Annotated in this window: 41 protein-coding genes and 3 pseudogenes; 11 read left to right on the top strand and 33 right to left on the bottom strand. The window is 40.8% G+C overall.

The genetic code is table 11. The features are described 5' to 3' along the window. Positions 1 to 253 precede the first annotated feature (253 nt). The 11 genes from trxB to LC033_RS05400 all read right to left on the bottom strand — a co-directional run bounded on the left by trxB (position 254) and on the right by LC033_RS05400 (position 11,167). Entirely contained in the window at positions 254 to 1,204 is a 951-nt protein-coding gene (gene trxB / locus LC033_RS05350) for a thioredoxin-disulfide reductase (protein WP_226567222.1), read from the bottom strand. 231 nt (positions 1,205 to 1,435) lie between these two features. Next, positions 1,436 to 2,821, bottom strand: a complete 1,386-nt coding sequence (locus LC033_RS05355) for a C40 family peptidase (protein ID WP_312887858.1) — start codon at positions 2,819 to 2,821, stop codon at positions 1,436 to 1,438. 360 nt (positions 2,822 to 3,181) lie between these two features. Further along, a complete protein-coding gene (locus tag LC033_RS05360) occupies positions 3,182 to 4,642 on the bottom strand; it encodes a tetratricopeptide repeat protein (protein WP_226567224.1) in 1,461 nt (486 codons plus the stop codon). Between the two features lie 92 nt (positions 4,643 to 4,734). Next, complete coding sequence (gene hisIE / locus LC033_RS05365; RefSeq protein WP_226567225.1) at positions 4,735 to 5,361, bottom strand: bifunctional phosphoribosyl-AMP cyclohydrolase/phosphoribosyl-ATP diphosphatase HisIE; 627 nt, start codon at positions 5,359 to 5,361, stop codon at positions 4,735 to 4,737. Further along, on the bottom strand, positions 5,358 to 6,116 hold the full coding sequence (gene hisF / locus LC033_RS05370) for an imidazole glycerol phosphate synthase subunit HisF (RefSeq protein WP_226567226.1): 759 nt from the start codon (positions 6,114 to 6,116) through the stop codon (positions 5,358 to 5,360). Before hisF ends, hisIE begins: the two co-directional genes overlap by 4 nt. After that, positions 6,113 to 6,850 carry a 1-(5-phosphoribosyl)-5-[(5-phosphoribosylamino)methylideneamino]imidazole-4-carboxamide isomerase gene (gene hisA, locus LC033_RS05375; protein WP_226567227.1) on the bottom strand — a complete coding sequence of 246 codons (738 nt, stop codon included), beginning with the start codon at positions 6,848 to 6,850 and terminating at the stop codon, positions 6,113 to 6,115. The genes hisF and hisA overlap by 4 nt, the downstream gene beginning before the upstream one ends. After that, complete coding sequence (hisH, locus tag LC033_RS05380; RefSeq protein ID WP_226567228.1) at positions 6,847 to 7,485, bottom strand: imidazole glycerol phosphate synthase subunit HisH; 639 nt, start codon at positions 7,483 to 7,485, stop codon at positions 6,847 to 6,849. Before hisH ends, hisA begins: the two co-directional genes overlap by 4 nt. Next, positions 7,485 to 8,069, bottom strand: coding sequence for an imidazoleglycerol-phosphate dehydratase HisB (hisB, locus tag LC033_RS05385; protein ID WP_226567229.1), 585 nt, complete (start codon positions 8,067 to 8,069; stop codon positions 7,485 to 7,487). Before hisB ends, hisH begins: the two co-directional genes overlap by 1 nt. Beyond that, positions 8,066 to 9,355, bottom strand: coding sequence for a histidinol dehydrogenase (gene hisD / locus LC033_RS05390; protein ID WP_226567230.1), 1,290 nt, complete (start codon positions 9,353 to 9,355; stop codon positions 8,066 to 8,068). The genes hisB and hisD overlap by 4 nt, the downstream gene beginning before the upstream one ends. After that, positions 9,352 to 9,999, bottom strand: a complete 648-nt coding sequence (gene hisG, locus LC033_RS05395) for an ATP phosphoribosyltransferase (protein ID WP_226567231.1) — start codon at positions 9,997 to 9,999, stop codon at positions 9,352 to 9,354. Before hisG ends, hisD begins: the two co-directional genes overlap by 4 nt. Beyond that, the gene (locus LC033_RS05400; RefSeq protein ID WP_226567232.1) at positions 9,992 to 11,167 is read right to left on the bottom strand and encodes an ATP phosphoribosyltransferase regulatory subunit; all 1,176 of its coding nucleotides are present in this window, start codon (positions 11,165 to 11,167) and stop codon (positions 9,992 to 9,994) included. The genes hisG and LC033_RS05400 overlap by 8 nt, the downstream gene beginning before the upstream one ends. A 227-nt stretch (positions 11,168 to 11,394) precedes the next feature. Here LC033_RS05400 and LC033_RS05405 point away from each other — a divergent pair, with 227 nt between their 5' ends. Beyond that, positions 11,395 to 12,156: a C39 family peptidase gene (locus tag LC033_RS05405; RefSeq protein ID WP_226567233.1), complete on the top strand. Its 762-nt coding sequence runs from the start codon at positions 11,395 to 11,397 to the stop codon at positions 12,154 to 12,156. A gap of 26 nt (positions 12,157 to 12,182) precedes the next feature. Here the strand turns inward: LC033_RS05405 and LC033_RS05410 are convergent. From LC033_RS05410 to hprK, 7 genes and pseudogenes are all read right to left on the bottom strand, one after another. Beyond that, positions 12,183 to 12,685: pseudogene (locus tag LC033_RS05410) on the bottom strand (NAD(P)-dependent oxidoreductase); the annotation flags it as partial. A gap of 61 nt (positions 12,686 to 12,746) precedes the next feature. Then, positions 12,747 to 13,175, bottom strand: coding sequence for an Rrf2 family transcriptional regulator (locus tag LC033_RS05415; RefSeq protein WP_226567234.1), 429 nt, complete (start codon positions 13,173 to 13,175; stop codon positions 12,747 to 12,749). Between the two features lie 69 nt (positions 13,176 to 13,244). Beyond that, positions 13,245 to 13,763 (bottom strand): acyltransferase, encoded by a 519-nt coding sequence (locus LC033_RS05420; RefSeq protein WP_226567235.1) that lies wholly within the window; start codon positions 13,761 to 13,763, stop codon positions 13,245 to 13,247. 1 nt (position 13,764) lies between these two features. After that, complete coding sequence (ppaX, locus tag LC033_RS05425) at positions 13,765 to 14,415, bottom strand: pyrophosphatase PpaX (RefSeq protein WP_226567236.1); 651 nt, start codon at positions 14,413 to 14,415, stop codon at positions 13,765 to 13,767. After that, positions 14,396 to 15,355 (bottom strand): nucleoside recognition domain-containing protein, encoded by a 960-nt coding sequence (locus LC033_RS05430; protein WP_226567237.1) that lies wholly within the window; start codon positions 15,353 to 15,355, stop codon positions 14,396 to 14,398. The genes ppaX and LC033_RS05430 overlap by 20 nt, the downstream gene beginning before the upstream one ends. Before the next feature lie 15 nt (positions 15,356 to 15,370). Continuing rightward, on the bottom strand, positions 15,371 to 16,195 hold the full coding sequence (gene lgt, locus LC033_RS05435; protein WP_226567238.1) for a prolipoprotein diacylglyceryl transferase: 825 nt from the start codon (positions 16,193 to 16,195) through the stop codon (positions 15,371 to 15,373). A gap of 20 nt (positions 16,196 to 16,215) precedes the next feature. Continuing rightward, positions 16,216 to 17,139, bottom strand: a complete 924-nt coding sequence (gene hprK / locus LC033_RS05440; RefSeq protein ID WP_226567239.1) for an HPr(Ser) kinase/phosphatase — start codon at positions 17,137 to 17,139, stop codon at positions 16,216 to 16,218. A gap of 176 nt (positions 17,140 to 17,315) precedes the next feature. On the opposite strand from hprK, the gene nagA reads away from it, so the two are divergent. From nagA to LC033_RS05455, 3 genes are read left to right on the top strand one after another with little or no spacing between them, the layout of a single operon-like run. After that, a complete protein-coding gene (gene nagA / locus LC033_RS05445) occupies positions 17,316 to 18,506 on the top strand; it encodes an N-acetylglucosamine-6-phosphate deacetylase (RefSeq protein WP_226567240.1) in 1,191 nt (396 codons plus the stop codon). Continuing rightward, positions 18,506 to 19,231 carry a glucosamine-6-phosphate deaminase gene (gene nagB / locus LC033_RS05450; protein WP_226567241.1) on the top strand — a complete coding sequence of 242 codons (726 nt, stop codon included), beginning with the start codon at positions 18,506 to 18,508 and terminating at the stop codon, positions 19,229 to 19,231. The genes nagA and nagB overlap by 1 nt, the downstream gene beginning before the upstream one ends. An 18-nt stretch (positions 19,232 to 19,249) precedes the next feature. Next, positions 19,250 to 19,975, top strand: coding sequence for a GntR family transcriptional regulator (locus LC033_RS05455; RefSeq protein ID WP_226567242.1), 726 nt, complete (start codon positions 19,250 to 19,252; stop codon positions 19,973 to 19,975). 31 nt (positions 19,976 to 20,006) lie between these two features. Here the strand turns inward: LC033_RS05455 and LC033_RS05460 are convergent, their stop codons facing one another. From LC033_RS05460 to LC033_RS05480, 5 genes are all read right to left on the bottom strand, one after another. Then, positions 20,007 to 23,861 carry a metallophosphoesterase gene (locus LC033_RS05460; RefSeq protein ID WP_226567243.1) on the bottom strand — a complete coding sequence of 1,285 codons (3,855 nt, stop codon included), beginning with the start codon at positions 23,859 to 23,861 and terminating at the stop codon, positions 20,007 to 20,009. A 67-nt stretch (positions 23,862 to 23,928) separates the two neighbouring features. After that, complete coding sequence (locus LC033_RS05465) at positions 23,929 to 24,315, bottom strand: phage holin family protein (RefSeq protein ID WP_226567244.1); 387 nt, start codon at positions 24,313 to 24,315, stop codon at positions 23,929 to 23,931. After that, positions 24,308 to 24,508: a PspC domain-containing protein gene (locus tag LC033_RS05470; protein WP_226567245.1), complete on the bottom strand. Its 201-nt coding sequence runs from the start codon at positions 24,506 to 24,508 to the stop codon at positions 24,308 to 24,310. The genes LC033_RS05465 and LC033_RS05470 overlap by 8 nt, the downstream gene beginning before the upstream one ends. A 6-nt stretch (positions 24,509 to 24,514) precedes the next feature. After that, on the bottom strand, positions 24,515 to 25,606 hold the full coding sequence (locus LC033_RS05475) for a DUF4097 family beta strand repeat-containing protein (RefSeq protein WP_226567246.1): 1,092 nt from the start codon (positions 25,604 to 25,606) through the stop codon (positions 24,515 to 24,517). Between the two features lie 11 nt (positions 25,607 to 25,617). Then, positions 25,618 to 25,953, bottom strand: a complete 336-nt coding sequence (locus LC033_RS05480) for a magnetosome magnetite crystal formation protein family (RefSeq protein WP_226567247.1) — start codon at positions 25,951 to 25,953, stop codon at positions 25,618 to 25,620. Positions 25,954 to 26,148: 195 nt separating this feature from the next. Between LC033_RS05480 and LC033_RS05485 the strand changes: the two genes are divergently transcribed. Further along, positions 26,149 to 26,379, top strand: coding sequence for a hypothetical protein (locus LC033_RS05485; protein ID WP_226567248.1), 231 nt, complete (start codon positions 26,149 to 26,151; stop codon positions 26,377 to 26,379). A gap of 69 nt (positions 26,380 to 26,448) precedes the next feature. On the opposite strand, the gene uvrA is transcribed toward LC033_RS05485, so the two are convergent. From uvrA to LC033_RS05505, 4 genes are all read right to left on the bottom strand, one after another. Next, on the bottom strand, positions 26,449 to 29,289 hold the full coding sequence (uvrA, locus tag LC033_RS05490; RefSeq protein ID WP_226567249.1) for an excinuclease ABC subunit UvrA: 2,841 nt from the start codon (positions 29,287 to 29,289) through the stop codon (positions 26,449 to 26,451). A 7-nt stretch (positions 29,290 to 29,296) separates the two neighbouring features. Next, the gene (gene uvrB, locus LC033_RS05495) at positions 29,297 to 31,282 is read right to left on the bottom strand and encodes an excinuclease ABC subunit UvrB (protein ID WP_226567250.1); all 1,986 of its coding nucleotides are present in this window, start codon (positions 31,280 to 31,282) and stop codon (positions 29,297 to 29,299) included. A 286-nt stretch (positions 31,283 to 31,568) separates the two neighbouring features. Then, positions 31,569 to 31,814, bottom strand: coding sequence for a CsbA family protein (locus LC033_RS05500; protein ID WP_226567251.1), 246 nt, complete (start codon positions 31,812 to 31,814; stop codon positions 31,569 to 31,571). Positions 31,815 to 32,431: 617 nt separating this feature from the next. Further along, positions 32,432 to 32,623: a hypothetical protein gene (locus LC033_RS05505; protein WP_226567252.1), complete on the bottom strand. Its 192-nt coding sequence runs from the start codon at positions 32,621 to 32,623 to the stop codon at positions 32,432 to 32,434. Positions 32,624 to 33,037: 414 nt separating this feature from the next. On the opposite strand from LC033_RS05505, the gene LC033_RS05510 reads away from it, so the two are divergent. The 3 genes from LC033_RS05510 to LC033_RS05520 are packed head-to-tail and all read left to right on the top strand — an operon-like array spanning position 33,038 to position 36,116. After that, positions 33,038 to 34,021: a YncE family protein gene (locus tag LC033_RS05510; RefSeq protein WP_226567253.1), complete on the top strand. Its 984-nt coding sequence runs from the start codon at positions 33,038 to 33,040 to the stop codon at positions 34,019 to 34,021. Next, positions 34,018 to 34,704 (top strand): response regulator transcription factor, encoded by a 687-nt coding sequence (locus LC033_RS05515; RefSeq protein WP_226567254.1) that lies wholly within the window; start codon positions 34,018 to 34,020, stop codon positions 34,702 to 34,704. Before LC033_RS05510 ends, LC033_RS05515 begins: the two co-directional genes overlap by 4 nt. Next, positions 34,701 to 36,116 (top strand): HAMP domain-containing sensor histidine kinase, encoded by a 1,416-nt coding sequence (locus LC033_RS05520; protein WP_226567255.1) that lies wholly within the window; start codon positions 34,701 to 34,703, stop codon positions 36,114 to 36,116. Before LC033_RS05515 ends, LC033_RS05520 begins: the two co-directional genes overlap by 4 nt. A gap of 293 nt (positions 36,117 to 36,409) precedes the next feature. On the opposite strand, the gene LC033_RS05525 is transcribed toward LC033_RS05520, so the two are convergent. The 3 genes from LC033_RS05525 to ctpB form a co-directional block, all read right to left on the bottom strand. Beyond that, positions 36,410 to 37,597, bottom strand: coding sequence for a PDZ domain-containing protein (locus tag LC033_RS05525; RefSeq protein ID WP_226567256.1), 1,188 nt, complete (start codon positions 37,595 to 37,597; stop codon positions 36,410 to 36,412). Positions 37,598 to 37,665: 68 nt separating this feature from the next. Next, positions 37,666 to 38,019, bottom strand: a complete 354-nt coding sequence (locus LC033_RS05530) for a swarming motility protein SwrAA (protein ID WP_226567257.1) — start codon at positions 38,017 to 38,019, stop codon at positions 37,666 to 37,668. Between the two features lie 343 nt (positions 38,020 to 38,362). Next, positions 38,363 to 39,811: a carboxy-terminal processing protease CtpB gene (gene ctpB, locus LC033_RS05535; protein ID WP_226567258.1), complete on the bottom strand. Its 1,449-nt coding sequence runs from the start codon at positions 39,809 to 39,811 to the stop codon at positions 38,363 to 38,365. A 151-nt stretch (positions 39,812 to 39,962) separates the two neighbouring features. Here ctpB and LC033_RS05540 point away from each other — a divergent pair. Further along, positions 39,963 to 40,422, top strand: a pseudogene (locus LC033_RS05540) (hypothetical protein). A gap of 53 nt (positions 40,423 to 40,475) precedes the next feature. Here LC033_RS05540 and LC033_RS05545 read toward each other — a convergent pair. The 3 genes from LC033_RS05545 to ftsE form a co-directional block, all read right to left on the bottom strand. Further along, positions 40,476 to 41,744 (bottom strand): murein hydrolase activator EnvC family protein, encoded by a 1,269-nt coding sequence (locus LC033_RS05545; RefSeq protein WP_226567259.1) that lies wholly within the window; start codon positions 41,742 to 41,744, stop codon positions 40,476 to 40,478. Between the two features lie 105 nt (positions 41,745 to 41,849). After that, a complete protein-coding gene (gene ftsX / locus LC033_RS05550) occupies positions 41,850 to 42,740 on the bottom strand; it encodes a permease-like cell division protein FtsX (RefSeq protein ID WP_226567260.1) in 891 nt (296 codons plus the stop codon). Further along, positions 42,733 to 43,419 (bottom strand): cell division ATP-binding protein FtsE, encoded by a 687-nt coding sequence (gene ftsE / locus LC033_RS05555; protein WP_226567264.1) that lies wholly within the window; start codon positions 43,417 to 43,419, stop codon positions 42,733 to 42,735. Before ftsE ends, ftsX begins: the two co-directional genes overlap by 8 nt. Positions 43,420 to 43,860: 441 nt before the next feature. Here ftsE and LC033_RS05560 point away from each other — a divergent pair, with 441 nt between their 5' ends. Together LC033_RS05560 and LC033_RS05565 are read left to right on the top strand one after the other, a co-directional pair. Further along, a complete protein-coding gene (locus LC033_RS05560) occupies positions 43,861 to 44,166 on the top strand; it encodes a hypothetical protein (protein ID WP_226567261.1) in 306 nt (101 codons plus the stop codon). A 14-nt stretch (positions 44,167 to 44,180) separates the two neighbouring features. After that, positions 44,181 to 44,373: pseudogene (locus LC033_RS05565) on the top strand (IS3-like element ISLmo1 family transposase); the annotation flags it as partial.

Here is a 44,373-nt window from a genome sequence, read left to right on the forward strand (position 1 = left end):
CTGAATCATGTGACGTCCCGTTTCTCTATTCTTTAATTTTACAACATCTAACGGTTTACCATGCATCATTTGTGAACATCTCGTGAATTTCTGATTTTAAGCAAAAAAAGGCACGGATTCACATCCGTGCCACACATGTATTCCTTATAAAAGGGGGTCAATTACTAGTTATATCATAACGGATAATTGTTTCACCCGTGTTACATTCCAGTTAAAAGCCCGTGACGCTATATTAAGGATTTAAGACATCTGTTTATTTCATTGCTTTTAGCTTTTCAGCAAGCTCTTCTACATAATGTTGTGCGCTCTGTGCTGCAATGCTTCCGTCACCTGTTGCTGTGACAATTTGGCGAAGTGTTTTTTCCCGAATGTCGCCAGCTGCGAAAATGCCTTCAACTCTTGTTTCCATTCTTTCGTTTGTCTCGATATAGCCTTCTTCATTTGTAATCCCTAGATTTTCAAATGGTTTAGACAGTGGCAGCATACCAATGTAGATAAAGACGCCGTCTGTTTTGAAATCTTCTTCTTCACCTGTCACAGTATCAATTAATGTCACACTACCGACTTTCCCGTTTTCTTCATTGATCTGTTTAACGGTTTTGTTCCACATGAAGTTGATTTTTTCATTTTCAAAGGCACGTGCTTGTAAGATGCTCTGGGCACGGAGTTTATCACGTCTATGGACAATCGTTACCTTTGAAGCAAAGCGTGTGAGGTAGACACCTTCTTCTACCGCAGAGTCTCCGCCGCCAACGACCACAAGCTCTTTGTTTTTAAAGAAGGCACCATCACACACTGCACAGTAAGAAACGCCGCGTCCGCCAAGTTCTTTTTCACCTGGTGCACCGATTTTTTTGTATTCAGCCCCTGCCGCAATAATGACAGAGCGGCCTTTGTATTCTTTTGCACCGGCTTTGACGATTTTGTATTCTTCACCGTCAACAATTTCTTTAATATCACCATACGCATACTCCGCACCGAACTTCTTCGCATGCTCAAACATTTTATTTGAAAGTTCCGGCCCTAGGATGCTTTCAAAGCCAGGATAGTTCTCGACATCTTCCGTATTCGCCATTTGTCCGCCTGGAATTCCTCTTTCAATCATCAGTGTTGAAAGATTTCCCCGTGATGTATAAACAGCGGCTGTCATTCCGGCAGGACCCGCTCCGATGATGATCGTATCGTAGATTTTTTCTTCTGACACAACTGTCACTCCCTCTTCAATTGCTGCTAGCATTTCTTATTAGAATGCCCTTGGGTGATGCTTCCATTCATAACAGAGAGCATCAATTCCATTCATAGCTTTTATTCCTTACCCATATCCTATTAAATCTGCGGATAATAAGCGAATCATTTGCTCATATCTTCAAAAAAAGAAAAAGCTCCCTTAAACTGCTGTTTAAGGAAGCCTGTTTACGTATATAAAAAGTAGTGACTATTCGACGACTCTTCTAACAACGCCTTTGAATGCTTTTTTCCAGTATACATTACTCATAGAGTCAACTGAAACACCGCGAGAGCTGTTATCGTTCAAGAATGTACCATTTCCTAAGTAAATCCCTACATGTCCATTTACTTTATACGTATCAAAGAACACAAGGTCTCCGCGCTTCATGTCAGATGCACTTACAGCTCTTCCTTTACCTACAAGCATATCTGTTGATGTACCGCCAACTGGTCCAAGGTTGATACCTGCTGATGCGAATGCCCAGCGAACGAATGAAGAACAGTCAAAAAGACGTGCGTCAATATCGGCTTGTGATCTGCCGCCGCCCCATTTATATGGAGATTTTCCAACAATGCTAGAACCTGTGCTGATCGCACCTTCGATTCCGCCTACGTTACTGCTGACAGGTGATCCACCGCCAGAAGATGGCTTCTGTCTTGGTGAACTGCTGTTGTTGTGATTAGATGATCCACTGTTATTTGAAGACGAACCGCTATCGTTATTTGAGATGTTGTCTTCCGTTTGAACACTTGCTTGACGCTGCTGTTTTTGTACTTCTTTTGCTTTTGAAGCCGGTTCTTTTGCTTTTCGAGCCGGTTCTTTTGCTTCTTTTTCAGCTTGTTTTTGTGAAGCAATTGTTGCGTCCTTTTCAGATGCAATGCTATCAGACTGACTGTTTAACTCGCTGATTTCAGAAGTAGCAGTTCCTTTTTGCTTTTTCACTTGCTTGAATAGCTTGTCTTTTTCATCAAGCTGTTTATTCAAGTCCGTTTGAAGTGTTTCAAGCTTGGAAAGCGTCTTTTGAACATTTTCAAGTTTTGTGTTTAATTCGTTTTCAGACTTTTGAAGCTCAGCTTTGTCTCTTTCTTGCTCTTTAATGATTTCGCTGTCTGCATTGATTAGTGTAGATACTGCACCTGCACGGCTAATGAAATCACTAAAGCTTTTTGCTCCTAGTAATACATCTATGTATTTTGTAGAACCGCCGTTTTCCTGAAGCGCACGTACACGATTTTTCAAGAATTCGTTTCTTTCTTCAATACGTTTTTCTGTATCAGCAATTTCCTTTTTTAGTGCTTTGATTTCTTTTTTTGTTTTTTCATTTTCTTTTTGTTTTTCTTCGATTTGATCACTTGTTTTTAAGGCTTTCTCATCAATTTCCTTTAGTTTTAGTGCAAGCGCCTCTTGTTTTGCTTCAAGCTTTGAAAGCTCTTCTTTTTTCTTTTGAAGGTTGGTGTTGACCTCAAATCGCTTGCTATCTAGTTCTTGTTTCTTTTGTTCAAAGTCTTGTGCATTTGCTTCATGAGTAAGTGGAATAAATAAACCGCTCGCTCCGATCACCGAAGCTAAACCGAAAGTAATAAACTTTTTCACGAATGGTTCCTCCTTTGACAATTTCCCAAGCGACATTAGAAAGCAGCAAATTCTCTGCTACTATCTGTGATCTCTATGATCTTTCTTCCTGATTTAATAGTCAGATGTTGATCAGATGGTTTCTATCACCTAGTGTTTCATTATGTTTAGTAAAATATCTAAATATATGTCTTTGTTTTAATCCACGAGTTTCATTATACATGACACATCGACAAAATGAGCTAATATTTTTATTACATTTATGTTTCAAATACATGTCGTCTTTGTCATACTTCGGCAAATCCTTGCAAATCCCATCTTTTTGTCCAAGAAAAAAGCATGACCTTTTCGGCCATGCTACATCTGAATCTATTTACCTATTTAATCGATGAACGTACAAATGACATTCTCATATTTAGACAGCGTCTGAACGCTGATCTGAAAAGAGGCTGCCACTTCTTTTTTTGTGACATTTGATTCTTCTTGTTCATTCATCCATAGATAATAAGAAGCTGCTGCCCATGCAGGAGCATTTCTCTTGTCTATGCCTGAAGCGCGTGCCTGCTGAATGATATGGAATAACCAAAAATATGGCATGTGGCTATCGGGCTGCACGGCTTCTTCCAAAGCGGAAGCCGCCTGTTTTGCGAATACTGCATCTTCTGAAAATGACCGTTCTTCCATTTGACCTTCATATAGAAGCAGCTCAATGAATTGCTGTTCAAAGGCTGTTTTTGCTGCGCGTGCATCAAGGACAGATTGTAGTACGTCACGTTCACCCTTTTGTTTGCTGAAATAGTATGCAGTGAGCCGTTCCTCAATTGAGACCATTGGCTCAGATTCCTCTGGTTTGTCCTGCCACGGCTTGATCTCATCTGCATCTATATCTTCCTCTACCATCTTATCCCAAACGGTTTGTGCCAACGTTTTGTGGCCCGTCTGATAGGCTGCACTTGCAAGCCAGTATAAAAACGTACTATCTCCCTGGAAGCCTGTTTTATACAAAGAATAGAGCCATTTAAAGGCCCATTCAAACTCTCCAACTAGGGCAAATGTCGCACCAAGCTTATAACGCTGTTCACTTAATATTGGATACACGTGCATTAATTGCTTCGCTAACACTTCGACCTTCTCTTCTTCTTTTTCATAATAAAAGAAGACAAGCTGGTTACAAAGGGCATGCAGATTACCGGGATTTTCATGAAGGACCCGGTTCAACATCTCTTTCGCCTGATGGATTTGACCAGAATAAAAATAGGCCAAAGCGAGATTATTATACGCTGACCAAAATTCTGGATACTCAACAATCATCTGTTCAAGCGTGCCAATGGCTTCATCAAGCCTGCCGCTTTCTAACAAATGGTTGGCTTGATCTTGCTTTACAATCAGGTCATCCTGATCATAAGGAAAATCTTCGTCCTCTTCATCACTCATATCGAGCAAATCGAGCAGCTCATCATTTTCATTCACAAATTCTCCATCCTCTTCCAAAGCTGCATAGGCAGTGGCTGACTTATATGCCTCTTGGAACAGTCCGAGATTTGCATAATTATTGGCTTTAAAATAGTGACACTCTGACATGTTCTCATCCACATGTTCAAGGATGAAATCAAGCAGTTCATTTGATTGTTGATAATGACCCATTTCAGTATAAATAATGGCAAGCTGTGAAAGCATTTCTACATTTTCAGGTTCAAGTACAATGGCCCGCTGTATCAGCTTACTCGCCCTTGGGAAATTTCTCTCTCTATATGCTTTTAGACCTTTATGAAAAAAGTAATGCCCATCTTGGAATAGCTGGACGACTTGTGTGTGATTATTTTGAGAAGTGTATTTACTCACCGATACCCTCCATTTCGAACAGTGTACCGTGTGTAGTATAACATACTTCACCAGTCTTCACATAGAACAAAAGAAAAGGAAGGATTTGTTTTTCATTCACCTTGATGACGCCTTTTCAATACCTTTAACACTTCATCAAGCGGCAATTGCTGTTCACGTAATAACACAAGAAGGTGATACAGGAGATCGGCTGTTTCCCATTTCAATTCTTCCTGATCACGATTCTTCCCTGCAATAATGACCTCCGAAGCTTCTTCTCCCACCTTTTTCAGGATTTTATCAACCCCTTTTTCAAAAAGATAGGTTGTATAAGCCCCTTCATCCATTTCTGCCTGACGCTTTGCAATGACCTGTTCAAGTTCATTTAAAATAGCAAAACGATGGTTTTCGCTTTGATCCTTCACGCCTTCTTCTGAAAAACAGCTATAGCTTCCAGTATGGCATGCTGGACCACTAGGTGTCACGAGTAGAAGCAAAGCGTCCTTGTCGCAGTCGTAGCGAATGGATGTCACTTGCTGGGTATGTCCAGATGTTGCCCCCTTGTGCCAAAGCTCGTTTCTCGAACGGCTAAAAAACCAAGTCTCTCCTGTTTCCAATGTTTTTTCATAGGATGCTTGATTCATATACGCAAGCGTTAGTACTTCCTTACTCTGAGCATCCTGTACAATCGCAGGAATCAGGCCTGCCTCATTAAAGGTCAATTCGTTTGCCTGTTTCATCTTACCTTCACCCCGTGTTCTCTCAAGTATGTCTTCACCTCTTGAATGGAAGTTTCTTTATAATGGAAAATGGAGGCTGCTAATGCGGCATCAGCTTCTCCCTTGGTAAAGGCCTCAAGTATGTGCTGCGCATTGCCTGCACCACCAGAGGCAATGACTGGTACTGTCACTGTTTCTGACACAAGCTTCGTCAGACGATGGTCAAAGCCTGTTTTCTCACCATCGGCATCCATGCTTGTCAGCAGGATCTCCCCTGCTCCTCTCAGCACCGCTTCTTTCGCCCAGTCGCTCACTTCTATCTCTGTTTGACGGCGTCCTCCGTGTGTATAGACCATGTATGCTTTTTTCTCTTCATTGTATTTCGCATCTATAGCGACAACAATGCATTGAGAACCAAAAAAATCGGCTCCTTCTGAAATCAGCTCTGGCCTTAAAACAGCCGCCGTGTTCACAGATACCTTATCTGCACCCACTCTTAATATACGCTTCATGTCATCAAGATCGTTAATCCCGCCACCTACCGTAAATGGTATGGCAAGAGTGGACGCAACTTGTTTGACCACATCCACCATTGTTTTCCGTCCTTCATGGGAGGCTGATATGTCGAGAAAGACGAGTTCATCCGCACCTTCTTCATCATAGATATGCGCTAATTCTACCGGATCACCAGCATCCTTTAAGCCCAAGAATTTCACACCTTTGACAACACGCCCTTCCTTCACATCGAGACACGGGATGATTCGTTTTGTCATCATATGGTGTTCCGCCCCTCAAACGCTTCCGCTAAAGTAAATTGCTTTGTGTACAGCGCTTTGCCAATGATCGCTCCAGAAACCCCTACATGTTTTTGCGCTGACAGTTTTTGAATATCAGCTAAGGCGCTGACACCCCCTGAAGTGATGACTTGTTTGCCGGTCGCTTCTGCTAATCGGACCGTACTATCCACATTGGGACCTGAGAGCATGCCATCCATTTGAATATCAGTGAAAATAAAGACCTCTGCACCTTCCTTTGCCAATTCCTTGCCGAGTTCCTCAGCCTTTACTTTGGACGTTTCAAGCCAGCCTTCTGTCGATACAAAGCCATTTCGTGCATCAATTCCAATCGCTATTTTCTCATGATATTGTGCCAGCATTTTTTTCACAAAGGCTGGGTTAGATACAGCAGAGCTGCCAAGGATGACTCTAGATACGCCATTGTTTAAATAAAATTCAACGTCTTCCTCTGTCCGAATGCCGCCACCGATTTGTACATTTACATCTAGGGATGAAGCAATCGCCAGCACATGCTCGTGATTCACGCGTTTTCCAGCTTTTGCGCCATCTAAATCAACGAGATGAATCCACTTTGCTCCTTCCTTTGCAAACCGCACGGCCATGTCTAGCGGCGAATCTCCATAAATAGTTTCTTGATCATAATCTCCTTGCACAAGGCGTACACATTTGCCATTTCTCATATCAATCGCTGGATATAATATAAATTCACTCATTTGTTCACCCTCTGTTCGTTTGATAATTGAATAAACTGTTTGAGCAGTGCCATTCCCGTTGTACTGCTTTTTTCAGGGTGAAACTGTGCCCCAAGCACATTTCCGTTCCCGACAACTGCTGGTACTTGTACGCCATAGGTAGCACTTGCTAATTGCTCTTGTGGATTCATGTCACTCACATAATAAGAGTGAACAAAGTAAGCAAACCCTTCCGGCACACCGTCAAATAATGGGGACGACTGGTGAAATGTAAGCTCGTTCCAGCCCATATGAGGCACTTTCAGCCTTTGTCCGTCCTGATCACGATCCTTTAAAAGAACGACACGACCTTGTAACAGGCCCAATCCTTTTGTTATCCCTGCCTCTTCACTTTCTTCAAATAAAAGCTGCATCCCAAGGCAAATGCCAAATAACAGCTTTCCATCCTGAACGACTTGGTGGATAAACGCCTCAAGTCTTGACTGTCTTAACAGCTGCATCCCATCACGAAATGAACCTACACCCGGTAAAATATAAGCATCTGCCTTTTTGAGCTCCTCCACTTCAGAGGACACGATATAAGGGGTGCCTGCACGTTCCAGTGCTTTTGATACACTAAACAAATTTCCCATTCCGTAATCAATGACTCCGATCATTAGAGCATCCCCTTTGTAGACGGAATCCCTTTCACACGTGGATCAATGGTTGTTGCTTCGTCTAGGGCACGTGCCATTGCTTTAAAAATTGCTTCAATTATATGGTGAGTATTGGTTCCGTAGTGAACGATCACATGAAGGTTCATACGTGCTTCAAGGGCAAATTTCCAAAGAAACTCATGAATGAGCTCTGTATCAAAGGTGCCGACCTTTTGACTTGGGAGTGCCGCTCTCATTTCCAAATGAGGACGATTGCTTAAGTCGACCACCACCTGGGCCAACGTTTCATCCATTGGAACAAAGCTAGATCCGTACCGCTTAATTCCTTTTTTATCACCAAGCGCTTCCTTAAACATTTGGCCAAGTACGATGCCGATATCTTCTGTTGTGTGGTGATCATCGACATCTGTATCTCCTTTCGCATCTAAGGTCAAATTAAAGTGTCCGTGTTTCGTAAACAAATCAAGCATATGCGTCATAAAAGGGACATCAGTTTGAATATTGGCTTTTCCTTCTCCATCAATCTCTAGCGCTATCGAAATATTCGTTTCATTTGTTTGTCTCGCTGTTTCCGCCTGTCTCATTTTGATTCCTCCCCCTTTCTCGCTTCAATCGACCTTGCATGCGCTTCAAGCCCTTCTAATCTTGCAAAAGCTGCAATGCTTTCCCTATGTGTATCAAAAGCTTCTTTGCTATATGAAATGATGCTCGTTTTCTTTTGGAAATCACTGACGCCCAGCGGACTAGAAAATCTAGCTGTTCCGTTTGTTGGCAGCACATGATTCGGTCCTGCGAAGTAATCTCCCACCGGCTCTGGACTATAACGTCCTAAGAAAATCGCCCCGGCATGCTTGATTTGACCAAGAAGTGATTCTGGATAAACCGTCAGTACTTCTAAGTGCTCTGGCGCTAACTGGTTCACGACATCTATTGCACGAGCCATTGATTCTGTCACGTAAATACGGCCATGATCTTGTATGGATTGTGCTGCGATTGATTTTCTTGGCAAAGTGTCCATCTGCGCTTGCACCTCGGCCTGGACTTTCTCAGCAAGCGCCTTGGACGGAGTGACTAATATACTCGAGGCTAATGCGTCATGTTCTGCCTGTGAAAGTAAATCTGACGCAACCTCATGGGCAAGTGCCGTTTCGTCTGCTAGGACAGCAATTTCACTTGGGCCAGCAATCATATCAATGTCTACCTGACCAAATACTTCCCGCTTTGCAAGTGCCACATAAATGTTTCCTGGACCTGTGATTTTATCAACTGGCTGGATATTGTCAGTTCCATATGTAAGTGCCGCAATCGCTTGCGCACCGCCCATTTTATACATTTTTGAAATACCTAGCTCCTTAGAGGCAACCAGTACAGCGTCAGACAGACGGCCATCTGTCCCAGGTGGTGTCACAAGGACAATTCGTTCAACGCCAGCGACAAGTGCCGGAATCACATTCATTAAAACAGATGAAGGGTAGGCAGCTGTTCCGCCTGGGACATAAACACCGACCGCATCAAGCGGCGTCACTTTTTGTCCGAGCATCGATCCGTCCGGTTGGTGATAAAACCAAGAGGATGTCAGTTGACGCTCATGGTATGTTTGAATATGACGTATAGCTGTTTGGATAACCTGGATCATCGCTGGGTCCAAGCGTTCGTAGGCCTTTGCGATTTCATCTTCTGTGACAAGCGGATCTTCAATGGACACACCATCAAATTGCTTCGTAAAAGACCGTACGGCCTCATCACCATTTTTTCTCACCTCTTGTATTATGCGCTGAACAACCTGACGTTGCTCTTCAGTTCCTGTATCTAAAGAGCGCTTGAGTGAGAGATTATCTGTCTCACCTTCTTGTATGTAGATGACGTTCATGATGATTCCTCCCTTTCTCCTTCAATGATACTTGCAAGACGCTGGGCCATTTCATCGATCACCGTATCCTTCATCCGGTAGCTCACTGGATTGACAATAAAACGTGACGTAATGTCACAAATATGCTCAGTTTCCACAAGTCCATTTTCCTTTAACGTTTGACCTGTGGAGACAATATCAACAATACGATCGGCAAGACCGATGAGCGGTGCCAATTCAATGGAGCCATTCAGCTTGATAATCTCTACCTGCTCACCTTGCTCTCTAAAATAGGACGAGGCTACATTTGGATACTTCGTTGCCACACGCGGCGCGACACCCACCCAACTGGCTTCTGGTAATCCAGCTACAGCTAAATGACATTTGCTGATGTGTAAATCAAGTACTTCGTACACATCACGTGCTTCTTCGAGCATGACATCCTTCCCTGCAATGCCCACATCCGCCACACCGTACTCTACATAGGTCGTCACATCCTTTGGCTTAGCTAAAATAAAGCGGAGGTTTTCTTCCGGTACATCAATAATTAATTTTCTTGAATCCTCGAATTCCTCCGGCAGATGATACCCCGCCTGTCTTAACAGCCCTGCTGCTTCCTCAAATATCCGGCCCTTTGGCATTGCCATCGTCAACACTTTACCCATCTTGCTCTTCCTTTCTTGCACCGATAAAATAAGTCACTTGATCAAACGCTTTGGTCATCGCATCAATATTTTCAATTCCCGCTAAGTCTTGCAGAACAATCTTTTTGCCTTTTGACCGCTCTTTTTTTGCAAAAGCAAATGCTTCTAGTCTTTGTTCTTTACTAAAAATCACTGCCTCCTGCGGCTTATTGATTTCTTTTGCATCTAATGCCTCCAAAAGGCGGTCTAATCGAAGACCGAACCCTGTAGCTGGTGCGGGTGCATCAAAATGAGAAAGCAATTGATCATATCTTCCTCCCCTCCCGATGAAAGACCCAACATGATCTGCAAATACTTCAAACAAAATCCCCGTGTAGTAGCTCATATGACTCACCATGCTTAAATCTAAACGGATATATTCTGTACAGCCGTAATCTTGAAGTGTCTCCCAAAGTGCCTTTAACTCAGCGAGTACCTCTTTCCCCTCTTGTGAGATCACAATGTCCTCTGCCTGCTGTGTAACTTCCTGGCCGCCGCGTAAATCCAAAAGCTGTAACAGCCTCATTTTATCGATAGATGAGAGCGGTAATTGCTTTACATGCTGTCTGTATCCTACATAATTCTTTTCATATAAAAATCTCCGCAGAACGTTCGCACGCTCTGTATTTCCTAGTACATCTAAAAACAACGTCTCTGCCAAAGCGACATGCCCGATCGCTATCTTGAAGAATTGGAGACCGGCATTTTTTAACGCAAACACGACAAGCGCGATGACTTCAGCGTCTGCACTAATCGAACCATCACCAATCAATTCAATCCCGACCTGTTCAAATTCTGATGGTCTCCCGCCTTCTCTTTCCTGCGCCCGAAACACATTGGCTGCATAACCAACCCGAAGTGGATACGCCTGCTCGTGAAGCTTTGAAGCCGCGACTCTCGCAATTGGCCCCGTCATATCAGGTCGAAGCACCAAGGTTTGACCGTTTTGATCAAGGAGCTTAAATAGCTGAATATCTGTAATCGCCGATTGAACACCGACTGTATCGTAAAATTCAAGCGTTGGCGTCTCCATCAAACGGTAACCCCAACCATTCATAACCTTTGTTAATGAATGTCTCACTTTTTTCTTTGTCTCATACAGGCCTGGTAATGAATCCCGCATACCATATGGTTTCTCAAACATCAACATGTTCTCCCGCACCTCCAACACATTCAAACGAAAAATTCTGAATCCTTTAGTTCGCTAATATGATAATATGCTAACAAAATAAAGTGGTTAAATCAATCATTTTATTTTCTTCCCTCTTTTCGTTAAATTCAAATATCACATTAAATTGACACCTGAACCTTTTCCTTATGTTCGATGAAGGAACGTGCTATAATACTTAAAAATATTGAATACCTCAGGAGATTACAGTGAAAATCATCCAGACATTAACCTTAACTTTTTTGTGCGCATGTCTTGTTTACTTTGGCTTTATTTACGTTTCACAAATCGATCAAGCCAAGAAAACAGCTTCTTCACATGAAGCGGCAGAAGAAACACGATCAACGAAAAACACAGATTCCTCACATACTTCTTTAAAAGGAAGCAAAAAAGCCATGGATGTCATCCTCTACAATCAAATGGATGAACCAAGGCTTTATAATGGATGCGAAGTCACGAGCTTAGCGATGTTGCTTCATTACAGCGGCTATGAGCAAGTCACAAAAAACGCATTGGCAAATGAAATCAAACGTGTTCCACTAAATTACGAAAATGGCTTAAAAGGAGACCCTCATGATGGGTTTGTGGGGGATATGGAGAATGGACCGGGTCTTGGTGTGTACCATGAACCCATTTATCAACTTGCGAAAAAGTATGCAGGTGATCAAGTCGTAGACTTAACTGGAAAGCCTGTCAAAAAGGCCATTTATCAATCACTTGAAAAAGGCTATCCTGTATGGGTGATCACAACATCCACCTTTGAGAAAACAGATAACATCGATACGTGGAATACACCAAATGGACATGTAGATGTGAGCTTTAAAATGCATAGTGTAGTCATTACAGGCTATGACGATAAGCACGTTTACTTGAATAACCCATACGGAGAAAAGAATGAGCGAGTGGATCGTGACCAGTTTGAGGATTCTTGGAAACAGATGGGCAGTCAAGCGATAATCATTAAAGCATAAAACCCCGCTCTCCAGCGGGGTTCTCCTTATTTTGCTTCCGATACAACGGTAAACCGTTCGCCAACATAGGAAGCCTGCTCAATTTCATCGACAAGCGCAATGGCATAGTCCGATTCTGACATAAAGCTGTCACCCTTTGAATTGACAATGAGATGGTCTTCTTTCCTTTTACATAAGAACCTGTACGTTCGCACGCAGGATCAACAAATGCAGTTGGACTGAGGAATGTCCATTTTAACCCTTCAGTCTTTTGAAAATCCTTTAGGTTTTCCCCTTGCTATGAAGCAGTAGCGAAAGTATTCCTTTGGGTACTAGGGTGTGGTTGTTTTATCTACAAATCAACTGCCTGCATCGCCTACAATGATTAAACGAGTGTCTGGTGTCTCTTTCAAGATATCAATGAGCTTTTCCCAGCTTCTACATGAAGATACTCTTTTCCAGCAGGTGCACCAAATGCATTCACAATGACATCAAAACCTTTGACGTCTTCTGCCTCAAAGTGAAACACATCCTTCTCTAAAACGGCTACTCCAATTTTGATGTTAACTCCTCCTACAATATCGTTTATTTTTTATAAAAAATTGAGTAGATTATCCAATTTTTTTGATTAAGACCTGCGTTAGTTCACTTAATTTGATCTCAGCAAGCACTTGCTCCATCGCACTTTGTGCGTGGCACAAAATTAATTCTAGCACAGCTTGAATATTTGCACCGATTGGACAGTCAGGATTCGGGCAATCATGGATTTGAAATAATTCTCCCTCATCCACCACTTCAACCGCTTTATACACATCGAGCAGTGTCATGTCATCTTCACTACAGTTCAACTGAGAACCGCCTTTGCCAAGACTTGTTGAAATTAGGCCTGCTTTTTTTAATTTACTCATAATACGGCGAATGACCACTGGGTTTGTATTCACACTTCCTGCGATAACCTCCGATGTCTGTAATGATCCTTTTTCAAGTGATAGTAAGGCCAGAATATGGACAGCGACAGTAAATCTGCTGCTGATTTTCATGTTTTCTCACCTCTATTGTAATCATTATGGTTACAACATGTTAAAATGTCAACCAAAAAGTCTGCCGAGCTACTCAGCAGACGGAGATTGACGTGCGTCCATTTCTTCTTTTGTATATATTATATGCATTGGATTTCCTCCAACAAAGGAGCCTGCTGGGACATCCTTATGAACAAGCGTACCCGCAGATACGATCGCACCATCACCAATCGTCACACCAGGCAGAATGGTTGAGTTTGCTCCAATTAAGACTTCATTTCCAATATAGACTTCCCCAAGCCTGTACTCTTTAATCAAATACTCATGGGACAAGATGGTTGTATTATAGCCAATCACACTATTTCGACCGACAATGATTTTTTCAGGAAACATCAGATCTACCATAACCATTAAGGCAAATGCCGTATCCTCCCCAACTTTTATGCGAAGAAAGGTTCGATAAATCCAGTTTTTCATTCCCATAAAGGGCATATACCGTGCTATTTGTATAAAGATAAAGTTTTTCACAACCTTCATAAAAGGGACCGTCCGATAGACTTGTCTAAGCGAATTGACCCCCTTTACAGGATAACGATCTGTTTTTCTCAACTTAATCAGCTCCAACAATTGCTAAAAGATCACTCATTTTCTTCAGCATGAAATCAGGGCGATGCTTTAAAAGGGACTTTTCTCCCTTAATGGACCAAGCAACACCTGCCGTTTTTGTCCCTGCCGCTTGTCCTGACAAAATGTCGTGATAATTATCGCCGACCATTACCGCTTCATGTGGATCACTGTCAAGCTTGGATAATGCTAGCTGTACTGGTTCTGGATGTGGCTTCTCATTTTGTACATCATCAAGTGTCACAATGACCTCAAAGAATGGCTCTAAACTTGTCAGCTTCAATCCCATTAAGACCGTATCACGTATCTTCGTTGTGACAATTCCGAGCTTAAACCCTCGATCCTGCAGCACTTTTAATGTATCTAAAACTGTCTCATATTCAGTGACGAGCAAATCATGCTGTTCATGATTAAACGTTCGATACATCTGAATCATGTCATCCGTCAGATCGGAATTCATCGCAGAAAATGTATCTAAAAGCGATGGACCAATGAATTGAAGGATATCCTCACGGCTGTACTGACCAGGGTAATAATGGTCCAGCGTATGCTGAAATGAAGCAATAATTAATTCGTTTGTATTGATTAACGTGCCATCTAAATCAAATAGCACTGTGTTAATGGTTGATTCGTTCATATGGCTTCCTTTCTACAGCTGCTTGTTCCCGCTTCCTCCAAATATAGCTAATGGCAGCTGTCAATAAAATAGCAGACATCAGGCGAATGACAAGAAGCGGCCAAACTGGAATGCCCAATGGAATAAAAATCAGTGTATCTTCGACCACAGCATGACAAGCGACAAGAAAAATGAAGGCCAAGGTTAAATCCTTTTTACTCACGCCATCCTCTTCCACTGCCTTCATCATCACACCTGCTCCGTAGGCTAGACCAATGGTTAAACCTGCCACCATCGTCATAGACGTATTTTCTTTCATTCCAAGCATTCTAGTAAAAGGAGACAGCCACTTTGACAGAGTATGCAACCACCCTAAATCTCTCATGAATTGAATAATAATCATGAGAGGGATGACAATACAAGCCAGCTGGAGCACACCGAGAACAGCTTTCTGTAAAGCAAAAAGAACGATCATGTACCAACTTGAAGGCACATCAGCCGTCTGAGCTGCCGTAAGCAATCCATATTGCGCCGCCCCCTCGCCTCCCTGCCAAACGAGATGAATGACAATAGCTGAAACAACGGCAAGACTGATTCTGACTAACAAAATGACAGACACCCTCAGCCCAACCTTTGCTGCCACTGTCGATTCTATGATCAGGTTGTGACAAAAGGATAGCATGACCGCTAAAATGAATACTTCCTTCACAGGAAGTTCTAATGTCAAGATGGCTGCAATACCCGCATACAAGTTCAGCATATTTCCTAATACAAGCGGAATGGCCGCTTCCCCTGAAAGCCCAAACAACCCCATAAATGGACGAATGAATTGTATGATCCAATCCATTACAGGCGTATGCTGCAAGATGCTGACAAGAATAGTAACTGGAAAAATGACTTTTCCAAGTGTCCAAGTCGTCGATAGTCCCGCTTTCAAGCCGTTTTTCCATGTTCCCCCCATCTTATCCCTCCTGCATTAATTTGACGAATTATTTTCTTTGTACGGAATAGATGCGTAGCCTTTAATTCTTCTAAATACAATCAACAAAACGGCCACTGCAGATAACGCGATCGAGATTATTTGTGCGATTCGAAGATGCTCTGTCAGCATTAAGCTGTCCGTTCTCATTCCTTCAATGAAAAAACGGCCAATTGAATACCAGATTAAATAAGACAAAAAGATTTCGCCTCTGCGCAGCGATGTTCTGCGTAATAAAATTAACATCACAACGCCGGCAAGATTCCATAATGATTCGTATAAGAACGTTGGGTGATAATAGGTACCATCAATATACATTTGATTAATGATAAACTCAGGAAGGTGCAAATTTTCTAAAAAGGCTCTTGAAACAGCTTCCCCATGCGCTTCCTGATTAATAAAGTTTCCCCAGCGCCCGATAGCCTGCCCTAGTAAAATACTAGGAGCTGCCACATCGGCGATTTTCCAAAAGGACACCTTTCTCACTCTTGTAAATACGATGGCTGTCAGCACTGCGCCTATCAACCCTCCGTGTATCGCAATCCCGCCATTCCAAATCTTAATGATTTCATTTGGATGCTGCTGATAGTAGTCCCATTCAAAGGACACATAATAAATTCGTGCACAAATAATCGCTATTGGAATGGCAAATAAGATTAAGTCAATAAACGTATCTTTATTGATTCCTCTTTTTTCACATTCCCTTAGTGCAAGCCAAAGTCCAAGCAAGGCTCCGACTCCTATGATCACACCATACCAATGAACCGAAATAGGCCCGAGCTGAAAAGCAATCGGATCAATTGGTTGAATTGCTTCGTTCATATAGACAACTCCTATTCATCCTAGCCATTATCTTTAATGACATCGGCAAGTTTACTTGTAAATTGTTCAGCTGCATTATGTCCCATTCGTTTCAACCTGAAGTTCATCGAAGCCACCTCAATGATGACCGCTAAATTTCGTCCTGGACGTACAGGGATAGTCAGCTTCGGTACATCTGTATCAATGATCCGCATTTTCTCTTCTTCAAGTCCTAAACGATCATACTGCTTGCCTTGTTCCCAAAGCTCAAGGTTCATCACAATCGTAATTCTCTTAAAGCTTCTGACTGCGCCTGCTCCAAATAAGGTCATCACGTTAATAATCCCTAATCCGCGGATTTCTAAAAGGTGCTCGATCAGCTCTGGTGCGCTTCCAACTAGCGTATCCTGATCCTCTTGGCGAATTTCCACGCAATCATCTGCAACCAGTCTGTGACCCCTCTTCACTAGTTCTAAGGCTGTTTCACTTTTGCCTACTCCGCTTTTCCCAATTAACAAAACACCAACACCATATACATCTACGAGCACGCCATGAATGGCTGTCGTTGGTGCGAGCTTACTTTCTAAAAAGTTCGTTAATCGACTCGAAAGTCTTGTTGTTTTCAAGCTTGATCGTAAAACAGGCACACCATTTTCATTTGATGCTTCAATTAATTCCTTCGGCACTTCGCGATCTCGTGACAAAATAATGGCAGGAGTAATATCTGTACAAAGAGACATCATTCTCTGCTTTCGTTCACGTTCGGGGAGTTGTTCAAAAAAAGAAAGCTCTGTTTTCCCTAAAAGCTGAACTCTTTCTTTTGGGTAATATGTAAAATATCCAGCCATTTCAATACCTGGTCTGGATAGATCACTAATTGTAATGGGACGATTAATCCCTTCTTCCCCACTTACCAGTTCAAGATGAAATTGTTCCATTATGTCCTTCGTACGAACTTTCGGCACCCTTTTCCCTCCTTTTATCACAGGCGTTTCAGAAATACAGCTCTATTTTATCACTTTCAATGATGAACCCAAAATAGTATTTTATCCTGATCCTGTTTCGCTCACCATCTGGTATAGACAACTATACTTAAAAAGGGTAAACTAAAACTACAGACAACGAATAAGGAGGCACAAATATGAGCAGCTCTTTATTGCTCTCCAATATTCATATTGTGACAAAGACAGAAATTATTGAACACGGTTTTGTCGGTTTACGCGATGGCAAGATCGACTATATTTCAACATCACCACCGACAGGAAATTATGAAAAAGTATATATTTCCCGGGAAAACTTTTATTTACTTCCTGGAATGATTGATATTCATATTCACGGGGGCTATGGTGCAGACATGATGGATGCAACACCAGAAGCCATGAATACACTTGCTGATAGCTTACCCTCAGAAGGAACGACAAGCTTTTTAGCCACAACCATTACAAAAAACCATCAAGAGATTGAGCAAGCACTTAAAAATATCGCCCGGTGGAAACAATATAATGCAGAGAAAGCAAGATGTCAGGCACAATGTTTAGGGATTCATCTCGAAGGTCCATTTATTTCTAAGAAAAAGGCCGGGGCACAGCCTACTCAATGGATTCATCAGCCTGATCTCCCTCTTTTTGAAAAATGGCTCGATTCATCTGAACAACTTATTCAAATTGTCACGTTTGCACCTGAAGAAGACCCTGACTTCGCTTTTCTTTCACTTTTAAAAGAAAAGAACATAGTCCCTTCTATTGGACATACGAATGCGCATCATGACATGATTGAACTAGCATCAAAACACGGTGCACGCCATGTGACGCATCTATATAATGCGATGAGTTCGTTTCAGCATCGTGAGCCAAACGTTCTAGGTGCTGCTCTTACAAACGAAAACCTTCTAAGTGAGTTGATAACAGATGGTATTCATTCACATCCTCTATCCATTAAGCTGGCATATCTAGCAAAAGGAAGTGATCGGTTGATCATGATTACAGATTCAATGCGGGCAAAAGGACTAGGAGATGGAACATACGAATTTGGAGGGCAAACAGTCACAGTCAGCGGCGAAAAAGCATTACTTCCAGATGGTACACTCGCAGGATCTATCTTACGAATGAAAGATGGAGTCCAAAGGATAAAACAGATCACACATTGTGGATGGTCAGAGATCGCTAAGATGACCTCCACCAATGCTGCTAAACAGCTAGGACTTGATCACCAGCTCGGTTCGATCGATGTTGGAAAACTGGCTGACTTGGTCATTTGGGATGAATCTGGAGAACTGATAATGACGATCTGCCGCGGACATATCGTCTTTGAAAAAAAGGAGGCCAACCACTAATGCACATCATTGAATTTAAAGATAAAGATCAATTAGGAAAAGAAGCTGCTACCCTCATTGCGCATACAATTGAATCCAAACAAGATGCAGTGCTCGGTCTAGCAACTGGTGGTACGCCTATCAATACCTACAAAGAATTAATTCGGCTTCATCAATCACAGCAGCTATCCTTTAAACAAACAAGAACAATCAATTTGGATGAATATGCAGGACTTGATCCAATGCATGAAAATAGCTATATGACATACATGAAGAGTCATTTATTTGATCATATTGATCTTCCTCATGATCAGTATTTCCTGCCAAATGGTTCTGCAACTAATTTAGAAGAAGAATGCTTCAGATATGATCAACTCATTCATGATTTAGGGGGCATCGACCTTCAGCTTCTTGGCATAGGACAAAATGGACATATCGGGTTTAACGAACCTGGCACCCCCTTCGACTCAAACACTCATGTTGTGCAATTAGATGAAAATACCCGTCAAGCCAACGCAAGATACTTTTCTTCTATTGATGAAGTACCTACACATGCCATTACAATGGGGATTGCAAGCATCATTTCAAGCAAAAAAATTCTCCTTCTTGCATCAGGAAAATCAAAAGCGAAAGTGATACAATATTTAGAACAGGCGGAGATTCACCCAGACTTCCCTGCATCTGCCCTGAAACTTCATCAAGATGTGACGATTTTCATTGATAGAGAAGCTGGTTCACTACGCTAAACACGAGAGGGTTTTCACATGTTTATTGATAAGCAGTCACCTATTCCGATGTACCATCAGATTATGGAGAACTTGAAAAAGCAGATTGAGGATGGAACATTATCACCTGATACACTCATTCCTTCTGAAAGAGAATATGCCGAACGCTTTGGTATTAGTCGAATGACTGTCAGACAAGCCTTATCGAACCTTGTAAACGAGGGGTATTTATATCGACAAAAAGGAAAAGGCACCTTTGTTAGCCGAAAAAAATTTGAACAGCCGCTTCAAGGCTTAACAAGCTTTACAGAAGATATGCGACAGCGCGGGCTCAAAGCTTCAAGCCATCTGATTGATTTCAAAAGAATCGCATGTCCAGAGCACTTACGACCAGCCTTACAGCTGTCAAACAGTGATACTGTATATGAACTGAAACGGATACGTCTTGCAAATGATGAACCAATGGCCATTGAAACAAGCTATATACCTGAAACATTTGCAGGAGACTTTACAAAGGCACATCTCACTGGCTCTTTATATGAATATATAGAAAACAACACAGGCCTTGCCATTGCTCACGCAAAGCAGGAGCTTGAAGCCAATGTTGCCTCAAAGGAAGAAGCACACCTGCTGTCCATTTCAACAGGTACTCCTGTACTATCGATTGCAAGAACAACTTATTTTCAAAACGATCTTCCGTTTGAGTTTGTTCTTTCAGTTTATAGAGGAGATCGTTACAAGCTCATTCATACAATGGAAAGGTAAACTGTGCTCCTGAAGCGGAGCACAGTGTTTTTTATTTCCGAAGAAATTTTGTTTGATCATCATCTTTTGTATGAATTTTCCATATAGGTGAAACAGCTTTCCCTTGGAAACGATCTTTTGCGACAGTGTACCAATAATATTCTCGATTTGGCTTTAAGCCTTTCCACTCAAAGATTGCTTTTTTGCCGCTTTTCACACCTCTTGCTTCTCCTAGAAGGATGTTTGTATACACATTGAGTTCAAAGTAATTGGTTTTAACGGATTTCATTTTTGGTGTCAAATCCACATCAATTGAAAACTCATCCTGATCTCCATATGTTTTAGGATCATAGAAATGCTCTTGATTCAGGTAGGGTGAGTATGTTGTAAGATGAAGTTGATTTTTTTCTTGATCTGCTGTAATCAATCGCATAAACCCTTGTCCACCTTCTGGACCCGACTGATAATCAGCAAGAATTTGATATACTTTCCGGTCAACTTTTCCATCATGGTCATCGTCAAGCTCATCTACTTTCCTGCTGGCTCCATGGTAGTGGCCGCTAAATACTGCCACAATATTTGGGTGACGTTTCACCACTTGGTGGAAGATAAGGTCGCCAATCGGGCTTCGATTGCCACTCACTAACAAATACTCATGAAAGTTTAAAATGACGATACGATCTGGATGCTCAGAAATCACTCTATTTAACCAATCGATTTCTGCTTGCTTAATCCCCCAGCCCATATATACCATCATATAATCATTCCCCCCAGCAGAGATGAGATCATAATGCCCTTTATTGTTTTGATAGGATTCACCATAGTAAGGTTTTTCTGCAAATCGTTTGGCACCGAAGTATTTCCCATATTCCGCATAAAAACCGTCTTTGTGTCTAACATCATGATTTCCTGCCAATACGCCATACGGGATATGATGCTCATCTAACACTCGCATAAATGTATCCGCACGATTCCACTGCTTATCCTTTGAATCATCCACAATATCGCCAGTATGGAACACATACTGAATGTTTAACTGATCCCTTTGATCTCTAATCCACTCGACCATTTGTTTGAAGATATGAGGATAGCTTTTAGCATAATATTGTGTATCAGACATCCATACCATTTTATAAGGCTTTTGGGTCTTGCTGATTTCATCTTGTACGAGCAACTCAAACGTCTGGTTCTTCATGTACTGTCTGACCGACAGCAACCCTTTAAGGTAAAATTCTTTTTGATCCTTAGCAAAGTGATGAATGATTTTATCCCACTTTTCCTGCTGATGATTCCAAGCGTACATCGTCACCTTTCTCCCTGACAATGAGCTTCCTTTCCACACAGCCTCGACGACATCTTTCTCACGTACGTGATGATGAACCTTGATTTGAAAACGATGATAAGGAAAACGCTGTAAATCCTTCGTTTCGACGGCCTTACCATCAGCAAATGCAATGCGATTTCTTTCACGTTCAGAAAAGACCACTTCTCCTCTTTGGTTAAGTGCCTTTGGCGGTTCGGTCTCTGCTGCATATTTAAAGATCTTCATTGATGGATGCAAAGAGGTGTATTGATAGGCACGATAAAATGAGTAATCTAACTTATCATTTGTTGGATCCTTTGTTAAAACCGTTTGCTTAGATGATTCCATTTTTGTCTTATCTGCTATGCGTTCTGGTGTCTCAGGATGCTCATGTACCGTCTTGAATTCTTTTTTTAGTGTCGATTTGTTCCCCGCGGCATCTTTTGCTTTTATTGTAAACGTGTGCTGCCCAGGAGTTAATTCGCTAGAAGACGTCTTATATGGCAGAGAAATCGGTTTTCCATCTAAGAATGTGCGAATATCCTCTATGTCACTCCAACGATCCGTGACTTTTGCCTTTAATGTAAAGGCTCCTTTATATTGGTCATTTGCTTGTATGTTTGTTTTGATTTTCGGACCTGTATTATCAACTTTCACATGTACAGATACATGCTCGTCGGCTGTTTTGGCTTGAATAAGATGCGAGCCTTCTTTCATCCTTCTTGTATCCAACTGAATATAGGTTGAAACGTATGCTTGTTTCGGAATTTGAAATTGAAATGCTTTTACCTTTTTGGCATGACTACCATCACCCATCTTCCATTCTTTTTGTGGTTTATCATTTAATGGAATGATTTGTGTTCCGTTTGATAGGATCAATCTGACATTTTTCAATTCAAAATCATCGTGATTCTCTCCTGGCAAGCGATCAAACGGTGAAGACTTCGTTCCAGCATGGAAAGAAATCGTTTGTGGGCCTGCCTTTTTCAAGACTTCTTCTGGTATTGGTATTGTATAGGTCCGATACACTTTTGTCGAATCATCAAAAATAGAAAGTAAGTGCTTACCTATAGACACACCATTTTTAAAATATAAATTTGTTCCTTTGACATCAAATGAGACATATGGATCTGCTTCAAGGGCCGAAAAGGTTTGTCGAACTCGCTTTTTATCTACCGTCAAATGAATGGTTTTCTTTCGATCTGATGTGGCCTTTAATGCAAATAACCCTGAAACCGTATCTCCCTCTTCTACATTGAAACGAAGACCATGGGCCTTGCTGACTTGCTCTACATCAATCGTTTTTTTCATTGTTATTGATCCATTTTCGCCGTCTGACGCTTCAAGTTGATATTCTAATTGTTCTTTCCCAATCAACTCCGGTGAATAAATAATGTGATGGAACAGTCGGTCGTTATGATCTTTTTGAAGCAGAATCTCTTTAAAATCATCTTTGCGACTCGTTCGATAGCGCAGCTTGACGGTTTTGACGAACTGATCATCCTGTACATCCGCTTTAATTTCAATGCCTTCTGTTGGTTTTATCGGTTTCCGATCCGTCATATCTTCAATTACAGGTTTATGAATATCTCGTGAAATTTCTTTTTTCTCAGATGGAATTTGTGCTTTTAACACTTTTCCAGGTGTCGGCTCTTCTTCAATTTTCGAGATCAGCTTCATCTGAGGCGTTCCATCCATCGGATACTTGAACAGTAAGGATTTATGCTCGCTTAACAATGATGGCTTCAAACGAAATGCTGCTGAAGAGATCTCCTCACCTATATTCGTTGTGATGGAGACAAGACGAGATTTGGAGTTGGAAAGCCCCTTGCTTTCGATCACTGATAGATGCTCTCCCTCTTTTAATTGGGTTTTGTACGTGGCATTAAAATCGGCTACAGTTAAATGCTCCTGCTCTTTTTTTCTTAACCAGAAAACATAAGGCTTTCCAGGTGAAATCGTGACTGGATTAGCGTGAAATGAATAAACATCATCCATCTCGGTACCTTGTGTAGGATCACGGTAGCGCAGCTGATAATGCTGAAGAGAGATAGGGGCTTGTGTCGTGTTATAAACTTCTAAAAATTCAAATGCATCTTTGCTTTTTCGGTTTTTTGAATTGACGACAATTTCCGTGATGAATAAGTCGGGAATGTGTGAAAGGTCCTCTTCAAATCCGTCCAAGTGAACAGATTTTTCTGCGGTTTTGATCACAGATTTCTGTGTAAGAAACTCTGTATAGTAATAAACCGTTGAATTCCATAATTGATTTGGAGGAACTTTTGCTGTAAACTCTGGCTTCATTCCTGGTAACCGTTCCATAGGAATCAAGCGATATCCTAGTTCATCACTTTGTTTATAATACAAGTTTGCAGACAAGATTTGCTCTGACTGACTTATGGTTGCCCGAAACTGAAGATCATGGCTTTTTCCTTGAATCGGACGCACGTCTACATGAAATCGGTCAAAAATAAAAGGTGAAAAAGGCTTGTCTGGTATATTCACATGTGTTTGAATGAAGGGTCCTGCTGACGCAGGCTGACTGAAACAAAAAAAAATGATAAAAAAACATAAACACATCATTTGTCTACTTACGTTCACCATTTTACACCGCCTCCCTTTGAGTATTGTGTCTCTGGAAGGACGTTTTTATGACAGGAGAAAAAAACCGCTAGCTTTTTTTCGCTAACGGCTCCACGATTCCCTTTTGTATAAGCAGATGGAATACAGATAAAATGATAGCCATCCAAATGGCCGTTCCGAACCCAACAATGTTAAAGCTATCACCCATAAAGCTAGATGTCATCATCAGTGTGATGGCATTGATGACAAATAAGAACAATCCTAGTGAGATCACTGTCACTGGCAGCGTTAAAATAATTAAAAACGGCTTCACTAGAATATTGAGCAAGGACAAAATAATACTTGCCACAATGGCTGCCTCAAATCCTTCAACATACACACTACCTAGCCCTGGCAGAATGCCCGAATCAAAATATCCAGCAATGACGATTAAAAGTAATGCATTCACTAAAATACTGGCGATCCATCTAAGCATTTTTAGTGCCTTCTTCCGGAACAACAAAATACCAAATGAAGTAGATCAAAAAGATCGGCATAAATACTGTCATAAATCCGAGGATGACCGTTAAAACTCGAAGCAGTGATGCATCAACAGATAAGTATTCGGCAAGCCCACCAACAACGCCCGCTATTTTTTTATCTGTTGCTGAACGATAAAGCTTCTTCATGTAGAATCACTCCTTGTCTGATTGGTGCTTTACTTGTATAGAACCTGTTTTTGTTTCTGCAAAAATGGATAAACTGTGCTCTGCCTGTTGATTGGCTTTGATCATTTTCTCTTTTTGTAACGTTTCATTTTTCTCTTTAATCATATCTGCTTCAAGCAAATCGTGAGAGATAGACCCAAGATTGCTTTTCAGCTCTGCAATCAATCCACATGCACGCGGAATCTGGACGTCCACACTGCCTGTTGTGGTTTTCGCATAAATGGAACGGCACTTTTCGTCCGACAGCTGGACAGCAATGTTCCCGTTAAAGCTCTGGGCATCAATTGATTCACTTTTCCCACGCAGGTCAATGAGCCCATTGATGGTTTCTGCCTCGATCATACCACACTCATGATCAGCCAGTTTAATTTGTCCGTTTGCTGTTTCAATTCCGACCTTTTCTGCCTGTAACGAGGCAAAAGAGACAACGCCGTTTGTTGTTTTCGCAGCAAGTTCTTTTGTCATTAGCTTTTCCCCGCGAATTGGCCCATTAAACAGCTTGACCTTGATCTTATCGTATTGGATATGCGGTACATATAAGGTGACATTGACTTTCATCGTTTTCTTTTCGGTTCTAATAAAAAACTTATCCCCTTCAATTCCGCAATCCAATTGATTGAGAAATTGCTGTCTTGCCTGCTCTCCGTCCTCTGTCCGATAGATTTTCGCATGGCACTCTGCTCGGATATCTCCATCGTCCCAAGGCATCACATTAAGACTACCGTTGGCCAATTGAATTTCTAAATGAGACAGCGATGCGTCTTTAAATTGAAAAATGTGTTCAACATCGACTGACTGTCCAAAGTTCAAATCAAGATCGACATCTTTTACTTTTTTTACTGCAGAATCTAACCAGCCAAACAGCTTTGCCCCAAGATTCTCGGTGCCGTTTCCTTTGCTTTCTGCTCCAGTTTTTTCTTCATGAAAGTTATGGTCGGCTGTAGACTTCTCTAATGATACAGACTGGCTTTTTTCTAGCTTTTCTAACAGCGTAATTGCTTCTTTTGCTGATAAAGTCCCGTCTTCCACTAATTTTAAAATTCGTTCTTTCTCATTCATACAAAGCCCTCCTATGATTTGATAGATTGAAGTACTTTAATGCCTTGAATGATATTCCAAATAACAGAGATCAAAAAGCTAATGGCTACTAAAAATGACAAGATGAGCACCGTCATGACTGGAATAAGCGAATCACTCACTTGCGTTGCCAGTAAAAACGGAATGGCCCCAAAAATGAGAATACAACACGCTGCAACTGGAACCAGATGTGACCACAATGCCCGTTTCGCATGCCGTTTTGTTTCCTTCTGATCTACTACAAAATACGCCACAATCGGTACGATAAACGGCATAAAAAATACACTAAAATAACAAATAGATGCTATGATCGACTGATCTCTATTCATATATATTCGCTCCTTCATGACGAAAATTCCTTTCTTACTCATACGTTTATTGGTATAAAAAGTTTCAAATCATTCGATTTACATATGACCTTAGACACAAATTATTTCTTTTTCCCCCTAAGTGTAGATTCTTCACAGATTACCCTTTAAAATATGTTGAAAAGATGGTGATTATCATTATAGGGGGTAATTATTTTGACAGATCATCATATCTCTAACCACACGGCACAAATGCTTTTAGACCTTATACAGAAACAAAAAAGCATGAACAGCGATATGATCAAGGAGCTGGAGACGATTCATCCGTCTCATCCGAAATATGGTGATATTCGTTACTTAAAAGTACTGCTCGACAGCAGCAGCACCCATATCTTAAAGGATTTAACTCACTTAAGTAATTTAATACCTAAGGAAGATGTTCAATAAAAGGAAAAACCCTCTAGCAAGAGGGGTTTTCACTTATGATGATGTCACACTTTCTGTTTCTTGCAGCAATTACTTCATTCGTTCGCGGTCACGTTCTAAAATAGGCTTCAAGTAATGACCTGTGTATGAAGCTTCTTCTTTTGCAATGTGCTCAGGTGTACCAGAGGCAATAATGGTTCCACCGCCTGCACCGCCTTCTGGTCCCAGATCAACGAGGTTATCAGCGGCCTTGATAATATCGAGGTTATGCTCAATGACCAGAACCGTATCCCCATTTTCGACCAAACGCTGTAGCACTTTTAATAAACGAGCAATATCATCCACATGAAGGCCTGTTGTGGGCTCGTCTAAAATATAGAGAGATCTACCGTTTGAACGACGGTGAAGCTCTGATGCCAATTTCACACGCTGCGCCTCTCCACCAGACAATGTCGTCGCAGGCTGACCAAGCGTAATATACCCTAGCCCAACATCAAAAATCGTTTGAAGTTTACGCTTAATTTTCGGTATATTCTCGAAAAATTGGAGTGCGTCCTCCACAGTCATTTCAAGGACATCGGCAATGTTTTTCCCTTTGTATGTGACCTCTAGTGTCTCACGGTTATAACGTTTTCCGTGACATACTTCACAAGGAACATACACATCAGGTAAAAAGTGCATTTCAATTTTAATGATTCCATCTCCACGACACGCCTCACAGCGGCCGCCTTTAACGTTAAAGCTAAATCTGCCCTTTTTATAGCCTCTGACCTTCGCTTCATTGGTTTGCGCAAAGATATCCCGGACATCATCAAACACACCTGTATACGTGACAGGATTAGATCTTGGCGTACGGCCAATTGGAGATTGGTCAATATCAATCACCTTATCTAAATGATCCATTCCTTTGATTTCTTTATGCTTTCCTGGTTTCGCCTTCGCTCTGTACAGTTTTTGCGCAAGTGACTTCAATAGGATTTCATTTACAAGCGTACTTTTCCCTGATCCAGACACACCGGTCACAGCTGTAAAAACGCCTAGAGGGAACTTCACATTGACATTTTTTAGGTTGTTTTCTTTAGCACCCTTTATTTCAATAAAGCGACCATCAGGCTTCCTTCTCTCAATCGGAAGCGGAATAAATTTCTCACCTGATAAGTATTGACCTGTCAAAGATTTCGGGTCCTTCATGACTTCTTCTGGCGTTCCAGCTGAAATCACTTCTCCTCCGTGAACTCCTGCTCCTGGTCCAATATCGATCAAATAATCAGCCGCAATCATTGTATCTTCATCATGCTCCACGACAATCAGCGTGTTCCCGATGTCACGCATGTTTTTCAACGTCCCAATCAAACGGTCATTATCACGTTGATGCAGGCCAATGGAAGGTTCGTCTAATATATAGAGAACGCCCGTCAGTCTTGACCCGATTTGAGTCGCCAAACGAATCCGCTGCGCCTCCCCGCCTGATAGTGTTCCAGCTGATCGGCTTAATGTCAGATAATCTAAACCCACATTATTTAAGAATGACAAGCGCTCTTTGATTTCACGTAAAATGAGCTGGGCAATCTGCAAATCTTTCTCCGATAACTCCATTTTTTCATAGAAATCAAGAGCATCAGATACAGACAAATCTGTGATTTCTCCGATGTGTTTGCCATTGATGAGAACAGCAAGCGTTTCTTTTTTCAGGCGATACCCTTTACATGTCGGACATGGCTGATTGGCCATAAATTTTTCCATTTGCTCACGGATATAATCAGAGCTGGTCTCCTTATACCGACGTTCAATGTTACGAAGAACACCTTCAAACTCAATTTCATTTTCACGTACCTGGCCAAAATCATTTTCATATTTAAAATAAATCAGCTCAGAGCCGCTGCCATATAAAATTTTGTCGAATAAATGCGATGGTATATCTTTTACTGGGATGTCCATGTCGATTCCATAGTGTGTACATACGGCCTCAAGAAGCTGCGGATAATATTGTGAGCTCTGCGGCTCCCATGGTGCAATGGCATGCTGACGTAAAGTTAAATACTTATTATGAATGACCAGCTCCGGGTCTACTTCCAGCTTAGAACCGAGTCCATCACAGCTTGGGCAGGCACCGAAAGGACTATTAAACGAGAACATTCTCGGCTCAAGCTCACCAATAGAGAATCCGCAATGCGGACAAGCGTGATGTTCACTGAATAATAGCTCTTCTTGCTCAATCACATCAATGATCACCCTACCTTCACCTAGTCGAAGCGCAGTTTCAAGGGAATCAGACAGCCGAGCGGCGATCCCCTCTTTCACAACAATTCGGTCAATCACGACTTCAATCGAATGTTTCTTATTCTTTTCAAGCACGATATCTTCTGAAAGATCTTCCATCTCTCCATCGACTCTCACTCGAACATAGCCTTGCTTCCGAATCTGATCAATTACTTTGACATGTGTTCCTTTGCGGCCAGATACGACTGGCGCAAGCACTTGCAGCTTTGTTCTTTCTGGAAATTCTAAAATTTGATCTGTCATTTGCTCAATCGTTTGTGACGTAATTTCAATCCCGTGTATAGGGCAAATGGGTTTTCCCACTCTAGCATATAAGAGACGCAAGTAATCATAGATTTCAGTGACAGTTCCAACCGTTGATCTAGGGTTCCGGCTTGTCGTTTTTTGGTCAATACTAATCGCCGGAGAAAGACCTTCAATGGCATCTACATCTGGTTTGTCCATTTGACCGAGAAACTGGCGCGCATAGGCTGAAAGAGATTCAACGTACCTGCGCTGACCTTCTGCATAAATGGTATCAAAGGCAAGGGACGATTTACCTGAACCAGATAAACCCGTAATTACCACTAGCTGGTCACGCGGGATATTGACATCAATATTTTTAAGGTTGTGTGCTCTTGCACCTTTCACCTCTATTCGTTCCATAGCCATCAGGCAATCATCCTCCCGCTTTTAGCTCTAGCAATAGATCTCTTAATTCTGCTGCTTTTTCAAAATCAAGCGCTTTTGCTGCGTCTTTCATTTCCATCTCGACTTTTCCGATCACTTTTTCTCGTTCTTTTTTGCTCATTTTTGACAGCTTTGGTGCTGTTTTTGTTTCATATTCTTCCGATTCTTCATAAATTGTCGTTGCCTTAATGATATCTCGAATCTTCTTATGAATCGTTTGCGGAGTAATCCCAAATTTCTCGTTATAGGCTTCTTGCTGCTCTCGTCTTCGCTTCGTTTCTTGAATGGCAATATCCATTGATTTCGTCATATTGTCCGCATACATAATGACCCGGCCTTCTGCATTTCTCGCTGCACGGCCGATCGTCTGGATGAGAGATCTTTCAGAGCGTAAAAAGCCTTCTTTATCCGCATCTAAAATGGCCACGAGCGACACCTCTGGAATATCCAATCCTTCACGAAGAAGATTGATTCCAACGAGTACATCAAATTTACCGAGACGTAAATCACGGATAATCTCAATCCGCTCAAGAGTCTTAATTTCTGAATGCAAATAATTGACCTTAATCCCGATTTCTTTTAGGTAATTGGTGAGATCCTCAGACATTTTCTTTGTCAAAGTCGTCACAAGCACACGCTCATTTTTCTCAATACTCGCATGAATTTCTCCAATTAAGTCATCAATTTGTCCTTCGATCGGTCGAACTTCAATGATTGGATCAAGCAAACCAGTTGGGCGTATAATTTGTTCCACGACCTCTGGCGTTTTCTCAAGCTCATACGGTCCAGGCGTTGCGGATACATGCACAATATGTTTGATATGTTTTTCAAATTCATCAAAAGTGAGCGGTCTATTGTCAAGTGCTGATGGCAGACGGAATCCGTGATCAACCAACACTTGTTTTCTAGCTTGGTCACCGTTGTACATTGCGCGAATTTGCGGGATGGTGACGTGTGACTCATCGACAACAACCATAAAATCATCTGGGAAATAATCAAGCAACGTGTAAGGTGTTGAACCAGGAGGACGTAACGTCAAATGTCTTGAATAGTTCTCGATTCCTGAACAAAAGCCCATCTCTCTCATCATCTCAAGGTCATATCTTGTCCGTTGCTCAAGACGTTGCGCTTCTAGCAATTTTCCGTTTTCACGAAGCTTTTCAAGCTGTTCCTCAAGCTCTTGTTCAATATTGATAATCGCTTTTTCCATTTTTTCTTCTCTTGTGACGAAGTGAGATGCGGGGAAAATAGCGACATGCTCACGATCACCGAGTATTTCTCCCGTCAGTGCATCCACTTCACGAATACGTTCAATTTCATCACCGAAAAACTCCACTCTGATACAATGCTCATCTCGTGAAGCAGGAAAAATTTCAACGACGTCACCTCGTACTCGAAAGGTTCCACGCTGAAAATCTATATCATTACGAGAATACTGAATATCCACAAGCTTACGCAGAAGCTGATTGCGTTCAATTTCCATATTAGTGCGCAAAGACAGCACAAGCTCTCGGTATTCCTCTGGCGAACCCAAACCATAAATACAGGACACGCTGGCAATGATGATGACATCTCTCCGCTCAAATAACGAGGATGTCGCGGAGTGTCTCAGCTTATCAATCTCGTCATTAATGCTGGCGTCCTTTTCAATAAATGTATCGGTTTGAGGAACATATGCCTCAGGCTGGTAATAATCATAGTAACTCACAAAATATTCGACAGCATTATCCGGAAAAAATGCCTTAAACTCGCTGTATAACTGACCGGCAAGTGTCTTGTTATGCGCAATGACAAGTGTCGGTTTGTTCACTTCTTTGATCAGGTTGGATACAGTAAAGGTCTTTCCCGTACCTGTTGCACCTAACAGCGTTTGATGCTGTTTCCCCTGATGGATTCCATCCACAAGCTTTTCAATCGCCTTAGGCTGATCTCCTCGGGGCTGATAGTTAGATACTAATTCAAAGCGGTCACTCACATCAAAGCCTCCGTTTCGTTACGAAATCTATCTAATAAATATATTATCATAAAAGTACACAAAAATACGAACTAAAGTTCGTGTTTTTTATTTCCAATACATTCATACCCTCTCTGCCTTGGCAAATAACCCTTTTAAGAAAACCTTCCTTTCAGTATGGAACATTTTAGAGGGAGATATTCGATTAGATGAAAGATCAAAAAAAAGAAAGCTGTGCTCACTAGAATCGTAAGCACAGCACGTGTTTGAAAAAAGTATACTTTTCGGCCTATCACAGATGATGACATCAATGATGTTTATCAGCCTTCTCTCTCTTTTCGATTTCTTTCTTAGCCATAAACAATGCCCCAGCCACTAAAGAAATAATATCTAATCCTACGATAAAGTAGGTTTCTGTATAGCCTTTCATATAAGAGGCAAATAAAAGCGCCGCTGTTAATGCAATGCCAACGTAATGATTATAGGTAACCTTTGAAAATAAAATAACAAGCAGGAAAGGAAAAACAAGTGCAAATATGGCTTTTGTAATCACAAAAACCCTCCCTCTACATGGTCTACCTTGATTATAGTAAAGATTGGCAAAATGAACAATTCACAGTTTTCGATTTCACTTTTTTTCTTCATCCATGATGAGAACTTCCCCTTTAAAACGATAGGTCTTTAGGTTCCTCTCATGAAAATGTGTGTGCATGTCTCAATAAAGTCTTCTTACTGAGTTAAAACGAGTTGGAAGTCTTGCTCTAGATGTTGGTTTAATAATAAATCCACATGGGAATGGCAGGCCGTGATTGTTTAATTTGATCCATTCACGCCTTTTGCTCCTGCAAGTGATACGGTTATTCAGCCGCATGAAATAAAACTGAATACATGGAAATGCCCCCTTATCCAAATAACCAATGGTTTGTTTGTCTATCTATTTTATAAAATGATAGTGGGCACTATCATTTTAAACATAGGGTTTATTAGATGTATTGATTTTGGAGCTTTACTTGGACCTTTTATTGACTCGATCATCATTCAGAGGTTTGACTGGCATTCCATTTTCCTAGTGAAGAATATCCCATTTTTGTTCCTAACACTTATGACAGGCGTTTTACTCATTAGCAGACACGTTTACAAGCAAATGTAGATATCATCATTGTACTTTACTTAACCATCGGGATCGCCCCACTCATTCTGTTCACAAACAGCCAAGTATGGTTTTCTGGCATTGATCGTCACTCCTTTATTCTTCATACATGTATGAAAAATAAAGAATCCGATCATATACTTATCAACACTATTTAAAATTAGTCCTTTGACAAATGCCAATCTTTCTATCATGCTATGCCATTTTGTCATGTATACCATTCTTCACATTATGCCTCTTTTCTCATTCACAAAGCGGTATCATTCTTTCTACCTTTTCACTCTGCATGTCGATTAGTGGTTTGCTCGGGGCAAAGCTCCATCCGATCAAAGGCGCAAGCACATGATCCGATTTTCGCTTCTCTCCCTTATATTTAGGGCGGGGAAGCTTTAATTATTTTGATTACAGTAAGCTATGAAGGTCACTTTAATCAAACCATAAAATTCATCTTTTAAAGATGAAAAAATGTCATATGAGTATTCGAAAAAGAGATTTTAGCTACAAATCTCCCCCACTTCTCTACCTAAAATCTTTTTTTCATTTCTTCCAGCATAAATAACTTCGATTTTTTTTCACAATTTTTGTGGTATGCTTTTTGAAAATAGAGGACGTAAAGGAGCGAAAGGATGGAACGTGTAAAATATTTTTTGGTCTGTTTGATAGTGCTACTGTTTTTCCTGTCAGGCTGCGGTAAAGAACAGCAATTTACGCCACCTGGCAGCTCTCAATCGATCGCTGTGATCTCTCAATTAAAAAAAGCATCCTTTTCAATTGTTGATTTACAAAAGAAGAAAATTGTTTCTTCAGTTGATTTAAAACACCCACTCACTGATCTTATTCAAATTAACAAAGACGTCATTATTGCAACAAGTAAAGAAGGGAAGTCTCTCATTGAAATCAACTTAAAAAAGGGAACAGCAACAGATTATATGGATGTGAATAAAGGGCTGACTACACTTACATATGATACTGCCTCTAACACCTTATTTGTAGCAGATTCGGAGAAGAATGTCGTTTATTTTATTGATACACAGCGTAAAAAAATAAAAGCGACCGTGAAGACCGACAAATTACCCTCTTCCATGACGCTATCTTCTTCAGGAACTTTGTTTGTTTTAAATGCAGAAAGTCATACAGTTTCAGTCATAGATATTGAAAAAGAAGAAAATATTCGTACGATTTCTGTGCTAGAACGGCCTTCTGGTATTCATTTTGATGGGCAGTCCATTTGGATCGGTGGACACGGAAAACCTGGCAGCTTAAATAAAAGCATTTTTGCTTATGATGCTAAAACTGGTAAACAGCAACGTGAAATCAAACTAGGCGTCATGCCGGTTGCATTTTTTTCTGAGAGAAATTCCTCTACTTTATATGTTCTATGTCATGGAGACCATACGCTCTACAAAGTAGATACCAAGACGGATAAGCAGCTCGCTTCTGTTGAAACTGGTCAAAATCCGAATTATATCGCCGCCGATACCTCATCCATATATGTGAGTAACTTAGATGACAATTCAGTATCCGTTATAGACAAACATACATTCATGATGAAAAACCGACTGAATGTCCCCTATGGGCCATATGCTATCATGTTGGAGGAAAAGAAATGAAAGATCAGATGCATATTTTAATAGTAGACGATGAGTTAGATATGATTGAGTTAATTGGCACCTTTTTGCAGAAACAGGGCTTTCACATTACCACTGCAAATAATGGAATGGATGCCTTACGTCAACTCGAAAAGGAACCCATTGACCTTGTTGTATTGGATATCATGATGCCTGACATGGATGGGTTTGAAGTCTGCCAGCACATTCGACAAACATCCCAAATTCCTATTTTGTTCTTAACAGCTAGAAGTTATGAGGAAGATCGAATTAGAGGGCTTGAAATTGGAGCAGATGACTACATTATGAAGCCTTTTAGCTTGCGTGAGCTTGCAGCAAGAATTGAAACGACCTTAAGAAGAATTAGAGGTCTTTCGCTAAAGCGCAGCCGAATGCTTATCGGTGACATGGAGATAGATCAAGACGGAAGACAAGTTTATCTCCATCAAGAGCCTGTTAATTTAACAAGAAGAGAATATGATTTACTCATGTTTCTTCTGTTCAATCAACGCCAAGTGTTTTCCCGTGAACAGCTCTATCAAAAATTGTGGGAATCCCACTCCCCCATTGGCTCTTTGAGAACAGTCGATACACATATTAAAACACTACGACTAAAATTAAAGGGAGCGGAACGACATATTAAGACCGTTTGGGGTGTCGGCTATAAGTTTGAGGAGGAAGAATGAAGCCTTTATCCATTAAAAAGAAAGTACTCTTTTTAATCCTTGCTGTGATCGGAATAGTTGCAGCCTCAGCTCTTGCACTGACCTATTACTTATACGAGCATTTATATATTGATAAACAGATCGACTCTTTAAGTTTACAAGGAAAAAAGTTAGCAGAAATCTATCATAAACACGGTAAAGACACGTTTTTTACAGATAGAATGAAATGGGCAAATGAGTCAAGTCAAGCGAACATTATTTTTACAGATGACCCAATGGAGCTTTCAAGTGGTATTCCTTTTGATACGAACACAAACGATAACCTCATCACCTTCAAGGAACGCCAAAAGCTACTCCAAGGGAAAACAGTCGTGTTAATTAGGGAGCACCCGCAGTTTCATCAGGATATTCTCGGTATTGCCATCCCTGTTTTCTCAAACAAAGAAGATCTGTCGGGGACGATTTTTCTTTCTATGCCTTTATCTGATGTTTATGAACCGTTTGCCCAAATTAGGCTCACACTTATCCTATTCATTTTATGTATCCTGCTGCTGATTTTCTTTATCGGTTATAAAAGCTCCAATAAAATCGTGAGGACGATTAATAAAATGAAAGAAATTGCAATGGAAATGGAATCTGGTGATTTTTCAAAACGCATGGCTGTGACCAAAAAAGGGGATGAATTAAATCAACTTAGTCGTTCCTTTAATAAGCTTTCTTCTACCCTAGAAAAGGTTGAACAGCACCGCAGGGAGTTTCTTGCTAACGTCTCTCACGAACTTAGGACTCCTTTAAGTTATATGAAAGGATATGCAGAAGGCATAGAAGAGGGCATCATTGATCAAAAGAAAGGAATGCAAATCATCCAAGATGAGGCCACACGTTTAAGCCGGCTTGTTCACGATCTTTTAGACCTTGCACAGCTAGAGGGTGATTCTTATCCACTGTCATCGGATCCAATCGTCTTTGCCCAGCTCATCCATGATGTTTTAGATCAAGTAGCATTCATCGCCAGTCAAAAAGGAATTTCTCTCAAACGGAATCTTGAAGAGGATTGTATTATTTATGGTGATAGCGATCGGCTTCAACAAGTGGTTCGTAATTTGCTAGACAATGCCATTCACTACACTCCATCTGGGAAATCGATTTCGATTGAATTACATGTTCATCAAAACACTTCTGAATTGAGAGTAACAGATGAGGGCAAAGGGATACCAAAAGAAGATCTTCCGCATGTATCTGAGCGATTTTATCGAGTAAATAAGGCACGAACGAGAAAAGATGGTGGCTCTGGACTTGGACTAGCCATTGTCTATCAAATTATAAAAAAACATCATGGCACCTTTGATGTTCAATCTGATCCTGGACTAGGTACGACGGCCATTATTCAACTGCCAAACGCTTCATTCAGCGAAAGTTTGCCAACTGAATAGCAGTCTTTTCATAAAATCTTTTCCGAACCTCACTATTCCCTAGCATATGTCTATGCTTAAAACAGCTCTTTTTAACAAGGGCTGTTTTTATTTCCCTGAAAAATTTTCATATTGATCATATCTTCCATCTTAAACATTTAACACATTTGGAAAGAAGATACGGTGGTTGGAGCATTCACTAACTTCTCTTGGAGATACATTAAAGCCCATCATCTTCGCCATGCGTGAATGGGGGCGAGTAATATGGAAAAAACACGTACAAAAGAAAAAAGCTGCCATCTCTAGCAGCTTTTTTAAGATGAAATCGCCGTTTGTTCTTGCTGTGGATCATCCTTCACAAACAGAATACCAAGCTGATGATGCTCCCCTTCGTAAGAAGCGCGTTTCTCAAATCTTGTTTGACCATTTAAGCCAATGATTTCAAGCTTTGTCAAAGCACGGTTGGTTTGTAGTGCTTCATAAAATTCTGAAACGGTTTTAACCTCAATTCCATTCACCTTTGTAATAATTTCTCCGATTTCAAGCTTCAAATCGGCTGCGGGTGTATTTGGAATAATGCCAAGCACCATAAGCCCTTGATCCCGCTTAGAGAAGAAGAACGGCGCAGCATTGTCATTGACCCTCTGCTTCCATGAAAGGAAGGCTCTTCCGACAATCGCAATCACGACAGCTCCTAAGGCAATTGGCTCAAACCAAATACTTGCAGCACCTAGTAACGCAACAGCGAGTCCAAGCATGAGAATGCGACGTGCCGTAATTTGAATACTGACAATGGGCAGTGACCCTTGAATCCGCTGGCCAAAGCCGATGATATATGGAATACAAATAAATGAAAAGCTTTGATCGTGCACTTGAAGCACTGGCCACCATGGCAGAAAAGATGTAAATTCACCTGCCGGCATTAGTAAAACAAGCGGTAAAAGCCACAGATGGTTTGCCCGCTGCTGGCCAATTAAAAGTCCTCTCGCACTCATCACCATTGCAGGCGATGTACGTAAATGCGCCGTTCGATATACTAGAATTCCTTCGGTCATTAATAGAAGCCCTAACAGGATGACAACGGCTGAAGCATTCATCATTGAGAGCTGCGGCAGCCAAGAATGACTCACTTGAAAATACATCAGTCCAAATGCCGCAATAAAACTGAAACCGAGTGTGTATGCAGACGAAAGCGCACTCGCCTTAAAGAATAAAGAGAAAACGATGGTCATCGCTGTAATCAGCACGATGAATCCAGGTGGGAGGGCAATCCCTAAGCCTACTGAAATGACGGATAGACATATTCCTAGAATCCATCCCTTTGAATATGTAAATTTTAGTTCATCGTAGACATCTTCTATTCTTGTTTGAAACGCTTTTCTCTCCCGCTTTACGCGGATGTAGCCATACAATAGACTGATTAATATCATGAAATAAAAAAGAGGATGGATTAAAAACAGACTGACCGCTTTTAATCCGGCTCCCATCCACTCCGAGCTCATTAACGTTCACCGCCCACGTCAAGCATTTTCTCTTATTCTATCAAATAAATCGATGCTTGACATCAGGTTTATTTCTCCTGATTCATCCAAAGTGTGACATTCGACAGTGAAAAATCTTTTAAATAGTGATTGACATCTACATCTAGTATGCCGCCGAGAAGCTGCATGGATCTCTTGATGTCGGTTAAGTTTATACCAAGTCTCTTATGATTATCCATTAAATAATTGAAGTATATCTCAGCACAGTCTTCATCAATTTCGTCGACTGATTCTACCGTTGTGTAATTCACCAAATACCTGCTTAACAGCATGAGCAGACTTAATGCCTTTGTAGCAGAAAATGTCACACCTTTCGTACGACTCTTAAGCTCCTCTACCAACTCGTAATATTTTTTCTCTCTCACAATACTTGCCCTTTTCAATTGTGTACCCCCATTTACTAGTTCTTTTAAGAAAAGCGCAAACCTCGGTACAGCTTAATGCTCAAGCTGAATATCCGCAAAAAATAAAATATTAAAATGAGTGTCTACTTTTAATTGTAAGAATTATTTATGTAACATACAACTTTCAAAAGTTTCATTTTCATGACATGTTTAAATCAACAGAAAGTCTCTTATATAAATATGTTATCGGGTAAATTCGAAAGAATGTTATGTTTTTTGTAAAATAAATGAATATATTTCTCGATATAATTTATTTTTAAGAATAAATTATTACATGTTCGTGACACTTATGAACCGAAAAAAGAGGCAATTATTCGCCTCTTTATTTTTTGAGATATAGTGCTTTTAGTGCAGTTTGCAACTGAAGATCATTTTTTTCATAGGATTTCACTTCATCGACCATTTTGTTCATCATTTTTGCTGTCTTCAAATCAATGACGCCTGATTTATCAAGATTGTATGTGCTTTGAAAAGCGAGTACGGCATTTTTCGTTTCTTGATCAAAATACCCATCTACTCTGCCAGGGTCAAATGACAATCCCTTTAAAAGCGTCTGCGCTTGTCTAACCTCTTCATTGTTCATATCAAGCTGAAGTGGTTCTTTTAACTGGAGCGGACCGACGGTAAAGTAATCTGGCTGATGAATGGCAATGGTGGGCACGACGCCTTTCTTGTGAATCCAATTCCCTTTTGGTGTCAGCCACTTATATAGTGTTAATTTGATGTTACTTCCATCTCCCATCGGGACCGCCTGCTGCACAGTTCCCTTTCCAAAGGAGACGTCACCTACAACTTCATACTTTCCTGCTTCTTTCATTGCACCGGCAAGAATCTCAGAAGCGGATGCACTTCCTTTATCAATCAAAATATTGACAGGATAAGGTTTCTGTTCTTTCCGTTTTGAGAAATATCGTTTCCGGTCCCCGTTCCGTTCTGCGATCTGAATATAGGGCTGATCCTTTGTAATAAAATGTTTCAAAATGTCTTCCACACTTTGTAGATAACCGCCAGGATTCCCTCTCACATCCAGTACAAGACCTTCTATGCCCTTTTTCTCGAGCTTATTCAGGCTTGAAGTGAAATCCTTCGCAGTATCTTCAGAAAAGCTAGAGATCGCAATATAGCCCGTTTTATGGCCATTTACCTCTTTCATAGAGGAAGTCACCGTTTCAAGCGGGATTTCTTCTCGTTTGATATGGAAGGTTAACTCCTTTTCAATCCCATTTCGTCTGATTTTCATGGCGACAGACGTTCCTTTTTTTCCTCTTATTTTAAGCACAGCATCGTTTAGGCTTTTTTCTTTCATCGGCTCACCATCAATGCTGATAATTTCATCCTTCGGCTTAAGACCAGCCTTCGCCGCAGGGGATTTTTTAAAGGCAGAGACGATAATGATCTTTCCTTCATCCATCCCAACTTCTGCACCAATTCCCTCAAAAGAGGAATCAAGCGAATCAGAAAATTGCTTTGCGGTTTGCTTGTCCATGTATACAGAGTAAGGATCATTTAAAGTCGAAAGCATTCCTTGAATGGCGCCTTCTAGCAGCTTTTGACGATCCACTTCCTCTACATATTCATTTGAAATGAGATCATAGGCTTTCTCAATTTTCTCCATTCCATTTTCTTTGGCCCGATCACTAGATTGAGCTAGTCCAGTCATTGTAGCTACTGCCTTCGTTGATTCCGCATGAGTCCCCTCTTTTTGTGTCATAACCCCTGCACTTATTAATAGGACGACAATTACCATTATGGATGTGACTTGTTTTTTCATATTTGGCCTCCTTCTTCAACTCTTCCTGTGACCTGAGTTATTATATGCCAGAAGGAGGGATTTCATGTAAAAACATTCTCCCGTAAAGGCTCGACTATTATTTCATTAGGTGTCATTTTTTATTTTGTTATGATCAAGAAGGAGTCTTCCTATGTATATTATATTGATGATGCTTTTATTAGGGTTTTTATTAGGGTTTGTAGGAGCTGGCGGGGCTGGTTGTGTCATCGCATTGCTTACGTTAATATTTGATGTACTTATCCACAGTACTCGGGATATCTTTAGCTGCTATGGCATTTACGACTTGGAAAGCCTGCACTATTTAACAGCCGGTATGCTCTTTTTATCTGCTGTTTTTATGATGATAAATTGTTTGTCATAAATGAAGAAGCTGAGCAGCAGCCGCTTTCTTCACGTCAATTGTTGATAAGGGGCATTATTTTAGGTCTTGTATCAGGTATGCTGTCAGGCATGTTCGGTATTGGGTCAGCACCATTTATTCAAGTGGGGCTTTTATTGGCGCAAAATTTACACGCGTTGCACCGAAGCTCTTATTAAAATCCACCGTGCTTTTAACACCTATTATTGCCGGATTACTGTTTTTATTTTAATCTAATCTCAATCGAAAAGCCGATAACATCATGTTAATGTTATCGGCTTTTTGTTAGCGGATATATGGGGCAGGATCGACCGCATTTGATTTTCCACCATTCCATAATCCTTTATGAAGTTCAAAATGAAGATGCTGGCCATACGATTGACCTGTGTTTCCCATGTATCCAAGGAATTGCCCTTGCTCGACTCTCTGTCCTGTTGAAACACTTCTTGTTGACAGGTGAGCGTATACCGTTTGATACGTCTGTCCATTGATATTGTGTGTAATAAATACAACATTTCCGTAGCTGGACGAGTAGCTTGAATTCGTGACTGTTCCAGATGCTGCTGCCACGACAGGTACGGTACCTTTTGCTGCAATATCTAATCCGTAGTGCTGTCCGCCAGAACGTCGGCCGAAGCCTGAGGAGAATCTTCCTGCAGCTGGTTTAATGAAACCTGAGCTGCTTTTTGGTGTATCAGACACTTGATCCGAAGAGCCACCACCATTTGATGCAGGTGCATTTTTCTCAGCCGCTGCTTGTTTTGCTTTCTTGGCTTCTTCCTTTTGACGACGTGCTTCCTCATATTTCACAGCCGCTTTTTGATTCGCTAGAATTTCTTTTTCATTTTCAAGCTTACCTAGTTCATCATGTGCATGTTCTTTTTCCTCTGTTACATGACCCAGAACTTTTCCTTTTTCTTTTTGCTGCTTAGATAGGTCTTTTTTCAGCACTTCAAGCTCTTTCAGAGATGTTTCAAGTCCACTTAGCTGTTTATTTAGCTCTGCTTCTTTTTGCTCCACTAGCTTTAAATCATTTTCTTGTTCTGTAATCATGTCTTTATCTGCCTCGACAATTGTTGTAACAGCTCCAACACGACTCACAAAATCACTAAAGCTGCGAGCACCTAGCAGCACATCTAAATAGTTGATCGTACCGCCACTTTTTTGCATTGATCGAATTCGGTCTTTGAAAATCTCTTTTCTTTTTTCAATACGTTCATTGATGACTTGAATGTCTTTTTTCAGTTTTTTGATCTCTTTTTTGGTTTGTTTGACTTCTTTTTCTTTTGCAGCGACCTTTTTAGTTATATCACTTACCTTTTGGTCAATCTTTTCAATCTCTTGTTTAAGCTTTGTTTCTTTCTTTTCAAGCTTTGCAAGCTCTGATTTCTTTTTTTTCAGGGTTGAGTCAGTCTTCGATGTTTTCTCTTCGATTTGTTCACGTTTTTGATCTAGGTCTTCGTATGCGAATGCACGATTTTCATTTTCTGGAGTGTATAGCCACGTTGTTCCAATAAACGCTGCCATTCCAGCCATCATCAACTTTCTTTTCAAAACGATATTCCCCTCCCAGACAACTGTCGACATGAAGAGTCGACCGGGTGAATCGGATCAACCGGTCACATCTTCTATTAGAATCCTCGAAGGCTGCCATCAAAATTATACTTTTAAGAATTTACGGATGGACGTTAAGCTTCCCCACACACCAATGATTGCACCGATCAATAGAAGGATCAGTGATACTTGATAGACAAATGGATTATATGGAAGCATTGAAATAAATGAGCCTTGTACTCTCGGTGCCACCCAGCCCACAACATATTGATACGTGCTAAGCAATAGAGCGATCGGTATAATGGAACCAAATACACCAAGGAGTAATCCTTCGATGAAGAATGGCCAGCGGATAAACCAGTTCGTTGCACCTACTAGCTTCATAATCTCAATTTCTTTACGTCTAGCAAAAATTGTAATTTTAATCGTATTCGAGATTAAGAACATCGCTGTAAACAAAAGCCCTATAATGAGCGCAATGCCGACATTACGTGCCACTCCGACAACATTAAAGAGTCGGCTGACCTCTTCTTTCCCATAGGTCACCTTATACGTACCTTTTAAGTTTTCTAATTTTTTCGCTACTTTTGGTGTATCGTGAGGGTCTGTTGTTTTCACAATAAATGCATCGTTCAATGGATTTTCTTGATCAACAAGTCCCATGGATTGTCCATTTTCACCAAAGCTTTTAATCAGTGCTTTCAGTTCATCATCCTTTGATGAGTATTTCACATCACTGATTTCAGGAATCTTCTCAATTTCTGCTTTTAATTCATCCTGTTGCTTTTGATTTGCTGTTAATTCGATTAACACTTTGACTTCTACTTCTTTTTCAGCGTTCGATGCCATGTTATTCAAGTTGAGCATAATGACAAGAAAAACCCCAACTAAAATCAATGTGACAGTGACCGCACTAATTGATGCAAATGTCATCCACGTGTTTCTTCCAAGTGAACGGAAGCTCTCACGTAAATGTCGTGAGAGAGATTTAATCATAAATTCCGTACTCCCCTCTTGCTTCGTCACGCACAATCATACCATCTTCGATTGCGATGACGCGTTTCTTCATACTGTTTACAATTTCTTTATTGTGTGTCGCCATAACGACTGTTGTTCCTCGGTTATTAATCTCTTCCAGTGTCTTCATGATTTCCCATGATGTATCTGGATCAAGGTTTCCAGTAGGCTCGTCTGCAATGACAACCTCAGGACTATTGACGATTGATCTAGCGATAGACACACGTTGCTGTTCACCGCCAGACAGCTGGTCAGGAAATTGGCGCGCTTTGTGCTTTAATTGCACCAAATCGAGTACATCAAGCACTTTTTTCTTAATGATACTAGGCTGTTCACCAATGACTTCAAGCGCAAATGCCACATTCTCAAACACTGTAAGGGTTGGCAGCAGTTTAAAATCTTGGAATACTACGCCTATTTCTCTTCTCACATAAGGAATATCTTTCTCCTTAATCGAACCTAAATCTTTATTATTGATTAGGATTTTCCCTTTGGTTGGCTTCTCTTCACGATACATCATTTTGACGAAAGTGGATTTACCAGCACCACTGGGGCCAACAACATACACAAACTCTCCTGGATGGATAGAGACATTGATTCCATTGATCGCCTTTACGCCATTAGGATAAATCTTGTAGACTTCCTTCATTTCAATCATGTAATCACCTAATCTTTTGTTATTCGCTGCCAAACAGCTTATCATGATTTTGACACTTATCGTCAAAAAACGTTATGTATGATCACGCATACCCTTCGATACGCACAAGCAATTTATGTCCTTTTCATCCAAAAAGATGAAAAAATTGAATCGTCTAAATTTCAACAACTCCAATTATACGTCATGAATCGACGCAATGGTATTACATTTATATTTCAAAACTTATAAATAAAAGGTAAATAGAACAACCAAAACCGAAAATATTTTTAAATAAAATTTAAGATGATACGCTTCCCTACTATAAAAAAGTCTTTTTCTATATATAGAAAACAAAAACACCTTGTCGATTGGGACTGACCCCATAATATGAGACAAATAAAAACACCTTTAAGTTGAACATCGGGTATAGCATACCTGAAAACAATTTGGAGGTGTTTTTGTATGAAAAAAAGAGTAAGTTATCCGATTAGCGTAAAAGAAGAGGCCGTTCGAATGAAGTTAATAGGGATTCCAACAAAAGAAATCATGGACAAGCTAGGAATTAAGAATAGTACCCAAGTGAAAACATGGATGAAATGGTATCGTGATGGTGAACACCATCGGTTTCATCAACCAGTCGGGAAACAATATTCATATGGGAAAGGACCTGAATATCAAGATGAGAACGAAAAGTTGAAAACAGAAAATCGTTATCTCAAACAACAAATCGACATCTTAAAAAAGTACATAGAATGGGAAAGGAAGTGAAAAAGGAAGCGTACGTGTCGATTTATGATACGGTAAAAGACAAAGTGAGTATAAGTGCATTCTGTCAGATGTTTGAGCTTGCAAGATTAACATTTTATCGTTGGAAAAAACAAGATCATCAGCCGAATCCAAAGCAGCAGAAACTAGTCCAGTTGATTTCATCACTCTGTAAATCACATCAATATACGTACGGTTATCGTAAAATCA

The sequence above is a fragment of the Bacillus stratosphericus genome (assembly GCF_020524495.1).
Lineage (GTDB): Bacteria > Bacillota > Bacilli > Bacillales > Bacillaceae > Bacillus > Bacillus stratosphericus_B.

Coding starts and splice junctions, on each gene's coding strand:
- LC033_RS05505 (WP_226567252.1), bottom strand. CDS start 32,623: ATGACAAAATGGCATAGCATGATAGAAAGATTGGCATTTGTCAAAGGA.
- LC033_RS05510 (WP_226567253.1), top strand. CDS start 33,038: ATGGAACGTGTAAAATATTTTTTGGTCTGTTTGATAGTGCTACTGTTT.
- hisF (WP_226567226.1), bottom strand. CDS start 6,116: ATGATGACAAAACGAATCATCCCGTGTCTCGATGTGAAGGAAGGGCGT.
- hisH (WP_226567228.1), bottom strand. CDS start 7,485: ATGATCGGAGTCATTGATTACGGAATGGGAAATTTGTTTAGTGTATCA.
- nagA (WP_226567240.1), top strand. CDS start 17,316: ATGAGCAGCTCTTTATTGCTCTCCAATATTCATATTGTGACAAAGACA.
- hisD (WP_226567230.1), bottom strand. CDS start 9,355: ATGAACGTCATCTACATACAAGAAGGTGAGACAGATAATCTCTCACTC.
- lgt (WP_226567238.1), bottom strand. CDS start 16,195: ATGAACGAAGCAATTCAACCAATTGATCCGATTGCTTTTCAGCTCGGG.
- hisIE (WP_226567225.1), bottom strand. CDS start 5,361: ATGAAACAGGCAAACGAATTGACCTTTAATGAGGCAGGCCTGATTCCT.
- hisG (WP_226567231.1), bottom strand. CDS start 9,999: ATGGGTAAAGTGTTGACGATGGCAATGCCAAAGGGCCGGATATTTGAG.
- ftsE (WP_226567264.1), bottom strand. CDS start 43,419: ATGATTGAAATGAAGGAAGTCTACAAGATTTATCCTAATGGCGTAAAG.
- ppaX (WP_226567236.1), bottom strand. CDS start 14,415: ATGAACGAATCAACCATTAACACAGTGCTATTTGATTTAGATGGCACG.
- LC033_RS05480 (WP_226567247.1), bottom strand. CDS start 25,953: ATGAATAGAGATCAGTCGATCATAGCATCTATTTGTTATTTTAGTGTA.
- LC033_RS05400 (WP_226567232.1), bottom strand. CDS start 11,167: ATGTTGATGTTTGAGAAACCATATGGTATGCGGGATTCATTACCAGGC.
- nagB (WP_226567241.1), top strand. CDS start 18,506: ATGCACATCATTGAATTTAAAGATAAAGATCAATTAGGAAAAGAAGCT.
- hisA (WP_226567227.1), bottom strand. CDS start 6,850: ATGAGTGAATTTATATTATATCCAGCGATTGATATGAGAAATGGCAAA.
- LC033_RS05470 (WP_226567245.1), bottom strand. CDS start 24,508: ATGAAGAAGCTTTATCGTTCAGCAACAGATAAAAAAATAGCGGGCGTT.
- hisB (WP_226567229.1), bottom strand. CDS start 8,069: ATGAGACAGGCGGAAACAGCGAGACAAACAAATGAAACGAATATTTCG.
- ctpB (WP_226567258.1), bottom strand. CDS start 39,811: ATGAAAAAACAAGTCACATCCATAATGGTAATTGTCGTCCTATTAATA.
- LC033_RS05525 (WP_226567256.1), bottom strand. CDS start 37,597: ATGAGCTCGGAGTGGATGGGAGCCGGATTAAAAGCGGTCAGTCTGTTT.
- LC033_RS05515 (WP_226567254.1), top strand. CDS start 34,018: ATGAAAGATCAGATGCATATTTTAATAGTAGACGATGAGTTAGATATG.
- uvrA (WP_226567249.1), bottom strand. CDS start 29,289: ATGGCTATGGAACGAATAGAGGTGAAAGGTGCAAGAGCACACAACCTT.
- LC033_RS05430 (WP_226567237.1), bottom strand. CDS start 15,355: ATGGGGGGAACATGGAAAAACGGCTTGAAAGCGGGACTATCGACGACT.
- LC033_RS05455 (WP_226567242.1), top strand. CDS start 19,250: ATGTTTATTGATAAGCAGTCACCTATTCCGATGTACCATCAGATTATG.
- LC033_RS05415 (WP_226567234.1), bottom strand. CDS start 13,175: ATGAAAATCAGCAGCAGATTTACTGTCGCTGTCCATATTCTGGCCTTA.
- LC033_RS05465 (WP_226567244.1), bottom strand. CDS start 24,315: ATGCTTAGATGGATCGCCAGTATTTTAGTGAATGCATTACTTTTAATC.
- LC033_RS05475 (WP_226567246.1), bottom strand. CDS start 25,606: ATGAATGAGAAAGAACGAATTTTAAAATTAGTGGAAGACGGGACTTTA.
- ftsX (WP_226567260.1), bottom strand. CDS start 42,740: ATGATTAAATCTCTCTCACGACATTTACGTGAGAGCTTCCGTTCACTT.
- LC033_RS05520 (WP_226567255.1), top strand. CDS start 34,701: ATGAAGCCTTTATCCATTAAAAAGAAAGTACTCTTTTTAATCCTTGCT.
- LC033_RS05460 (WP_226567243.1), bottom strand. CDS start 23,861: ATGGTGAACGTAAGTAGACAAATGATGTGTTTATGTTTTTTTATCATT.
- LC033_RS05560 (WP_226567261.1), top strand. CDS start 43,861: ATGAAAAAAAGAGTAAGTTATCCGATTAGCGTAAAAGAAGAGGCCGTT.